The organism is Acidovorax lacteus, from assembly GCF_039540375.1.
GTDB lineage: Bacteria > Pseudomonadota > Gammaproteobacteria > Burkholderiales > Burkholderiaceae_C > Acidovorax_G > Acidovorax_G lacteus.
Genome location: NZ_BAABEX010000029.1, coordinates 407,222 through 448,198 on the forward strand (window position 1 = coordinate 407,222; position 40,977 = coordinate 448,198).

Consider the following 40,977-nt stretch of genomic DNA (forward strand, 5'->3'; position numbering starts at 1 on the left):
CTCCATTCGTACAATTCTAGGCGGCGCGGCCTCGAAGCCTGCGGTGCATGGCACCGCAGCACAGGCCGCGGCGCTCCGCCCTCGACTGCAAGCCCCCGCGTGCCGGCTGTGCGCGGGGCGCGAGTCGATCAACCCCACTACGAGGAGGCGGAGATGGCAGTGTATGAACTCGACGGCGTGGCCCCGCGCGTGGCCGAATCGGCCTGGGTGGCCGACAGCGCCCAGGTGATGGGCAACGTGGTGCTGGGCGAGGACGCGAGCGTCTGGTTCGGCACCGTGGTGCGTGGCGACACCGAATGCATCACCATCGGCGCGGGCAGCAACATCCAGGACGCCAGCGTGCTGCACGCCGACATTGGCCAGCCGCTGGTGGTGGGCGAGCGCGTGACGGTGGGCCATCAGGTCATGCTGCACGGCTGCACGATTGGCGACGAGTCGCTCATCGGCATCGGGGCCGTGGTCTTGAACGGGGCGCGCATCGGCCGCAACTGCCTGGTGGGCGCGGGCGCACTCGTCACCGAGGGCAAGGAGTTCCCCGACGGCTCCATGATCCTGGGCAGCCCGGCCAAAGTGGTGCGGCAGCTCACGCCCGAGCAGATCGCCGGCCTGCGCATGAGTGCGCAGCATTACATCGACAACGCCCGGCGCTTTCGGCGCGGGCTGCGCAAGATCGGCTGAGCCGGTCTGCGCCCCTACAGGAATCTATTTGCGTGTCTGAACTCCACAAATTCCTTTTTGACGGCCTGCCCGTGCGCGGCATGCTGGTGCGCCTGACCGACGCCTGGACCGACATCCTCGCGCGCCGCGCCGCCAACACGCAGACGGGCGCCTACCCCGCGCCGGTGCGTGCGCTGCTGGGCGAGATGGCCGCGGCCGGCGTGCTCATGCAGTCGAACATCAAGTTCAACGGCGCGCTGGTGCTGCAGGTGTTTGGCGACGGGCCGGTCAAGCTGGCCGTGGTGGAGGTGCAGTCCGACCTGAGCCTGCGCGCCACGGCCACGGTGTTGGCCCCGGTGCCGGACCAAGCACGCCTGAGTGGCATGCTCAACGTGGGCGGCGGTGGCCGCTGTGCCATCACGCTCGACCCCAAAGACCGCCTGCCGGGCCAGCAGCCCTACCAGGGGGTGGTGCCGCTGCATGGCGATGCGGGCGAAAAGCTTGAAGACGTGGCCGAGGTGCTGCAGCACTACATGCTGCAGTCCGAGCAACTGGACACCGTGCTCGTGCTGGCCGCCAACGACCAGGTGGCCGCGGGCCTGCTGATCCAGCGCATGCCGCTGGCGGGCGAGGCCAATCTGGCCGGTGGCACGCCCACGCCCGACGAGGACCAGATCGGCCGCAACGAGGACTACAACCGCATTGCCCACCTGGCGGCCAGCCTGACGCGCGAGGAGCTGCTCACGCTCGACGCCGATACCATTCTGCGCCGCCTGTTCTGGGAGGAAAAACTGCTGCGCTTTGAGCCGCTGCAGGGGGCGCAGGGCCCACGCTTTGCCTGCACCTGCAGCCGTGAGCGTGTGCGCAGCATGCTGCGCGGGCTGGGTGCGGCCGAGGCCGAGGACATCCTGGCCGAGCAGGGGCACATCGAAGTCGGCTGCGACTTCTGCGGCCAGCAATACCGCTTCGATGCGGTGGACGCGGCGCAAATCTTCCGCGAAGCCGGATCGCAGCCGCCCAGCTCCAGCGCCATGCAGTAGCGCGGCCTGCGCGGCACGCGCTTGGCGGTGGTATCAGCCGCCGCCCTGGCGTTCGCGTTCGGCCTTCAGCGCGGCAAAGAGCTGGTGCTCGCACGCCGGGTCGCTGCACTTTTCACAGGCCCAGGGGCGCAGGCGCTGCACGCGGTCCTGCAAGGCGTCGCCGCCGCCGGGCAAACCCAGCGCGGCCCGGGCGCGCGCGATCTGCGCGTGCAAGGGGCCGTGCAGCACCTGGTAGCTGCGGGCCGTGCGCTGCAGGGCCTGGCGCAGGGCCCAGACCTCGGTATCTGCGCTGCCTTGCGGCTGTGCAGATTCCGCCGGGCTTGGGGGCGCAGGGTGGCACAGCAGCAGGTGGCTGAACCCGTCCAGAGACGCCGTCCAGTCTGGTGGCGCGGGGGCCGCCTGCGCACCGGCATGCGCCACAGGGCACCACAGCGCCACGTGCGCAATGCGCGCATCGCTTGCCAGGGCCGCCCGCAACTGCGGCGCCTGGGGGTCGCTGGGGGCGGCGAGCAGCAGCACCCGCAGCGTGGTGGGGGGCATGTCTGCCGAGAGGGAAGGCAGAAGCCGCCTCATAGGCCTGTGGTCTTGGCCGCAGGCCGTGGGGACTCAGCGGTGGCTGTACTGCACAAAGATTTCATTGGGCTTGACCATGCCCAGTTCGCTGCGGGCCTTTTCCTCGACCATGTCGAGGCCTTCCTTCAGGTCTTGCACTTCGGAGCTGAGCTGGGCGTTGGCCTGGCGCGCGCGCGCATTGGCGGCCTGCTGCGCTTCGATCTGGCGCTGCATCTCCTGCACTTTGGGCAGGCTGCCGCGCCCCATCCACAACTGGGCGTGGATGGCCACCAGCAGACCGAGCAGCACCAGCGGGATGATTCGGGAGCCCATGCGCGCAGGTTCTCAGAACGTCGGCAGCGCCGCACTAGGGAGGAGGGCAGGCCTGCACAGCTGCAGGCCCGCTTCAAGGCCCGACAGCGGCCCGCTGGCCGCTGTGCGGCCAGCCGGAGAGGGCAGCAGGGGCCGCACGGGGCTCAGCGCAGGTTGTAGAACGCAGCGCGGCCGGGGTAGTGGGCGATGTCGCCCAGGTCTTCCTCGATGCGCAGCAGCTGGTTGTACTTGGCGATGCGGTCCGAACGCGACAGCGAGCCGGTCTTGATCTGGCCAGCGTTGGTGCCCACGGCAATGTCGGCGATGGTGCTGTCTTCGGTTTCGCCCGAGCGGTGCGAGATCACGGCCGTGTAGCCCGCGCGCTTGGCCATCTCGATGGCGGCGAAGGTTTCGGTCAGCGTGCCGATCTGGTTGATCTTGATGAGGATCGAGTTGCCAATGCGCTTGTCGATGCCTTCCTTCAGGATCTTGGTGTTGGTGACGAACAGGTCGTCGCCCACGAGCTGCACGTTCTGGCCCAGGCGTTCGGTGAGGACCTTCCAGCCGTCCCAGTCGCCTTCGGCCATGCCGTCTTCGATGGAGATGATCGGGTACTTGTCGCACCAGGTGGCGAGCATGTCCGTCCACTGCTGGGCCGACAGGCGCAGTCCGCCTTCGCCTTCGAGCACATACTGGCCGTCCTTGTAGAACTCGCTGGCCGCGCAGTCCAGGCCCAGGGCGATCTGCTCGCCTGCGGTGTAGCCGGCGGCGTCAATCGCCTGCAGGATGAGCTGGATGGCGGCTTCGTGGTTCTCGACCGAGGGCGCAAAACCGCCTTCGTCGCCCACGGCGGTGCTCATGCCCTTGTCGTGGATGATCTTCTTGAGCGCGTGGAACACCTCGGCCCCCCAGCGCACGGCCTCGCGGAAGCTCGGTGCGCCCACGGGAATGATCATGAACTCCTGCAGATCCAGGCTGTTGTTGGCGTGTGCGCCGCCGTTGATCACGTTCATCATGGGCACAGGCAGCTGCATGCCGCCCATGCCGCCCAGGTAGCGGTACAGCGGCAGGCCCGACTCTTCAGCGGCGGCGCGGGCCACCGCCATGGAGACGGCCAGCATGGCGTTGGCGCCCAGGCGGCTCTTGTTGTCGGTGCCGTCGAGGTCGATCAGGGTCTTGTCCAGAAACGCCTGCTCCGAGGCATCGAGGCCCAGCACGGCTTCCGAGATTTCAGTGTTGATGTGTTCCACGGCCTTGAGCACGCCCTTGCCCAGGTAGCGGCCCTTGTCGCCGTCGCGCAGCTCAATGGCTTCGCGGCTGCCGGTGGAGGCTCCGCTGGGCACGGCGGCGCGGCCCATCACGCCCGATTCCAGCAGGACGTCGCATTCGACGGTGGGGTTGCCGCGGCTGTCCAGCACTTCGCGGCCGACGATATCAACGATGGCGCTCATGGTTTCCTTTGTTGGAAGTTTGGAATGAAATCGGCCGCTCGTGCTTGTTTTCTGAGCATAAGCCGCTATAAATTCGATAGCAAATTGACGGCGGCTGCGTCACACACCTTCGACGCAGACCATTCGCATGATGGCCGCACCCTCGCGGGCGGCCTTGGCCTTCTGGTACTCGGGGGTGTCGTAGAAGGCTCGGGCCGCCTCGAAGCTCGGGAACTTCAGCAGCACGGTGCGGCCGGGGTTCCAGTCGCCTTCCAGCACCTCCACCTTGCCGCCGCGGATGCACACCTCGGCGCCATGTGCTTGCATGGCCAGCGTGCTCCACTTCTTGTATTCCTCGTACTGCTCGGGGTTGGTGACGGTGACCGATGCGATGACGTAGCCGCTGCTCATGGTGTCTTCAGGCTCCAAAGTTGTTTTCGAGGAATCCGCTCTTCTTGGTGGCATCGTCGAGCACCACCAGGGTCTCCAGCAGCGCCTTCATGTGCTGCAGCGGCACCGCGTTGGGGCCGTCAGACCAGGCTTCGGCCGGCCGGGGATGGGTTTCCATGAAGAGGCCCGCCACGCCCACGGCCACACCGGCGCGGGCCAGTACCGGCACCATGTCGCGCGCGCCGCCGCTGGCCGTGCCAAGCCCGCCGGGCTTTTGCACCGAATGGGTCACGTCGAACACCACGGGCGCGCCCGATTTGCGCATCTCGGCCAGGCTGGTCATGTCGGCCACAAGGTTGTTGTAGCCAAAGCTCACGCCGCGCTCACAGGCGAGAAAACGGTCTTCCGAGAGGCCCGCCTCGCGCGCGGCGTCGCGGGCCTTGTCGATCACGTTCTTCATGTCCCAGGGCGCGAGGAACTGCCCCTTCTTGATGTTGACCGGCTTGCCCGACTGCGCCACGGCCCGGATGAAATCCGTCTGGCGGCACAAAAAGGCCGGGGTTTGCAGCACGTCGACCACGCTGGCCACCTCGGCCACCTGGGATTCGTCGTGCACATCGGTCAGGATGGGCAGTTGCAGCTGGTGGCGTACTTCATCCAGGATCTTCAGGCCGGCATCCAGGCCGACGCCGCGCTTGCTGCTGCCCGACGATCGGTTGGCCTTGTCGAACGAGCCCTTGTAGATCAGCGGGATGCCCAGCGGCGCGCAGGCCTCTTTCAGGCGGCCCGCCACTTCGAGCGACATCTCCAGCCCTTCAATGGAGCAGGTGCCCGCGATCAGAAAGAAACGCTGGTCGAGGCCGACGTTGAATCCGCACAGCTGCATGGGGTGGGCTCCGGTCAGGCCTTGGCGGCCTGCTGGTGGTCGATGGCCGCCTTGATGAAGGCGTTGAACAGCGGGTGGCCGTTCCAGGGCGTGGATTTGAACTCGGGGTGGAACTGCACCCCAATGAACCACGGATGCACGCTCTGCGGCAGCTCGACGATTTCGGTCAGCTGCTCGCGCTGTGTGAGCGCCGAGATCACCAGCCCCGCCTGGCGCAGCTGGTCGAGGTAGTGCACGTTGGCTTCGTAGCGGTGGCGGTGGCGTTCGGTCACCACGTCGCCGTAAATGCTGTGGGCCAGCGTGTTCTTGGCTACGTCCGAGCTTTGCGCACCCAGGCGCATGGTGCCGCCCAGGTCCGAATTGGCGTCGCGGCGCTGAATGCTGCCGTCAGCGTCCTTCCACTCGGTGATCAGCGCGATCACGGGGTGGGGCGTGGCCGGGTCGAACTCGGTGCTGTTGGCCCCTTGCAGGCCCGCCACATGGCGTGCGTATTCGATCGTGGCCACCTGCATGCCCAGGCAGATGCCCAGGTAGGGCACCTTGTGTTCGCGCGCAAACTGGGCGGTGGAGATCTTGCCTTCCACCCCGCGCTGGCCAAAGCCGCCGGGCACCAGGATGGCGTCGTAGCGGGCCAGCGTGGCGGCCGCATCGGCACCGGTGATGGTTTCGGAGTCGATGTGGTCGATCTTCACGCGCACATGGTTGCGCATGCCCGCGTGGCGCAGGGCTTCGTTTACCGACTTGTAACTGTCCGACAGGTCCACGTATTTGCCAACCATGGCAATCGTGACTTCGCCGCGCGGATGCTCGGTCTCGTATACCAGGTCGTCCCAGCGCTTGAGGTTGGCGGGCGGCGTGTTCAGGCGCAGCTTGTCACAGATCAGGCCGTCGAGGCCCTGCTCGTGCAGCACGCGCGGCACCTTGTAGATGGTGTCCACGTCGGGCATGGAGATCACGCCCCAGCTCTGCACGTTGGTGAACAGCGAAATCTTCTCGCGCTCCTCGTCAGGGATGCGGCGGTCGGCCCGGCACAGCAGCGCGTCGGGCTGGATGCCGATTTCGCGCAGCTTTTGCACCGTGTGCTGCGTGGGCTTGGTCTTGAGCTCGCCCGCTGCGCCAATCCAGGGCAGGTAGGTCAGGTGCACGAAGGCCGAATTGTTGGGCCCCAGGCGCAGGCTGAGCTGGCGCACGGCTTCGAGGAAGGGCAGCGACTCGATGTCGCCCACCGTGCCGCCAATTTCGACGATCGCCACATCCACCGCATCGTCGGTGCCCATGCCCGCGCCGCGTTTGATGTATTCCTGGATCTCGTTGGTCACGTGCGGGATCACCTGCACCGTCTTGCCCAGGTAGTCGCCGCGGCGTTCTTTTTCGAGCACGCTCTGGTAGATGCGGCCCGTGGTGAAGTTGTTGGCCTTCTTCATCCGCGTTTCAATGAAACGCTCGTAATGGCCCAGGTCCAGGTCGGTTTCGGCTCCGTCGTCGGTCACGAAGACTTCGCCGTGCTGGAAGGGCGACATCGTGCCGGGGTCGACGTTGATGTAAGGGTCGAGCTTGATGAGGGTGACTTTGAGTCCCCGCGATTCGAGGATCGCGGCAAGGGAGGCTGAGGCGATTCCCTTGCCCAGGGAAGACACCACACCGCCGGTGACGAAGACAAATTTGGTCATGTCGTTGTAGGTGGTGGGAAATCGGGATTATAAGTGCCGCCCCTCACCGGCCCGGCGCGAGCGTTGGGCAGCCCGGCCGCGCGGCAGGGCTCTGCTACATTGCGGCGCATGAGCGAGCTCGCAGGCAAACATCTGGTGCTGGGACTGACGGGGGGCGTGGCCTGCTACAAGGCCGCCGACCTCTGTCGCCAGCTCATCAAGGCCGGTGCCACCGTGCAGGTGGTGATGACCGAAGCGGCCCAGCAGTTCATCACGCCGGTCACCATGCAAGCGCTGTCGGGGCGCACGGTGTACGGCTCGCAATGGGACGCGCGCGAGCCCAACAACATGCCCCATATCAACCTCAGCCGCGAGGCCGATGCCATCGTGCTGGCGCCGTGCAGCGCCGACTTCATCGCGCGGCTGGTGCAGGGCCGCGCCGACGAACTGCTGAGCCTGCTGTGCCTGGCCCGCCCGCGCGAGCGGGTGCCGCTGCTCATCGCCCCGGCCATGAACCGCGAGATGTGGTCGCACCCTGCCACGCAGCGCAACCTGGCCCAGGTGCAGGCCGATGGCGCCCTGGTGCTGGGCGTTGGCAACGGCGACCAGGCCTGCGGCGAAACCGGCGACGGGCGCATGCTGGAGCCAGCAGAGCTGCTGGAGGAGATCGTTGCGGCCCTCGCGCCCAAGCCGCTGCAGGGGTGCCGCGTCGTGGTCACGGCGGGGCCTACGTTCGAGGCCATCGACCCGGTGCGCGGCATCACCAATCTGTCGAGCGGCAAGATGGGCTTTGCCATCGCCCGTGCGGCGCGCGAGGCCGGGGCCGACGTGACCCTGGTGGCGGGGCCGGTGCACCTGCCCACGCCGCGCGGCGTGCGCCGCGTGGACGTGCGCGCCGCGCAGGAGATGCTGGCCGCCACCGAGCAGGCCGTGGCCGGTGCCGATGTCTTCGTGGCCACGGCGGCCGTGGCCGACTGGCGGCCTGCGCAAGCCGCCCACGAAAAGATCAAGAAAGACGGCTCGGGACAGACGCCGCAACTCGGCTTTGTTGAGAACCCCGACATTCTGGCCGCCGTGGCCCGTTCAGACCGTGCCCGCAGCGGTGCGCTGTACTGCGTGGGCTTCGCGGCTGAGAGCCACGACCTGCTACAGCACGCGACGACCAAACGCGCGCGTAAGGGCGTGCCGCTGCTCGTGGGCAACATCGGCCCCGCCACCTTCGGGCAGGACGACAACGCGCTGCTGCTGGTGGACGCGCAGGGCCACCGCGAACTGCCGCGGGCCTCGAAGCGGCGACTGGCCCAGGAACTGGTGGCCGAGATCGCGCGCCGCCGTGTGGCGCGCTGAGTGCTGGCCATGCTGCCCAAGCGGTCGCCCTGGGACACGCCGCCCCACGGCGACTTTGCGGCTTACGTCGAGCGCTTGACGGCCGAGTCGGCTGCGCGCGCTGCCGCTGCGGCCCACCGGACTTCGGCGGCGGCGCCCGCACCCGCACCTGCCGCTCCCGTGCCTGCGTCTGCGTCTGCGTCTCCGTCTGCTGCGCCGCAGCGCACGGCAGCCTCGCGCGGCCGCCCGGCATCCAAAGCGCCGCGGGTTGCCCAGGTCGCAGTAGCGCAGGCGCTGCAGCAACACCCGGCGGCGCTTGCGGCGCTGCTCACCGTGGTTCGCGGGGCGCGCCGTGGTGCGCTCGGCATGGCAGTGCTATTGGGCGTGCTGTGGTGGTGGAGTGGCGGCGTGCCGTTGGCCAGTGTGGCGTTTCTGGCGATCTGGTGGTCGCTGGGCCGCGCGCTGCGCTGGCTGGGTGATGTCGCGCCCCAGGCTGCGCCACCCGCCTCTGCCCCAGCGACTCCGAAGGCCCGGACAGCCCGCTCCCGCGCGCCCTAGCCCTTTTTCAGGGGCCATGTGCCCCGCCCATTGATGAAGTCTCCGTGATGAAGATCGACCTGAAAATCTTGGACCCTCGCATGCGCGAGCAACTGCCGGCCTATGCCACCCCGGGCAGTGCCGGGCTGGATCTGCGTGCCAGCCTGGACGCACCACTGACGCTCGCGCCCAACGCCTGGCAACTCGTGCCCACAGGCATTGCCATCTACCTGCGCGACCCGGGCTACGCGGCCATGATCCTGCCGCGCTCTGGTCTGGGCCACAAGCACGGCATCGTGCTGGGCAACCTGGTCGGTTTGATCGACAGCGACTACCAGGGGCAGCTCATGGTGAGCGCCTGGAACCGCAGTCCCACGCCCTATACGCTCCAACCACTGGAGCGCCTGGCGCAACTGGTCATCGTGCCGGTGGTGCAAGCGCAGTTCCAACTCGTCGACGAGTTTCCGCCCAGCGTGCGCGGAGAGGGCGGCTACGGGTCGACCGGCACCGCCTGAGCCGTGGCTGCACGCCGAGGCCGCAGGTCGGCGGGTGCGCAGCGGCATTGTCTGCGTTGGCCTACAGACACTGCGGGCACCTCGCGGGTGCGATAGGGGCGTCGCTCCGGCGAGGGCTCCCGCGGTCGGTGGGCCATGGTTGCGGCACAGACGCGAGGAGTTTCGATGATGCAGCGATGGTTCTCTGGTGCCCTCGTGGTGGCCTTGGTCACCGGGCTGTCGGCCTGCGGTGGCGCTGGGCCGCGGGCCTATCCCCACGATCCCTATGCGGGGGCTGTGCACAGCCACCCTGGGCCGTCAATGGCGGTGGAATACGGGCGGGGGTGGCCCGCATCGACGCTTTGTATGGCCGCGCACCGGGCCAGACCTCGGGCGGAGGCGCCATCCTTGGGGCGATCGTGGGCGGTCTGATCGGTAGCCAGATCGGCGGTGGCGCGGGCCGCACTGCGGCCACTGCTGTGGGCGTACTGGGCGGCGCCGCGGCAGGCAATGCCATCGAAGGCCGGCACAGCGGTGGGAGTTCCGTGCAGGGCTACCGCATGACCGTCGAGCTGGACCGGGGCGGTGTGCGGCTGCACGACGTGCCATCGCCAGGCAATCTGCGCCCGGGAGACCGCGTGCGGCTACAGGGCGGGCAAATCACTCGCAATTGATCCTTACGCGTCCGGGTAGGGCAGTGCGGTCAGGTGTGGGCTGCGCTGCGTTCAGTGTAGAGAACCACTGCCCGGGGCCATCGGCTCGATGCGGAAAAAGCCCGTACCGGCAGAGCCGCGACCAATTTCTTCCTCGGTCGCCTCGCGCACCGCGCAGACTTTGAGCTGCAGCCGCAGTGCGATGCCCGCGAGCGGGTGGTTGCCATCCAGCACCACATGGTCGGGGTAAAGCTGCGCCACGGTGTAGAGCGCGTCGCGCGGCATGTCGTCGCGCACGCCGGCCGGCAAGGCAGTGCCTTCGAAGGTCATACCTTCTTCAATCTCGGCGGGGAACAGATGGCGCGGCTCCAGGAACAGCAGTTGGTCTTTGAAGTCGCCAAACGCATCCTCGGGCTCCAGGTGCAGTTGCAGGCTCGCACCCACGCCATGGCCCTGCAAGGCTTGTTCAATCTTGGGGAGCAGATCGTCTCCGCCCACCAAAAACTCCACCGGCTCGTCGAGCACATCCAGTTCATCGCCTAGGGTGTCCTTGAGGACCCAGGTCAGTGCGACCACGCATTGTTGTGTGATTTCCATAGGAGAATTGTCGCAGCTTGACCCTCTCGGCCCCTGGGGCTGCCCGTTTTCATGGACATTGATCTTCCGTTGGCCCTTCTGGGCGGCCTCACGCCTGCGCAGTTCATGCGCCGCCACTGGCATAAGAAACCCTTGCTGGTGCGCCAGGCCATCCCGAGCTTCCGGCCTCCGGTGCTGCGCTCGCAATTGTTCGAGCTGGCCAGCCGCGACGAGGTGGAGTCACGCCTCGTGCGGCAGGTCGACGGCGCATGGTCGCTGCGCCATGGGCCGTTTGCGCGGCGCGCATTGCCGGCCCTGTCGCGGCGCGAGTGGACCCTTCTGGTACAGGGCGTGGACTTGCACGACGATGCTGTGCACGCGCTGATGCAGCAGTTCCGCTTCGTGCCCGAGGCGCGCCTGGACGACCTGATGATCAGCTACGCCACCGATGGAGGCGGCGTGGGGCCCCATTTCGACAGCTACGACGTCTTTTTGCTGCAGGCGCATGGCCGCCGCCGCTGGCGTATCGGCCGTCAAAAGGATCTGAGCTTGCGCGACGGCATTCCGCTCAAGATCCTGGCGCAGTTCGAGCCCGAGGAAGAATTCGTGCTGGAGCCTGGCGACATGCTGTATCTGCCGCCGCGCTACGCCCACGACGGCATTGCCGAGGGCGAATGCATGACCTACTCGGTCGGCTTTCGGTCCCCGGCGCGGGCGGAGCTGGGGCGCGAACTGCTCGCGCGCCTGGCCGACGAGCCGGAAGATGCCGATGGTCCGCCCGTGGTGTACCGCGATCCACAGCAGGCTGCCGTGGCGCAGCCAGGTGCCATTCCAGCGGGCCTGCTCACGTTCGCACGCGAGGCGCTGCAGCGCGCGCTGGAGGAGCCCCAGGCGCTGGAGCGCGCGCTGGGCGAGTACCTGACCGAACCCAAACCCCAGGTCTGGTTCGAGCCCGGAGATGGCGGCATGATCGAAGCCATCGCGCTCGACCGTCGCACCCGCATGATGTACGACGACAAGCACATCTTCATCAATGGCGAAAGCTACCGGGCAGCCGGGCGCGACGCTGCCCTGATGCGCCAGCTGGCCGACACCCGCCGCCTGGAGCCGCGCGACCTCGCCCGCGCCAGCGACGATGCGCTGTCCCTGCTGTCGGCCTGGTGCGATGCCGGATGGGCGCACAGCCGGGCCTGGCGCAACGGAGAGCTGGCATGACCACCGACCGGTCCCGGACAGCACCTGCCGCATTGGGGTTGCCCACAGGCCGGTTTGAGGGGCGTGTGGCCTTCCAGCAGCTGGTGCGCGATGCCCTGACCACGGCGGCTTCGGAAGGCTGGCGCGAAATCGTGCTGTGCGACGACGACTTCCACGATTGGCCGCTCGGCGAGCGGGTGGTGGCCGATGCGCTGAACGACTGGGCCGGCAGCGGCCGCCGCTTCACCATCATTGCCACGCAATACGACGAGATCGTGCGCCGCCATGCGCGCTTTGTGCAGTGGCGCCGCACCTGGGACCACATCATCACCTGCCGGCGCTGCCCCTCGGCCGACCGCAGCGATCTGCCCAGCGTGCTGTGGTCGCCCGGCTGGCTGATGCATCGCATCGATCCGGATCGATGCGTCGGGGTCAGCGGAACGGAGCCGGATCGGCGCGTGCTGATGCGCGAAACGCTGACCGAGTGGATTCAAAACCGCAGCAGTCCGGGTTTTCCTGCAACGACGCTGGGGTTGTGAAGGCCGCGGTCGTGCGGGTAAGTCCTCACAGGGCTTGCCCGTAATCCCTGCGCGGTGTAAAGCCAATGTCAGTGTTAGTCAGTATTGACGAAATCTCCCTATAATCGCGGGCTGCACCAAAATGGGTGCGCCCCCGTCGTCGGTGCGGTTTCGTACCGGCCTTTTGTGAGGCGAGGCGTACGGGGTTCTCCGGATTTCTGTCTTCCCCCTTTAGGAACCTTGAAATGAACAAGTCGCTCGTTCTGGCCGCCCTGGTCGCTGCTGCTGCTCTCGCCGCCTGTGGCAAGAAGGAAGAACCCGCTCCGGCACCTGCTCCGGTGGCTGCTCCCGCACCCGCACCTGAGCCCGCACCCGCTCCGGCTGCTGCTCCCGCCGACGCTGCTGCCCCCGCTGCTGCTGCTCCTGCCGCCGACGCTTCGGCCGCTGCTGCTCCCGCCGACGCCGCCAAGGCCGCTGCCGACGCCGCTGCTGGTGCTGCTTCCGCCGCCAAGTAATCCGGCTTGACCTGGCCTGCGGACCCGCGCCGCGGCCTGTGGTCCACAAACCCCATGCCATTCGCATGGGGTTTTTTTATGGCTGCTGTTTCGTGGTGTTCTGTTTCAGTCCAGGACGACCATCAAGGACGCTGTGCGAGAGCCGCACTCCACAAAAGACAACGCCCCGCGCATGGGCAGGGCGTTGTGTTGTGCAGCCCCTTTCGGAGCCTCACACCAAGGCGGCTTACTTCAGTTCGTCGGCGATCACGCGCACGATACGCTCTGCATTGGCAGAGCTTTCGGGCGCACCGGCCTCGTTGAGAACCGACACGGTGGTCGCACTGCCCTGGCTACGCACCACGATGCGGTACTTGAGTGGCGGCTTTGCCGGTGCAGCGCTGCTGAACAGTTTGCCCAGGAAGCCCGGCTCCTTCTTCTGCGCGTCGGGGGCCACGTAGCGCACGAAGTACACGCCTTCACTGCGGTTGCGGTCTTCCACGGTGAAGCCGGTGCGGTCCAGTGCCAGGCCCACGCGGCGCCACGCGCGGTCGAAGGCTTCTTCGAGCTGCACGGCTGGGGTGTTGCCCACATTGACCACGCGGGCGGCAGGCGCACGGGTGGCCGGCGCGGCAGCGACCGCTTTGGCCTGTTCCTCGCTCACACCGAGCTTGACCATCAGCCGACGCAGGAATTCGGTTTCGAGCTCGGGATCGTTGGCGCGCGGTTGCCAGACGGTGGTGTCCTTGGTGCTGCTGTTGTAGACCTCGATCAGGCCGCGGTGGCTGATGTAGATGTCGGTGCCGCCGCTGGCATTGCGCTCCAGGCGTGTGCGAAAACGGTCGCGCTCACCTGTCGAATACACCGAGTCGATCAGCTTGCCCAGTGTGGAGCGGATGATGTCCTGGGGCAGCTTGGCGCGGTTTTCGGCCCAGTCGGTTTCCATGATGCCGAGGTTGGCCTGGTCCAGGTCGAGCGTGAAACCGTTTTGCAGCCAGAAGTCGCGCACCGGCTCCCAGAGTTGGTCGGCTGGGCGCGACACCACGAGCCAGCGCTGGTTGCCGTCGCGTTCGATACGCACATCTGACAGCGTGGCGGGCGCTGTGTTGGCTGTGCCCACCGGGCGCGCCGCCTGGCCCGCCTGCATGGCGGCGGCCGACACGCTGGTGCCCGGCACGGCGTAGCGGGTGTCGCGAGACAGTTGTGTCAGATCCGGCGGTACTTCGAGCGTGGAGCCCTTGGCGGCGCTCTTGTAGTCGATCTTGTCGCCTTCCAGGACGGAGCAGCCCGCCATGGCCAGGGCAAGGGCCAGAAGGCCCAGTCGTGCAGGGTGATTCACGCGGTTGTCCTCAGGTTGTTTCGCGGGCGTCGCAGTGGGAGCCACGGCGACGGGTCAGAGCAGGCCGGCGGCGCGAAGAGCGCCTTCCACCACGGGCTGGTTGGCGGCCGTGAGCGGCGTCATGGGCAGGCGCAGCGTACCGCCGCACAGGCCCATGCGCGCCAGCGCCCACTTCACGGGGATGGGGTTGGCCTCGACAAACAGGTGCTTGTGGACGGGCATCAGGCGCAGCTGGATCTCCATGGCGCGCTTGACATCGCCAGCGATGGCGGCCACGCACAGCTCGTGCATCAGGCGCGGCGCGACGTTGGCGGTGACGCTCACGTTGCCGTGGCCGCCGCAGAGCATCAGGGCCACGGCGGTCGGATCGTCGCCCGAGTAGATGCCAAAGCCCTTGGGCGCTTCGCGGATCAGCCACTGCGCGCGCTCGATGTTGCCCGTGGCTTCCTTGATGCCGACGATGCCTGGAATCTGCGCCAGGCGCAGCACGGTGTCGTGCTGCATATCGGCCACCGAGCGGCCCGGCACGTTGTACAGAATGGTCGGCAGGTCGCCCACGGCCTCGGCAATCGCCTTGAAGTGCTGGTACTGGCCTTCCTGCGTGGGCTTGTTGTAGTAGGGCACCACCTGCAGTTGGCTGTCGGCCCCCACCTTCTTGGCGAAGCGGGCGAGTTCGATGGCCTCGGCCGTCGAGTTGGCGCCGCACCCCGCCATGATGGGCACGCGCTTGGCAGCCTGTTCCACGGCCACGCGGATGATCTCGCAGTGTTCTTCCACGTTCACCGTGGGCGATTCGCCCGTGGTGCCCACCACGCCGATGCAGTCGGTGCCCTCGGCAATGTGCCAGTCGATGAGTTTGCGCAGCGCGGGGTAGTCGACGCTGCCGTCCTCATGCATGGGCGTGACGAGGGCGACGATGCTGCCGGTCAGGGGGACGGAGTGAGAAGTCATGTCCGCAGAAGAAAACGGTAAACGGGCATTCTAACGATGCCCGGGCGCCAGAAGATGACGCGGCGGGGCGTCGGCGTGCGGTGTTTCCCGCACCGCGGCAACGCGCTGCACGAAGCGTGCGGGTGCATCAAGAAAGCCGTCTTCATACGCCACGATGCGCAGGCCTGCGCAGCGCTGCAGCAACTCCCCCGGCTGCAGCAGAAACTCGGGCCGCGCGGGGCGCCCCACGCTGGCCTGGCCATGGGCAAAGGTTTCGTACAGCAGCACGCCGCCCGGGGCCAGACTCTCCAGCAGCGTGGGCCACAACGGGCGCCACAGGTAGTTCGTGACCACCACCGCATCGAAGCGCCGGCCGGGCAGGGGCCAGGGGCCGTTTTCAATGTCGGCGGCGATGCATTCGCCCGCCGCGCCGCAGGCGGCCAGGGCTTCAGGGTCGCGGTCCACCCCGGTCACGCGGTGGCCTTGCGCTGCCAGCCACTTCAGGTGTCGGCCTGCGCCGCAGGCCACATCGAGCACGGTGCCGCCTGGGGGCAGCAGATGGGCCCAGCGCTGCACCCAAGCCGATGGTGCTTCGGTTCCATGCATGGTTTGCTATTAGATTGATAGCTGCTCGTGCTTGAATAATAAGCACAAGCAGCCGATATGGCACATATGCCGGGCGGGTGCCCCAAGGCTCAGAAGCAGGCCCAGACCTGATCCGCCAATTGCACCATGAAGCCAGGGGCGGTGTAGAGCCCGAACACCGCCAGGCAGGCAAGCACCGCCAGCAGGCCGCCGAGCCAGCGCCACCACAGGGCCGCGCGACCTGTGGCCGGGGTGACCAGCGCAGGCGCTGCAGGCGGCGGGGTCGTGGGGTTGTGCATGGTGCTCAATCGGGTTCAGGCGCGTGCGGGCTGCGCGGGGGCGCGCACGATAGCGCTTTCGCGGATGGGCAGGTTCACCAGCCCGGCCAGCACCCCCAGACCGATGGCGATGTACCAGACCAGGTCGTAGCTGCCGGTCACGTCGTACAAATAGCCGCCCAGCCACACGCCCATGAAGCTGCCGATCTGGTGGCTGAAGAACACGAACCCGCCGAGCATCGACAGATGCTGCACGCCAAAGATCTGCGCAATGGTGGCATTGGTGGGCGGCACGGTGGACAGCCACAGCGTGCCCATCACGGCCGAGAACACGTACACCGACAGCGGCGACAGCGGCACCGACAGGAACACCGCAATGGCCACTGCCCGCGCGAAGTAGATGAAGGACAGGATGAAGCGCTTGGGCATGCGCTGGCCCAGCGAGCCTGCGATGTAGGTACCGAACACGTTGAACAGCCCGATCAGCGCGAGCGCATAGCTGGCCACCTGCGGCGACAGGCCCTGGTCCTTGAGATAACTGGGCATGTGTACGCCGATGAACACCACCTGGAAGCCGCAGACGAAGTAGCCCGCCATCAGCAGCAGAAAGCTCGGGTAGCGCATGGCTTCGCCCACCGCCTGGGCGATGGTCTGTTCGCGGGGGGCGGCGGGCGCGCCGTTGCCAAAGCCCGGCTCGCGCAGACCGAAGGCCAGCGGCACGATGAGCAGCACCATGGCCGACAGGGCCAACAGCGCTTCCTTCCAGCCCAGGCTGGCGATCAGCCAGCCCTCCACCGGTACCATCAGAAACTGCCCGAACGAGCCGGCCGCGGCCGCCACACCCATGGCCCAGGAGCGTTTTTCGGGCGCGATCTGCCGACCCAGCACGCCGTAGATCACGGCATACGTGGTGCCAGCCTGCGCTGCGCCGATCAGCACCCCGGTGGTCAGCGCAAACATCAACGGCGTGGGCGACAGGGCCATGCCCGCCAGGCCCGCTGCATACAGCGCTGCACCGGCGATCAGCACGCGGAACGCGCCAAAGCGGTCGGCCGCCATGCCCGCGAAGATGCCGATGAAGCCCCAAGACAGGTTCTGGATGGCCACCGCCAGTGCAAAGGTCTGGCGCGTCCAGCCCATCTCCTGGGTGATGGGCTGCAGCCACAGGCCGAAGCCATGCCGGATGCCCATGGACAGCGTGACGATGGCAGCGCCGCAGGCCAGCACCTGCAGCATGGACAATTTCGGCGTATTGGTATGCATTCAAATAATGTAGCCAAGTTCGCCGCGCGCTGCCTGACAGCCTCGTGCCGGGCTCCCGGGTGGTGCACGCAGGGCTGTGGTTTTATCCAGCTCTCGCCGTGCCGCCGCACTACAATCCGCCGCCATGGCCACGAAACCGACCTCCACCGCCGCGAGCGACTATTCCGAAGGCTCGATCCGCGTGCTCAAGGGCCTGGAGCCCGTCAAGCAGCGCCCGGGCATGTACACCCGCACCGACAACCCGCTGCACATCGTGCAGGAGGTGCTGGACAACGCCGCCGATGAAGCCCTGGCGGGCTTCGGCAAGAAGATCCGCGTGACGCTGCATGCCGACGGTTCGGTCGGCATTGAGGACGACGGGCGCGGCATCCCCTTCGGCCTGCACCCCGAAGAAAAAGCACCGGTGATCGAGCTGGTGTTCACCCGCCTGCACGCGGGCGGCAAGTTCGACAAGGGCAAGGGCGGGGCGTACAGCTTCTCGGGTGGCCTGCACGGCGTGGGCGTGAGCGTGACCAACGCCCTGGCCACCCGGCTCGAAGTGACCAGCCACCGCGAGGGCCAGGCCGCCCGCCTGGTGTTTGCAGGTGGCGACGTGGTCGAGCCGCTGGTGGCGCGCCCGCTGGAGCCCGGCGAGCGCAAGCAGGGCACCACGGTGCGCGTGTGGCCCGATGCGAAGTATTTCGAGTCGAGCACCTTGCCGCTGGGCGAACTGACGCACCTGCTGCGCAGCAAGGCCGTGCTCATGCCCGGCGTGGCGGTGACGCTGTTGAACGAAAAGACCCGCGAAACCCAGACCTGGCAGTACAAAGGCGGCCTGCGCGACTACCTGCAGCAGACACTGTCGGCCGACCCGGTGATTCCGCTGTTCGAGGGCGAAGGCTTTGCCGACAGTGGCAACGACAGCTTTGCCGAAGGCGAGGGCGCCGCCTGGTGCGTGGCCTTTACCGAAGACGGCTCGCCAGTGCGCGAGAGCTACGTCAACCTCATCCCGACCACCGCAGGCGGCACGCATGAAAGCGGCCTGCGCGACGGCCTGTTCCAGGCCGTCAAGGGCTTCATCGAGCTGCACTCGCTCCTGCCCAAGGGCGTGAAGCTGATGCCCGAAGACGTGTTTGCGCGCGCCAGCTACGTGCTCAATGCCAAGGTGCTGGACCCGCAATTCCAGGGGCAGATCAAGGAGCGGCTCAATTCGCGCGATGCCGTGCGCCTGGTATCGGGCTTTGTGCGGCCCGCACTGGAGCTGTGGCTCAACCAGCATGTGGACTACGGCAAGAAGCTGGCCGAACTCGCCATCAAGGCCGCGCAGACCCGCCAGAAGGCAGGCCAGAAGGTCGAAAAGCGCAAGGGCTCGGGCGTGGCCGTGCTGCCCGGCAAGCTCACCGACTGCGAAAGCCGCGACATTGCGCACAACGAGGTGTTCCTGGTCGAGGGCGATTCGGCCGGCGGCAGCGCCAAGATGGGCCGCGACAAGGAATGCCAGGCTGTGCTGCCGCTGCGCGGCAAGGTGCTCAACACCTGGGAGGTGGACCGCGACCGGCTGTTTGCCAACACCGAAGTGCACGACATTTCCGTGGCCATCGGCGTTGACCCCCACGGCCCGAATGACGAGCCCGACCTGTCGGGCCTGCGCTACGGCAAGGTGTGCATCCTGTCGGACGCCGACGTCGACGGTGCGCACATCCAGGTGCTGCTGCTCACGCTGTTTTTCCGCCACTTTCCCAAGCTCATCGAGCGCGGCCATGTGTACGTGGCCCGGCCCCCGCTGTTCCGCGTGGACGTCCCCGCCCGCGGCAAGAAACCAGCCGCCAAGCTCTACGCGCTGGATGACGGCGAGCTGCAGGCCATCCTCGACAAGTGCGCCAAAGACGGCGTGCCGCGCGAGAAGTGCCAGATCAGCCGCTTCAAGGGCCTGGGCGAGATGAACGCCGAGCAGCTCTGGGAAACCACGCTCAACCCTGATACGCGCCGCCTGCTGCCGGTGCAGCTGGGCACGCTGGACTTTGCCTCCACCGAAGGTCTGATCACCAAGCTCATGGGCAAGGGCGAGGCCGCAGCCCGCCGCGAGCTGATGGAACTGCACGGCGATGCCGTGGAAGTGGACGTCTGAGCCCGCCCGCCTGCCCCACGATCTGCCTGTTGCGCCGCCTGGCGCGCCCCGATTGAACTGCTGAAGCCGAATGTCCGACTCCACCCTTCCTCTGCTGCAGACCGCCGGTGACGACGATGCCATCACCCTGGGCGGCTATGCGCAGCGCGCCTACCTTGAATACGCGCTCTCGGTCGTCAAAGGCCGCGCGCTGCCCGACGTGTGCGACGGCCTCAAGCCCGTGCAGCGCCGCATCCTGTACGCGATGGACCGCATGGGCCTGGGCTACAGCGGCGCCAGCCGCAACGTGGCGGCCAAGCCCGTCAAGAGCGCCCGCGTGGTGGGCGATGTGCTCGGCCGCTTTCATCCGCACGGCGACCAGTCGGCCTACGACGCGCTGGTGCGCATGGCGCAGGACTTTGCGCAGCGCTATCCGCTGATCGATGGCCAGGGCAATTTCGGCAGCCGCGACGGCGACGGCGCGGCCGCCATGCGCTACACCGAGGCCCGCCTGTCGCGCATCACCAGCCTGCTGCTCGACGAGATCGACGAAGGCACGGTCGATTTCATGCCCAACTACGACGGCAGCACGCAGGAGCCGCGCCAACTGCCCGCACGCCTGCCGTTCGCGCTGCTCAACGGCGCCAGCGGCATCGCCGTGGGCCTGGCCACCGAGATCCCGAGCCACAACCTACGCGAAGTGGCTGATGCCTGCGTCGCCCTGGTCAAGAACCCCAAGCTCACCGACGAGGAGCTGTTCGCGCTGATTCCCGGCCCCGACTACCCGGGTGGCGGGCAGATCATCAGCAGCACGGCCGACATCCAGGACGCCTACCGTACGGGCCGGGGCAGCCTCAAGGTGCGCGCGCGCTGGAAGATCGAAGACCTGGCGCGCGGCCAGTGGCAGATGGTGGTGACCGAGCTGCCGCCGGGCGTGTCGGCGCAGAAGGTGCTCGAAGAGATCGAGGAGCTGACCAACCCCAAGGTCAAGACCGGCAAGAAGGCGCTCACGCAGGACCAGACCCAGCTCAAGGCCACGCTGCTGGCTGTGCTCGACGGCGTGCGCGACGAGTCGAGCAAGGACGCACCCGTGCGCCTGGTGTTCGAGCCCAAGACGGGCAAGGTGCCGCAGCAGGACCTGACCCAAGTGCTGCTGGCCCACACCAGCCTTGAAACCTCGGCCCCGATCAACCTCACCATGGTCGGGCTCGACGGTCGGCCCACGCAGAAGTCGCTGCGCGACATGCTCGAAGAGTGGGTGAGCTTCCGCCAGAGCACGATCACGCGGCGCTCGGAGCACCGCCTGGCCAAGGTGCTGGACCGCATCCATATCCTCGAAGGCCGGCAGCTGGTGCTGCTGAACATCGACGAGGTGATTGCCATCATCCGCGGCAGCGATGAACCCAAGGCCGCGCTGATGGAGCGCTTCCGCTTGAGCGAGCGCCAGGCGGAAGACATCCTCGAAATCCGCCTGCGCCAGCTTGCGCGGCTCGAAGCCATCCGCATCGAGCAAGAACTGGCCGAGCTGCGCACCGAGCAGGGCAAGCTCGAAGACGTGCTGGGCAACCCCGCCTCGCTCAAGCGGCTGATGGTGCGCGAGATCGAGGCCGATGCGAAGCAGTTTGCCGACGCGCGCCGTACGCTGATCCAGGCCGAAAAGAAGGCCGTGGCCGAAGTGCGCGTGCTCGACGAACCCGTCACGGTGGTGGTGTCGGCCAAGGGCTGGGTGCGCGCGCGCCAGGGCCACGGGCACGACGCGGGCAGCTTCGCCTTCAAGGCGGGCGATGGCCTGTATGGCACCTTCGAGTGCCGCACCGTCGACCAGCTGCTGATTTTTGGCAGCAACGGGCGGGTGTATTCGGTGCCGGTGTCGGCGCTGCCCGGTGGCCGTGGCGATGGCCAGCCGGTCACGACGCTGATCGATCTCGAATCGGGCACCCAGCCCGCGCACTACTTTGCCGGGCCCTCAGGGGCCATGCTGCTGCTGGCGGGGTCGGGGGGCTATGGCTTCATCGCTGCGGTGGAGCACATGGTGTCGCGCCAGAAGGGCGGCAAGGCCTTCCTGTCGCTGGGCGAAGGTGAAACGCTGTGCAAGCCGTCGCCCGTGGCGGGGGGCTCGGGCAGCCAGCCTTGGCCCGATGCCACCCATGTGTGCTGTGCATCGGCGGGCGGGCGCATTCTCACGTTCGAGATTGCCGAGCTCAAGACCATGGCCAACGGCGGCCGTGGTCTGCTGCTGATCGACCTGGAACCCAAAGACCAACTGGCCGGTGCAGCCGCTTACACCCGCAGCGTGCGCCTGGAGGGTGTCGGACGGGGCGGTAAGCCGCGCGATGAAACGCTGGAGATCCGCAGCCTGAACAACGCCCGGGGTGCACGCGCCCGCAAGGGCAAGGCGGCCGACCTGGGCTTCAAGCCAGCGGTGGTGCTCCGCGTCGAGTAGGTCGTGCCCGCATCCACAGCGCTGCGTCCCCGGCCGCCCGGGGTGCCTGTGTAGGGCTGTGGTTGGTCGCCAGGCAAGGCTCTGCGCAACGCCGTGCGGTTTGCGCTTGCACAGCCGCGGTCAGGCCATTGCGTTGCTTTTGTGGCCGGTTGCCCTGCGATGGGCTGCAAAACGCGTTGCGGCTCCTCGCCTGATCCGCACCTGTTTATCCAGTCGAGGGCTTTGCAACGCTTCCCGAGCGCGACATCACACAGTCCCCCTGGGTTTGTTCCGTTGAATTGGGCGCAGAAAAAGAGCAAGATCGGTTACAGATTGATTCAACTTTGGCAAGGAGACTGCGAATGATCCAGCGGCTGCGCATTGCTCAAAAACTCTGGCTTTCCGTGGTGATCATCGTGACCATGATGGTCTCGGTGATCGGTTTTGCAGCCTACCGTTCGGCCACAGCGCAAAAGGTGGCCGACAGCGTCAACGCGCAAATGAACGAGCGCGTCCAGGGCGCGATCCGGTGGGTGGGTCTCACCGAGATGAACGCAGCCCGCACGCTGGCTCTGATTCTGAGCTCCGATGCGCTGGTGGAAGCCGAATTCAAGGACGCCATCGCGGCCACATCGGCGCAGATCAGCGAACTGCAGAAGTCGCTTGAGGCCATTGCCACCTCGGACGCCGACAAGGCGCAGATGGCCAAGATCGCGGCGTCGCGCAAGACCATGATCGACTTGCGCAATGAGGCGCGCAAGCTCAAGTCGGACGGCAATGCCGAAGCGGCCATCAAACTCGTGCGCGATCGGTACAACCCGGCGGTGACGGCCTATGTGCAGACGCTGCGCGACTTCGTGCAGCTCCAGCAGCAAACGGCCGCGCGCGAGCTCCAGGCCATTGCCGAGTCGCGCATGATGACCATCAAGATCGCGGCCACGGCATCGGGGCTGGTGCTGGTGTTCATTGCCGTGGGGGCTTTCTTCCTGATCCGCAGCATCCTGCAGCCGCTGCAGCAGGCCAACGAAATGGCGGCCCGCATTGCCGCAGGCGACCTGACCGCCCAGGGCACCGTGACGCGGGCCGACGAATTTGGCGACCTGCTGCGGTCTTTGTATGCCATGTGTGAATCGCTCGGCCGCCTGGTGCACCAGGTGCGGCAGTCCACCGACAGCATCGCCATTGCCAGCGCCGAGATTGCCACCGGCAACCAGGACCTGTCGTCGCGCACCGAGCAGACGTCGAGCAACCTGCAAGAAACGGCAGCTGCAATGGAGCAGTTCACCAGCACCATCCAGCAAAGCGCCAGCAGCGCCCAGCAGGCCAGCAGCCTGGCCAACAGCGCCACCAGCGTGGCGCGCAAGGGCGGCGAAGTGGTCACGCAGGTCGTGTCCACCATGCAGGACATCAACCAGAGCAGCCAGAAGATTGCGGACATCATCAGCGTGATCGATGGCATTGCGTTCCAGACCAACATCCTGGCCCTGAACGCCGCTGTGGAAGCCGCCCGTGCTGGCGAGCAGGGCCGCGGATTTGCGGTGGTGGCGGGCGAGGTGCGCACCCTGGCCCAACGCAGCGCCGAGGCGGCTAAGGAGATCAAGAGCCTGATCCACGCGTCGGTCGAGAAGGTGGAAACCGGCACACGCCTGGTGGCCGACGCAGGCACCACCATGGAAGACATCGTGCGTTCCGTGCAGCGTGTGACCGACATGATCGGCGAGATCACCGCGGCCGCGTCCGAGCAGAGTGCCGGGGTGTCGCAGGTCAACCAGGCGGTGGGCAATCTCGACCAGATGACCCAGCAAAACGCCGCGTTGGTCGAAGAAAGTGCGGCGGCGGCCCAAAGCCTGCGCGAGCAGGCCGACCAGTTGGCCCAGGTGGTGGCCGTGTTCCGCACCGCGGGCGGTATGTCCACTGCGGCACCGCGCGCCGTGGCCCCCCGGGCTGCGGCTGCACCAGCGCCGCTGCCGGCCGCCCCGCGTCCTGCTGCTGTGCCGCGCGCGCCAGCGCCCGCGCGCATTGCATCGGCGCCAACTGCCAAACCTGCGCCGGGCAAACCGGCAGGCAAGGCGTCCGAATCCGACGGGGATTGGGAGTCGTTCTGAGCCTCAAGGCGTCCTTGCACCCGGTGTAGAAGAGGGTGCGCTGGACGTAGAGGGTGGGCTGGGGATGCGCGGCACGCCTGCAGGCGTGCCGCGTGGGCCAAGCCCTGGGCCTGGGGCTGGCCCATGGCGCCAGCCCGTGTTCCGAGGATCAGCCGATTTCGGCAATCAGTTCAATTTCGACGCAGGCGCCCATCGGGATCTGCGCCACGCCGAAGGCGCTGCGCGCATGCACGCCCTTGTCGCCGAACACCTGGCCCAACAGTTCGCTGCAGCCGTTGGTCACCAGATGCTGTTCGGTGAAGGTGGGCGTGGAATTCACCAGACTCATCACCTTGACGATGCGACGCACGCGGTTCAGGTCGCCGCCGCAGGCGGCTTGCAGCGTGGCCATCAGGTCGATCGCCACGGCGCGGGCGGCGGCCTTGCCTTCTTCGGTGCCGATGGCGCTGCCCAGCTGTCCCGCCCAGGGCTTGCCGTCCTTGCGGGCGATGTGGCCGCTCAAAAACACGAGGTTGCCGGTCTGCACGTAAGGCACGTAGGCAGCCGCCGGGGTGGCCACGGGCGGCAGGGTGATCTGGAGGGCAGAAAGCTGGTCGTAAACGCTCATGGTCGTCTCTGGAGTTGTGGTCAAGGGATGCGGCCGGACCGTGGCTGCCGTGGCGGTGGGCCGCCGGGGCCTGCCGGCCGCCCGGGAGTGTTACACAAAAGGCACAGCGCCCCGCCTGCACCGGCCTGCGCATGCGCTGCGGGCGGCACTTTGGGGCACGATCGCACGCATGATGGATCTGCCGCCCTCCGTGGCCACACCGGCACAGACCACCGGGCTCCCGCGGCCGTCCCTGGCCAGCAGCGTCGTGCCGGGCTGTGCTGGGGTTCTGGCGGGCACCGCTGCGCAGCTTCAGCAGGCGCAACTGTGGCCCGCGGTGTTCTACGGTGCGTTGGCGCTGGGGGGCGCGGCGGTGGTGGGCCTGGGGCTGTGGCTGCAGCGCGTGCGCGGCACCCCGCGTGGTCTTGGCTGGGCATGGCTGGCGATTGCATTGGCGGCATGGGCGTTCGCAGCCACCGGCTGGCGCGCGCTTGCGTACCAGGCGGATGCACTGGATGTGGCGCTGGCCGGGCACGATCTGCGCGTGGTGGCCGTAGTGGACGCCATGCCCCAGCGCACGGAGCTGGGCGTGCGTCTGCGGTTGTCGGTGGAGTCTGCGGCGACGCTGGACGGGCAGGCCGTGCGCTTGCCCCGGCGGGTGGATGTGGGCTGGTGGGGCGGGGTCTGGCAGGCAGGGCCGGGCCTTGCGGCCGACCTGCAACGGCTGCCGCCCGACGTGCGCGCAGGCGAGCGTTGGGCCTTCACCCTGCGCTTGCGCCCACCGCAGGGCGCGCGCAACCCGCACGGCTTTGACTACGAACTCTGGATGTGGGAGCAGGGCGTGCAGGCCGTGGGCTCGGTGCGCGCCGGGCTGCGCGATGCGCCGCCCGAGCGCCTGGGGAGCACGGCGCAGGCGCCTGTGCAGGCCTTGCGCCAGCGGGTGCGTGACGCCATCGTGCAGCGCCTGGCCGGGGGCGATGACCCTGCACAAGATCGCCGCGCCGGGGTGGTGGCGGCGTTGGTCACGGGCGACCAGCGCATGATCGACCGCGCCGACTGGGACGTGTTCCGCGCCACCGGCGTGGCGCACCTCATGAGCATCAGTGGTCTGCACATCACCCTGTTTGCCTGGCTGGCGGCAGCGGGAGTGGGGGCCCTGTGGCGGCGCAGTGCGCGCTGCTGCCATGCCGTGCCTGCGCCCCGGGCGGCGTTGCTGGCCGGGGTGATGCTGGCGGCGGCCTATGCGCTGTTCAGCGGCTGGGGCGTGCCGGCCCAGCGTACCGTGCTCATGCTGGCCACGGTGGCAGCGCTGCGGCTGGCGGGGCTGGTGTGGCCCTGGCCGGTGGTGTGGGCGGCGGTGGCGGGCGTGGTGGTGCTGATCGATCCGTGGGCGCTGTGGCAGCCGGGCTTCTGGTTGAGCTTCGTGGCCGTGGGGATTCTGTTTGCTACAAATCCGATAGCAAACTATTCAGCGGGGAAGAGCACAAGCACCCGATTGAAGGCCTTGCTGCATGAGCAATGGACGGTGACGCTGGCGCTGACGCCGCTGGGCCTGCTGTGGTTTGGGCAGGTGTCGCTGGTGGGGCTGGTGGCCAACCTGGCGGCGATTCCGTGGGTGACCGGCGTGGTGTTGCCGCTGTCGCTGCTGGGCCTGCTGTGGCCCCCGGTGTGGGACGCCGCCGCCTGGGCGCTGTGGCCGCTGATGGCAGGCCTGCAAGCGCTGGCCGATTGGCCCTGGGCGGTGCTGGCGCTGCCGGCAGCGCCGCTGTGGGCGGGCGTGGCTGCGCTGGCGGGGGGCTGCCTTCTGGCCTGGCGCGGCCCCTGGGCCCTGCGCGTGTGGGCGCTGCCGCTGCTGCTGCCCGCGCTGTGGTGGCAGCCAGCGCGGCCCGTGCCGGGCCAGTTCGAACTGCTGGCGGCCGACGTGGGGCAGGGCAATGCGGTGCTGGTGCGCACGGCGCGCCACAGCCTGTTGTACGACGCCGGGCCGCGCTACGGCACTGCGGCCGACGCAGGCGAGCGCGTGCTGGTGCCGTTGCTGCAGGCCACGGGTGAGCGGCTCGACCGCCTGGTCATCAGCCACCGCGACACCGACCACACCGGCGGGGCCGAGGCGGTGCTGCGCCAGCATCCGCAGGCCGACGTGCTCGCATCGCTGGAACCCGGCCATGCGCTCGCGGTATTGCGGCCCGTGCAGCCGTGCTCGGCAGGCCAGCGCTGGGAATGGGATGGCGTGCGCTTTGAGGTGCTGCACCCGCAGACGGCCTGGCCGGAACCCCTGCCGGGCCGGCCGGAACCACGCCCCAACACGCTGAGCTGCGTGCTGCGCGTGGAGGCCGCAGACATCGGGGGCGTGCCTGGCGCGGCCGCGCTGCTTACGGGCGACATCGAGGCTGCCCAGGAGCAGGCGCTGGTGCAGGCGGGCGCACCGCTGGCCGCCGACTGGCTGCTGGTGCCGCACCACGGCAGCCGTACGTCGTCCACCGCCGCGTTTTTGCAGGCTGTGGCACCGCGCACCGCTTTGGTGCAGGCGGGCGTGGCCAACCGCTACGGCCATCCGGCGCCCGACGTGCTGGCACGCTACCGCGCCCAGGGCGTGGCCGTGGTGCAGACACCGCAGTGCGGCGCAGCGCAGTGGTCGTCTGCGCGGCCTGACGCCGTGGTGTGCGAGCGTGAACGCGAGCGCCGCTACTGGCAGCACGCAGGGGGCCATACCGGCAGTGCCTCGACGGTCGGGGTACGAACCCCTTGAGTGCGCGCGGCCCTGTGGGCGCCGCCTGTCGCGCTGAGTGGGCGCATTCCTTGCTATCCTGACCGCAGGAGGCCCGTTCATGCAGAAATTTGACGAGATGTACGCGACGCTGCCCTTCGACGGCAGCGACGTGCGCGAGCATTACCAACGCTACGGCCACTGGCTGTCGCGCCAGCCCGAAGCGGCCATGCAGGCCCGCCGGGCCGAGGCAGAAATGATCTTCCGCCGCGTGGGCATCACCTTTGCGGTGTATGGCGCCAAGGACGAAACCGGCGCAGGCAGCGAACGCCTGATTCCCTTCGACCTGATCCCGCGCATCATTCCGGGCCACGAGTGGAGCCGCATGCAGCAGGGCCTGGTGCAGCGCGTTACGGCCCTCAACCGGTTCATCCACGACGTGTACCACCAGCAGGACATCCTGCGCGCGGGCGTGGTACCGGCCGACCTGATTTTGCAGAACGCCCAGTACCGCCCGCAGATGGCGGGCGTGGACGTGCCGCGCGATGTGTATGCGCACATTGCGGGCATCGACATCGTGCGCGCGCCCGACGCCAGCGGTGAAGGCGTGTACTACGTGCTCGAAGACAACCTGCGCGTGCCCAGCGGCGTGAGCTACATGCTCGAGAACCGCAAGATGATGATGCGGCTGTTCCCCGAACTGTTCAGCCTGCACAAGGTGGCGCCGGTGGCGCATTACCCCGACATGCTGCTCGACACCCTGCGGGCCAGCGCCCCGGCTGGCGCGTCCGAGCCCACGGTGGTGGTGCTCACGCCCGGCATGTACAACAGCGCGTACTTCGAGCATGCATTCCTGGCCCAGCAGATGGGCGTGGAACTGGTCGAAGGGCAAGACCTCGTGGTGCGCGACAACTTTGTGTACATGCGCACCACCCAAGGCCTGCAGCGCGTGGACGTGATCTACCGCCGCGTGGACGACGACTTCCTCGACCCGCGCGTGTTCCGTCCCCAGTCCACCCTGGGCTGCGCGGGGTTGATGGCCGCGTACCGCGCGGGCAACGTGGCCATCTGCAATGCCGTGGGCACCGGCGTGGCCGACGACAAGTCGGTGTACCCGTATGTGCCCGAGATGATCCGCTTCTACCTGGGCGAAGAGCCCATCCTGGCCAACGTGCCCACCTGGCTGTGCCGCAAGCCGGACGACCTGCAGTACGTACTGGCCCACCTCGACGAGCTGGTGGTCAAGGAAGTGCATGGCGCCGGTGGCTACGGCATGCTGATCGGCCCAGCCGCCTCGCGCGCCGAGATCGAGGCCTTCCGCGGTGCGCTGCTGGCCAATCCGTCGGGCTACATCGCGCAGCCCACGTTGAGCCTGTCGAGCTGCCCCACGTACGTCGAGTCGGGCATCGCCCCGCGGCACATCGACCTGCGGCCGTTCGTGCTCAGCGGCCAGAAGGTGCAGATGGTGGCCGGCGGCCTTACGCGCGTGGCGTTGCAGGAAGGTTCGCTGGTCGTCAACTCGTCCCAGGGTGGCGGCACCAAGGACACCTGGGTGCTGGGAGAGGGGTGAGCCATGCGCATGCCTGCCGATTCCCGCCACCCCGCATGCGCTGCCACCGGTAGCGCCGTCCCCATGATTTGCCCCGTGCGTGCGCAGCACGTGCGGGGTTCTCTGCCCCTGGAGGGCCTATGCTGAGCCGCACTGCCGACCATTTGTTCTGGATGTCCCGCTATACCGAGCGGGCAGAGAACACCGCCCGCATGCTGAATGTGAGCTACGAAACCTCGCTGCTGCCGCAGTCGGCCGACAAGGCGCAGGAAGGCTGGCTGGGGCTGCTGTCCATCAGCGAGCTGATTCCGGCCTACACCGCGCGGCACGGCGAGGTCACGCCCGCCGGGGTGCTGGACTTCATGGTGCGCGATGGCAACAACCCGTCGTCCATCGTGTCGTGCCTGCGTGCGGCGCGTGAGAACGCCCGTGCCGTGCGCGGCGCACTCACCACCGAAGTCTGGGAAACCCAGAACCAGACCTGGCTTGAAGTGGGCCGCCTGCTCGAAGGCGATGCGTTCGAGCGCGACCCGGGCCAGTTCTTTGAATGGGTCAAGCACCGCTCGCACCTGTCGCGCGGCGTCACGTTGGGCACCATGCTGCAGGACGAGGCGTTTCACTTCCTGCGCCTGGGCACCTTCCTGGAGCGGGCCGACAACACGGCGCGCTTGCTGGATGTGAAGTTCCACGCGGTCGAAAACGACTTCTTTGGCCGCCCCGGCGAGCGCAATCAGGAGGCCGACTTCTACCACTGGAGCGCGATCCTGCGCAGCGTCTCGGCCTTCGAGGTCTACCGCAAGGTGTACCGCGACGTGATCACGCCGGGCCGCGTGGCCGACCTGCTGATCCTGCGCCGCGACATGCCGCGTTCGCTGCACGCCAGCATGCGCGAGGTGGTGGACAACCTGGCCGTGGTGGCCAACGCGCAGTCGTCTGAAACGCAGCGCCGTGCGGGTCGCCTGCTGTCCGACCTGCAGTACGGCCGTATCGACGAGATCCTGGCCACGGGGCTGCATGCGTTCCTCACGCAGTTCCTCGACCGCGTGAACGACCTGGGCATGGGCATCAGCCGCGACTTCCTGGCGGTGGCGGCCGACTGACGCAGCGGCCGCAGCCCGCGCTGGCCTGCCAGGCCACCGTGGGCGCCGCTGGCGATGGGGCAGGGCGGTGTGCTCGGCGGCAGCCGTTTGCTCTGTTTTTGATAGCTGCTTATGCAGAGCAGACAAGCACAAGCCGCTTTTTTGGGCTTGAATGCTGTGGGGCTGCTTGCCGCGAAAGCGCAGCCTGTGGCACCGCCGTTGCGCACACAAAAAAGCCCGCAAGCGCCTTGCGGCGGCTGCGGGCTTGGGTGACACGTAGCGCTGGCCGGGCTTACTCGATCTCGCCCATCTGCGACTGCAGGTAGTTCTGCAGTCCCACCTTGCCGATCAGGTCGATCTGGGTTTCGAGGAAGTCGATGTGCTCCTCGGTGTCGTCCAGGATCTTTTGCAGCAGGTCGCGCGAGACGTAGTCGCGCACGGCCTCGCAGTGCGCAATGCCGTCCTTGATGGTGGCCTGGGCGCCGAGTTCGGAGCGCAGGTCGCAGGCCAGGATCTCGGGCACGTCTTCACCCACCTGGAGCTTGCCCAGGTCCTGCAGGTTGGGCAGGCCGTCGAGCGTGAAGATGCGGTCCATCAGCCAGTCGGCGTGCTTCATCTCGCCGATCGACTCGGCGTACTCCTTTTTGGCCAGCTTGTCGAAACCCCAGTGCTTGAGCATGCGGTAGTGCAGAAAGTACTGGTTGATTGCCGTGAGTTCGTTCTTGAGCTGCGCCTGCAGGTGCGCAATGACTTGGGGATCGCCTTTCATGGGGCCTCTCTTTTCGTGGAATGACAGTGGGCCGCATTGTTGACGCTGTACCGGGTTGCCGCAAGCCAATGCCCCCAATCGGCCGCGCGGGCTGCGCGTGAGCGTGAGAGGCGTTTGCATTCGCATCGCGGTACCAAGCAGGGCGGGGGTCTGCCATCCGCGGGGATGACCGCGACACGCGTCCGTCACCTCGGATTCCTACACTGATTCCCCGTGCCGCTTTGCGGTTTGGCCCTGCGCGCTACAGTCCGGGCGCAGGTGTTCTTGGATAGTCATAAGCAATCAAAACAATTTATTCAATTGATTGGATTGATTGTTTCGGGCGGCCTACACTTCACCTCGTTGTTCAATCAACCCACCACAAGGAAATCGCAATGTCCCTGATCAATTCGCAAGTCCAGCCCTTCAAGACCACTGCCTTCGTGAACCGCAACGGCAAGGGTGAGTTCATCGACCTGACCGAAGCCGACCTGAAGGGCAAGTGGTCCGTGCTGATCTTCATGCCGGCTGCCTTTACCTTCAACTGCCCCACCGAGATCGAGGACGCTGCGGACAACTACGCCGAGTTCCAGAAGGCCGGCGCCGAGGTGTACATCGTGACGACCGACACGCACTTCTCGCACAAGGTGTGGCACGAAACCTCGCCCGCCGTGGGCAAGGCCAAGTTCCCGCTGGTGGGCGACCCCACGCACCAGCTGACCAACGCCTTCGGCGTCCACATCCCTGAAGAAGGCCTGGCCCTGCGCGGCACCTTCGTGGTCAACCCCGACGGCGTCATCAAGACGATGGAAGTGCATTCCAACGAAATCGCCCGCGACGTGAAGGAAACCGTGCGCAAGCTCAAGGCCGCCCAGTTCACCGCCGCCAACCCCGGCCAGGTGTGCCCCGCCAAGTGGCAAGAAGGCGCCAAGACCCTGGCTCCTTCGCTGGACCTGGTCGGCAAGATCTAAGCCTCTCGCCACTTCGGCCCCGAAAGCCGGACAGCGTCATGGCGCGTGTGCGCCATGCCGTCCGGCTTTTTTTCGCCCAAAAATTGACTGAATCGGGCTGAACCCGCCCCGGGGGCTTGATAGGTTGGCAGCCAGCCCTCACGCTCTCCTGCCCAGAACTCCAAATCGAAAGGACACCACCATGCTCGACGATCAACTCAAAACCCAGCTTTCCGCGTACCTGGAGCGTGTGCAGCAGCCGTTTGAGCTGGTGGCGTCCCTGGACGACAGCGAGACCTCGCGCGACATGCGCGAGCTGCTGTCCACCATCCAGTCGCTGCGGGCCGACAAGATCAGCCTGCGCACCGACGGCACCGATGCGCGCAAGCCCTCGTTCACGCTGCAGCGCGCTGGCAGCAGCACGCAACTGCGCTTTGCCGGCCTGCCCCTGGGCCACGAGTTCACCTCGTTGGTGCTGGCCCTGCTGTGGACGGGCGGCCACCCGCCCAAGGTCGAGCAGTCCGTGATCGAACAGATCCAGGCGCTCGATGGCGACTACCGCTTCGAGATGTACATGAGCCTGACCTGCCACAACTGCCCGGACGTGGTGCAGGCGCTGTCGCTCATGGCCATCCTCAACCCCAAGGTGCAGACCACCGTGATCGAAGGCGGTGCTTTCCAGGACGAAGTGACCCAGCGCGAGATCATGGCCGTGCCCATGGTGTTCCTGAACGGCGAGCTGTTCGGTTCGGGCCGCATGACGCTCGAAGAGATCGTGGCCAAGCTCGACACCGGCGCAGCCGCCCGCGAAGCCGCCAAGCTCAGCGCCAAGGCGCCGTACGACGTGCTGATCGTGGGCGGTGGCCCGGCCGGCGCCGCCGCAGGCGTGTACGCCGCGCGCAAGGGCATCCGCACCGGCATTGCGGCCGAGCGTTTTGGCGGCCAGGTCAACGACACCCTGGGCATCGAGAACTACATCTCGGTGCTCGAAACCGACGGCCCCAAGTTTGCCGCCGCGCTGGAAGCCCACACCCGTGCCTACGACGTGGACATCATGAACCTGCAGCGCGCCGACAAGCTGATCCCGGCCGCCGAGCCCGGCGGCCTGATCGAGGTGCAGCTTGCCAACGGCGGCTCGCTCAAGGCCCGCACCGTGATCCTGTCGACCGGCGCACGCTGGCGCAACGTGAACGTGCCCGGCGAAGCCGAGTACAAGAACAAGGGCGTGGCCTACTGCCCGCACTGCGACGGCCCGCTGTTCAAGGGCAAGCGCACGGCTGTGATCGGTGGCGGCAACTCGGGCGTGGAAGCCGCGATCGATCTGGCCGGTGTGGTGGCACACGTCACGCTGATCGAGTTTGCCGACCAGCTCAAGGCCGACGCCGTGCTGGTGACCAAGCTCAAGAGCCTGCCCAACGTGACCATCCACACCAACGCGCAGACCACCGAAATCACCGGAGAGGGTGGCAAGGTCAACGGCCTGAAGTACAAAGACCGCGTCTCGGGCCAGGAACATCTGGTGCCGCTGGAAGGCGTGTTCGTGCAGATCGGCCTGGTGCCCAACACCGAATGGCTCAAGGGCACGGTCGAGCTGTCGCGCTTTGGTGAGATCGTGGTGGACGCGCATGGCCGCACCAACGTGCCCGGCGTGTTCGCCGCGGGCGACTGCACCACGGTGCCGTTCAAGCAGATCGTGATTGCTGCGGGCGATGGCGCCAAGGCCGCGCTCAGCGCCTTCGACCACCTGATCCGCACGCCTGCACCCGCGGCGGCAGCACCGGCCCCGCAGGCCGAACCCGAAGCCGTGGCCGCCTGAGCGCCGGGTGTGGGCGGTGCCCGGTGGCACTGCCGTCGCCGATCCAAGCCGAAATGGCTGCTCGTGCTTATTTATCAAGCACGAGCAGCTACTGAATGAATAGCAAAAGCCCCGCCGCGGACGATCTGCGGCGGGGCTTTTTGCATGGGGGCCCGAATCCTCGGCCTGTAGAGGGTCATCGGCGCTCTCTTGCGGTTGAGAATCATTCTCATATAATCGCACCGTCAGCCAGCCACCACCGGCACGGCCGTCATCCCGCAGCGGGGTGATGGTGCCCATCGCCCGGTGCCGGAGCCAGCTCTGTGTTGTTCACCGATTCCAGAGAAGGATTTCCGCCGTGGCCTTGGCTGTGCTGTCTGCCCGCGCGCCCGCCTGCGTTCTGCAGGCCGTTGCGCTCCCCATGTTGCATCCCCGACTGCGCCCCGTGTCCTGGGCTGCAGGGGCCTTGTGCCTGGCCGCTGGCATGGCCCAGGCGCAGGCGACGCAAGACCGGGCTGAAAGGCCCTCCGTCCCGGCTGTGCTCGACGCATCGGCCTGGCAGATCGCCGCCGCGCCGGCCCTCAAGCCTGTGGTGGTCAGTGGCTCGCGCAGCGAACAGGACCCCGACGAGCTGCCCCTGAGCATCGACGTGCTGGGCACCGAGGCGCTCGAGGAAGGCCAGGTGCGCGACATCCGCGACGCTGCGCGCGAACTGCCCAACGTGTCGGTGCAGCGCTCGCCCGCGCGCTTCACACTGGCCAGCGGCTCCACCGGCCGCGACCAGAATGCGGGCTTCAACATTCGCGGGCTCGACGGCAACCGGGTGCTGCTGCTGGTCGATGGCGTGCGCCAGCCGCGCAGCTACGTGTTCAGCGCCAATGCCTTTGGCCGCGACTATGTGGACGTGGGCCTGCTGCAGCGCATTGAGGTGGTACGCGGCGCCAGTTCGGCCCTGTACGGCTCGGATGGCATGGCCGGCCTGGTGCATTTCATCACGGCCGACCCGGCCAATTTCCTGGGCGATGGCCGCACCTTGGGCGGCCGCGTGTCGCTGGGCTACGACGGCGACGACCGGGGCCGCCGTATGGGCGCCACGGTGGCGGGCCGTGCGGGCGAGTCGGTGCAGTGGCTTGTGGCTGCAAGCGCAGGCCGCAGCCGTGAGCTGGACAACATGGGCACGCTCGATGTGCCCAACGCCGACCGTACCCGCCCCAATCCGCAGCAAGACCGCGGGGCTTCGGCGCTGGCCAAGCTGGTGCTCACGCCCTCCGCCGGGCAGCAGCACCGCTTCACGTTCGAGCATGTGGACAAAACGTCCGACTACGAGCTGCTGAGTGCGCGCTCCAAGCCGCCGCTCGTGGCCACCTCGGTGCTGTCTTCGCAGTCGCGCACCGACATGCAGCGCTCGCGCCTGGGCTGGGACGGCCGCTGGCGGCTGGATGCGGCCCTGGTTGACGAGCTCAAGGCCGTACTCGCCTGGCAGGATGCGGGCTCGCGCGAGTACATCACCGAAGACCGCGCCACCGCGGCCGACCGCGTGCGCGACGTGACCTACGACGAACGCGCCTGGCAGGCCCAACTGCAGGCTACCAAGCTGCTGCGCATGCAGGGCGACTGGGTGCAAAAGCTCACCTACGGCATCGACCATGTGCGCTCGGATGTGCGCAACCTGCAGACCGGCGTGACGCCCCCGGCGGGCGAGACCTTTCCGCTCAAGCGCTTTCCGGACACCACCGAAACCAGCACCGCACTGTTCGTGCAGAACGAGATCGTGGCCGGGCCCTGGAGCATCACGCCCGGTCTGCGCCTCGACCATTTCCGCATCCAGGCCGACCCGCGCGGCTTTGCCACGCCCGTGGTGTCGCTGTCGGGCCAGGCCACATCGCCCAAGCTGGGCGTGCTGTACCGCGCGTCGGATGCGGTCAGCCTGTTCGCCCACTACGCGGCGGGCTTTCGTGCGCCCAACGCGGGGCAGGTCAATGCGTTCTTTGACAACCCCACAGGCAACTACCGCACCATTCCCAACCCGAACCTGCGGCCCGAGAAGAGCCAGAGCATCGAACTGGGCGCGCGCGGCCGCTGGCAGGCGCTGTCGCTCGAAGCGGCAGTGTTCCATGGGCGCTACAAGGATTTCATCGAAGACCTGCAGCGCGTGAGCGGCACCGGCGCGCCGGGCAATCCGCTGGTGTTCCAGTCGGTCAACCTCGGGCGCGTCACGCTCAGCGGCTTTGAGCTCAAGGGGCGCATGGACTGGGGCGCCTGGGCGGGTGGGCGCATCAGCACCCCGTTTGCCTACGGCCGTACGCAGGGCCGCGACACGGCCACAGGACGCCCCGTCAACACCGTGGACCCGGCCCGCCTGGTGGCTGGTGTGCGCTACGAGACGGACGGCTGGCATGTGCGCCTGGACGCCACGCACAGCGCGGCCAAGAAGGCCGAGGATGTGTCGGTGGCCGCAGGCAGCACGCAGTTCCTCACGCCTGCCTACACCGTGCTCGACCTGGTGGGCCAGTGGCGCATCCGCAAAGACCTGCGCCTGAACGCCGGCCTCTACAACCTCACCGACAAGAAGCACTGGCGCTGGGCCGATGTGCGCGGCCTGGCCGCGGGCGCGGGCTTTGTCGATGCCTACAGCCAGCCCGGTCGTTCGCTGCGCGTGTCGCTGGTGGCCGACTTTTGAATCCTCTCTTTTTCAATGCCACTCCAAGGAGCCCTGCATGACCCCTTCCCACCTTGCCTCCGCGCCCGTGTCGGCCGACGAGGAATACGCGCTGCCCGGCGTCGAGGCCCTGCTGGCCGGCACGTTGGCCCTGATGACGGGCCACGCCCAAGCCTGCTGCGACGGGCACCGCGATGCGATGGCCCGCAAGATCGCCGCGCAGCTTGGCTGGATCGGTGAACTGCAGGGCTTTACGCCGCACTTTCGCACGGTGCTGGGCACGCTGCGGGCGCGCTGGTTGCAGCAGGCAGGTCTGCCAGACGACGCCGGTGCGCACGCGCAGGCCGCTGCGCTGAGTGCCGCCGAGCAGCATCGCGCGCTGTGGCTGCGCGCTCCGGAGGTGCTGCAATGAGCGCGCCCCACCCCACGGCTGCCCTGGCAGCCCAGAACGCAGCCCAGATCCGCGAGCGCTTCGCCCAGGCCCGCGCCAGCGGACTGCGCGCGCGGGACGCCGCCGAACACCTGGGGCTGTCCGAAGGTGCGGCCCTGGCCGCCCATGCGGGTGTGTCGGGCGGGTCGCTGCAGGTGCAGCCGATGCGCGGCCCGTGGGTGGAGCTGCTGCAGGCGCTGGAGCCCTGCGGACCGCTGATGGCCCTCACGCGCAACCACAGCACGGTGCACGAGAAGACCGGCGTGTATGCCAAGGTATCTGCCACCGGCCCCGTGGGCCTGGCGCTGGGCGAAGACATCGACCTGCGCCTGTTCTTCCAGCGCTGGCATGCTGGCTTTGCCGTCACCGAGGCGGCATCCGACCCCACACGCGCGCCACAGCACAGCCTGCAGTTCTTCGACGCGCACGGCGACGCGGTGCACAAGGTGTTTGTGCGCGAGACCACCGACCGCGACGCTTGGGCGGCTATGGTGCAGCGTTTTGCCGCGCCCGGTGCGCAGACCCTCTTCACGCCTGCGCCCGCCGCCACGCCGCCACGGCCCGACGCCGACATCGACGCCGCCGGCCTGCAGGAGGCCTGGGCCGCGATGCAGGACACGCACGAGTTCTTTGGCCTCACGCGCCGCTTTGACGTCGAGCGCCAGCAGAGCTTCCGGCTCGTGGAGGGGCGCTTTGCCTGGCGGTTGTCGCCGCAGGCCGTGACGCAGTTGCTGCAAGACGCCGCCGCCAGCGCGCTGCCCATCATGGTGTTCGTGGGCAACGCGGGCTGCATCCAGATCCACACCGGTCCGGTGCGCACCATCCGCCCGCTGCAGTCGGCCCAGGCCGCCTGGATCAATGTGCTGGACGCAGGCTTCAACCTGCATCTGCGCACCGACCGCATCGCGCAGGTCTGGTGGGTGGAAAAGCCCACCGCCGATGGCGTGGTGACCTCGGTGGAGGCGTTCGACGCCGACGGCGAACTCATGGCCATGTTCTTTGGCGCGCGCAAGCCGGGCCAGCCCGAGCGCGAGGCGTGGCGCGCGCTTGTGAGGGGGCTGCCCGCCGCCGCCGATGCCATGACGGCCGAGGTCAGCGCATGAGCACGCCCGCGGTCTACATGCCCACGCGCCGCCGCACGCTGCAGGCGCTGGCCCTGGCCGGCGGTGCGTGGGCCGGCATCGCGCATGCCCAACCGGGGGCGCGCCGGGTGGTGGCGCTGGGCGGCTCGATCACCGAGGTGGTGTATGCCCTGGGCGCGCAGGCGCAGCTTGTGGCCACCGACACGACCAGCCTGTTCCCCGAAGCTGCGCAGCGCACCCCCAAGGTAGGCTACCTGCGCCAGCTTGCGGCCGAGGGGCTGCTTGCGCTGCGGCCCGACGCCGTGGTGGGCACCAGCGATGCCGGCCCGCCCGTGGTGCTGGAGCACCTGCGCAGCGCTGGGGTACGGGTGGAGCTGGTGCACGCCGACCACACCTGGGACGAAGTGCGCCGCAAGATCGAGACCGTGGGTGCGGTGCTGGGCCGCCCCGAGGCCGCGCGCGCCCTGTGGCAGCAGGCCGACGCCGAATGGGCTGCCGTGCGCCGCCAGGTGGCGCAGGCGCGCCACCGGCCGCGGGTGCTGTTCATCCTGTCGCACACCGGCACGCCCCAGGTGGCGGGCACGGGTACAGCGGCGCATGCGCTCATCGGCTTTGCAGGCGGCGTGCCCGCGCTGTCGGGCTTTGAGGGCTACCGGCCCATGACGGCCGAGGCCCTGGCCCGCGCCGCACCCGACGTGGTACTGTGCACCACGCAGGGCATTGATGCGCTCGGCGGTGCTGCGCGGCTATGGCAGCGGCCTGAACTCGCGCTCACCCCCGCCTACGCACAACGCGCGCTGGTGGCGCTGGATGCCAACCACCTGCTCGGATTCGGTCCACGCCTGCCTGGGGCGGTGCGCGAGGTGCACCAGCGCCTGCAGACGCTGGCGGCCACCGCCCAGACTGCGTCTGGCGGGCTGGGGACGCACGCATGAGCGCCGTGCCCGCAGCACTCGGCGCCGCATCGGCCGTGCGGCGTCTGGCCCCTGCGCAGGCCCTGGCGCTGGGCGCCGCGCTGGTGCTGCTGGCGCTGGGCTGGAGCAGCACCCAGGGCGCCTACGCATTGGGCTGGGCCGACCTGTGGACCGCGCTGCGCGAGGCCTTGGGCGGTGCCTCCTCGCCCAGCCCTGAAACCCTGGTGCTCACGCGCATCCGCCTGCCGCGCCTGTTGCTGGGCGTGCTGGCAGGCGCGGGCCTGGGGCTGGCGGGGGCGCTGATGCAGGGGTTGTTTCGCAACCCACTGGCCGACCCGGGCCTGATCGGTGTGAGCAGCGGCGCGGCCCTGGCCGCGGGCATCACCATCGTGCTGGGCGGACTGTGGTTTCCGACGCTGCCGCGCGCCCTGGGCAGCTGGACGCTGGTGCTCATGGCCTTTGCCGGCGGCATGGCCGTCACGGCATTGATCGTGGCGCTGGCCCGCAGCCAGGGCGGCACGCGCGTGGCCCTGCTGCTGCTGGCCGGCGTGGCCGTCAACGCACTGGCCATGGCGGGCATGGGTTACCTGGCGTTTGTGTCCACCGACGAGCAACTGCGCAACGTGCAGATGTGGATGCTGGGCAGCCTGGGCGGCGCGCGCTGGAGTGCTGTGGCCGTGGTGGCGCTGGCCGTGACCCTGGCCCTGGCGGTGGGGCTGCGGCTGGCGCGTGCGCTCAATGCGCTGGCGCTGGGCGAGGCGCAGGCCACCTTGCTGGGCGTGCCGGTGGAGCGCGCCAAGCGCCAGGCCGTGGCCTGCTCCGCGCTGGCCGTGGGTGCGGTCACGGCCACCACCGGCATCATCGGCTTCATCGGGCTGATCGCGCCCCATTGGGTGCGTTTGGTGGCCGGGCCCGACCACCGCGTCGTGCTGCCGGGTTCGGCCCTGCTGGGTGCGGCGCTGGTGCTGGCAGCCGACGCCGTGGCCCGCACCGCGGTGCAGCCGGCCGAGCTGCCGTTGGGCGTGCTCACCGCTTGCCTGGGGGCACCGCTGTTTCTGGCCATGCTGCTGCGCTGGCGGGGGCGGTTATGAGCGCGCTGTGGACCCAACGTTCCACGGCGGCAGCGCAGTCTGTGCCACAGGCCGCGCGCCGCGCAACGCCGGATGCCCGAGCGGCCGATGGTGGCCGCGGCTGGCTGGTGTGCGAGTCGGCGGCCATCGCGCCGCCGGGCGCAGCCGTGCTGGCCACGGTGTCGGCCGCGTGGCGGGCCGGGCGGCTCACGGCCGTGCTTGGCCCCAACGGCGCGGGCAAGTCCACGCTGCTGGGCGTGCTCACCGGCCAGCATGCGCCCCGCAGCGGCCGCGTGTGGATCGACGGCGAGGCCGTGCTGCCCGCCACCCCCACAGCCGCCCGCGCACTGGCCTGCCGCCGCGCGGTGATGCTGCAGGAGAGCCCGGTGGCCTTTGACTTCACGGTGCAGGAGGTGGTCGAACTCGGCCGCTACCCGCACCGCCTGCATCCGAGCGCGCACGAGGCCACCATCGTGCAGCAGGCCCTGGCCGCCACCGGCGTGCAGCACCTCGCGCAGCGCGGCATCCAGAGCCTGTCGGGCGGCGAAAAGGCCCGCGCGCACCTGGCCCGCGCGCTGGCCCAGGTGTGGGAGCCCGCCCCCTGCGGCCGTCCGCGCTGGCTGCTGCTCGATGAACCCACGGCCGCCCTCGACCTGGCCCACCAGCACGCCGTGCTGGCCCTGCTGCGTGAGCGCGCCGAGCAGCAGGGCCTGGGCGTGGTGGTGGTGCTGCACGACCTGAACCTGGCGCTGCGCTATGCCCACGACGCCGCGCTGCTGGCCGGGGGAGCTTGCACCAGCGGGCCGGTGGACGAGGTGTTGACGCCGCAGGCGATTGCTCGGGCCTGGGGGGTGCGGGCGCGGGTGGTGGTGGGGGAGGGTGGGGTGCGGCAGTATCTGTTTGCGGCGGGGGCGGGGGGCGATGGCGATGCTGCTGTGGCTTTGCCGGGGCAGGCGATGGATGCAGGTGCGATGTCGTGCACGCCCTGCCGTTGATCGGTTGTTGCCGAGGGGGGAGGTGTTTTGGGCTGCTCGTGCTTGTTTCTTAAGCACGAGCAGCTATCAAATTCATAGCGATTGACCCGTTTGGGGTTGTTGGTGGTAGCTGGCCGCTGGCTTGTGCTGTGGTCCGGAGCCGGGATGTGCGCCCGGCGGCGCACCTTCTTTTCTTGTCTCGCCAAGAAAAGAAGGCAAAAGAAGGCGACCCTACAGGCTGCGTCCCCACGCGCACTGGCGTGCGCGCGGGGCAACCTGCGGTGCTCGCGCCTGGGGTGCGCCGCATAACTCACTGCGCGCCTGCGGCGCTGCGTTCGGACAAATGCGGCGAGCTAGAGCACGAAGCCTGCGTGTCCTGCGGCACGCAGGACACCCCAGGCGCTGCGCGCCTCGGCGCATCCTGAAGGGGGTGGGGCGGGCCATCGCTGCGCTCGGCCCGGCGCGGGCACCACCGCTGTGGGCATATCCAGCGCCTGCCGGCCGTGGTGCCTCGGGGGTCGGCGTCACTGCGCAGCAGCAGCCGACCCCTCTTGCCCCTCGGCTGCGACGAGGCGCGCAGGGCGCCCGAAGCGAAGCGCAGGGACGCAGCCGTGGGGTCGCCTTTTCTTTGGTGACTTTCTTTTGGAGGGTGTAGAAGAAATCTATTGAAGCCGCCCCAACAGCATCCGAGCCTGCGCCAGCCAGACCCAAGCAGCGG

38 protein-coding genes (1 of these 38 running past the window's edge) are annotated in these 40,977 nt (G+C 68.2%); 23 read left to right on the top strand and 15 right to left on the bottom strand.

The genetic code is table 11. The features are described 5' to 3' along the window. Window positions 1-6, bottom strand: partial view of a ferritin-like domain-containing protein gene (locus ABD866_RS14685; protein WP_345066722.1) — the 5' end (the start) only. The gene continues 795 nt to the left of window position 1, outside the view; 6 of the gene's 801 nt are visible here — the first part of the coding sequence; it begins with the start codon at window positions 4-6; its stop codon lies beyond the left edge, outside the window. Between the two features lie 147 nt (window positions 7-153). Between ABD866_RS14685 and ABD866_RS14690 the strand changes: the two genes are divergently transcribed. Beyond that, entirely contained in the window at window positions 154-678 is a 525-nt protein-coding gene (locus ABD866_RS14690; protein WP_345066725.1) for a gamma carbonic anhydrase family protein, read from the top strand. A 32-nt stretch (window positions 679-710) separates the two neighbouring features. Continuing rightward, window positions 711-1,697 (top strand): Hsp33 family molecular chaperone HslO, encoded by a 987-nt coding sequence (gene hslO, locus ABD866_RS14695; protein WP_345066727.1) that lies wholly within the window; start codon window positions 711-713, stop codon window positions 1,695-1,697. A gap of 33 nt (window positions 1,698-1,730) precedes the next feature. Here hslO and ABD866_RS14700 read toward each other — a convergent pair whose 3' ends face one another. The 6 genes from ABD866_RS14700 to pyrG all read right to left on the bottom strand — a co-directional run bounded on the left by ABD866_RS14700 (window position 1,731) and on the right by pyrG (window position 6,937). After that, on the bottom strand, window positions 1,731-2,237 hold the full coding sequence (locus ABD866_RS14700) for a hypothetical protein (protein WP_345066730.1): 507 nt from the start codon (window positions 2,235-2,237) through the stop codon (window positions 1,731-1,733). Between the two features lie 66 nt (window positions 2,238-2,303). After that, entirely contained in the window at window positions 2,304-2,582 is a 279-nt protein-coding gene (locus ABD866_RS14705) for a septum formation initiator family protein (RefSeq protein WP_345066732.1), read from the bottom strand. Between the two features lie 143 nt (window positions 2,583-2,725). Next, the gene (gene eno / locus ABD866_RS14710; protein WP_345066735.1) at window positions 2,726-4,012 is read right to left on the bottom strand and encodes a phosphopyruvate hydratase; all 1,287 of its coding nucleotides are present in this window, start codon (window positions 4,010-4,012) and stop codon (window positions 2,726-2,728) included. A gap of 99 nt (window positions 4,013-4,111) precedes the next feature. After that, entirely contained in the window at window positions 4,112-4,402 is a 291-nt protein-coding gene (locus ABD866_RS14715) for a DUF1330 domain-containing protein (RefSeq protein WP_056640013.1), read from the bottom strand. Between the two features lie 7 nt (window positions 4,403-4,409). Then, a complete protein-coding gene (gene kdsA, locus ABD866_RS14720; RefSeq protein WP_345066738.1) occupies window positions 4,410-5,267 on the bottom strand; it encodes a 3-deoxy-8-phosphooctulonate synthase in 858 nt (285 codons plus the stop codon). A gap of 14 nt (window positions 5,268-5,281) precedes the next feature. Continuing rightward, window positions 5,282-6,937: a CTP synthase gene (gene pyrG / locus ABD866_RS14725; RefSeq protein ID WP_345066741.1), complete on the bottom strand. Its 1,656-nt coding sequence runs from the start codon at window positions 6,935-6,937 to the stop codon at window positions 5,282-5,284. A 108-nt stretch (window positions 6,938-7,045) separates the two neighbouring features. On the opposite strand from pyrG, the gene coaBC reads away from it, so the two are divergent. The 4 genes from coaBC (at window position 7,046) to ABD866_RS14745 (ending at window position 9,947) form a co-directional block, all read left to right on the top strand. Continuing rightward, complete coding sequence (coaBC, locus tag ABD866_RS14730) at window positions 7,046-8,263, top strand: bifunctional phosphopantothenoylcysteine decarboxylase/phosphopantothenate--cysteine ligase CoaBC (protein WP_345066744.1); 1,218 nt, start codon at window positions 7,046-7,048, stop codon at window positions 8,261-8,263. Between the two features lie 9 nt (window positions 8,264-8,272). Further along, on the top strand, window positions 8,273-8,800 hold the full coding sequence (locus tag ABD866_RS14735; RefSeq protein ID WP_345066747.1) for a hypothetical protein: 528 nt from the start codon (window positions 8,273-8,275) through the stop codon (window positions 8,798-8,800). A 47-nt stretch (window positions 8,801-8,847) separates the two neighbouring features. Then, a complete protein-coding gene (gene dut / locus ABD866_RS14740; RefSeq protein WP_345066751.1) occupies window positions 8,848-9,294 on the top strand; it encodes a dUTP diphosphatase in 447 nt (148 codons plus the stop codon). 323 nt (window positions 9,295-9,617) lie between these two features. Then, window positions 9,618-9,947 carry an outer membrane lipoprotein gene (locus tag ABD866_RS14745; RefSeq protein WP_345066753.1) on the top strand — a complete coding sequence of 110 codons (330 nt, stop codon included), beginning with the start codon at window positions 9,618-9,620 and terminating at the stop codon, window positions 9,945-9,947. A gap of 51 nt (window positions 9,948-9,998) precedes the next feature. Here ABD866_RS14745 and ABD866_RS14750 read toward each other — a convergent pair whose 3' ends face one another. Continuing rightward, window positions 9,999-10,523: an FKBP-type peptidyl-prolyl cis-trans isomerase gene (locus ABD866_RS14750; RefSeq protein ID WP_345066755.1), complete on the bottom strand. Its 525-nt coding sequence runs from the start codon at window positions 10,521-10,523 to the stop codon at window positions 9,999-10,001. A gap of 51 nt (window positions 10,524-10,574) precedes the next feature. On the opposite strand from ABD866_RS14750, the gene ABD866_RS14755 reads away from it, so the two are divergent. The 3 genes from ABD866_RS14755 to ABD866_RS14765 all read left to right on the top strand — a co-directional run bounded on the left by ABD866_RS14755 (window position 10,575) and on the right by ABD866_RS14765 (window position 12,729). After that, a complete protein-coding gene (locus ABD866_RS14755; protein ID WP_345066757.1) occupies window positions 10,575-11,717 on the top strand; it encodes a JmjC domain-containing protein in 1,143 nt (380 codons plus the stop codon). Beyond that, window positions 11,714-12,235 (top strand): hypothetical protein, encoded by a 522-nt coding sequence (locus ABD866_RS14760; RefSeq protein WP_345066760.1) that lies wholly within the window; start codon window positions 11,714-11,716, stop codon window positions 12,233-12,235. Before ABD866_RS14755 ends, ABD866_RS14760 begins: the two co-directional genes overlap by 4 nt. Before the next feature lie 224 nt (window positions 12,236-12,459). After that, window positions 12,460-12,729 (top strand): hypothetical protein, encoded by a 270-nt coding sequence (locus ABD866_RS14765; protein WP_345066763.1) that lies wholly within the window; start codon window positions 12,460-12,462, stop codon window positions 12,727-12,729. 226 nt (window positions 12,730-12,955) lie between these two features. Here the strand turns inward: ABD866_RS14765 and bamC are convergent, their stop codons facing one another. The 5 genes from bamC to ABD866_RS14790 all read right to left on the bottom strand — a co-directional run bounded on the left by bamC (window position 12,956) and on the right by ABD866_RS14790 (window position 17,103). Further along, on the bottom strand, window positions 12,956-14,047 hold the full coding sequence (gene bamC / locus ABD866_RS14770; RefSeq protein ID WP_345066766.1) for an NlpB/DapX family lipoprotein: 1,092 nt from the start codon (window positions 14,045-14,047) through the stop codon (window positions 12,956-12,958). 54 nt (window positions 14,048-14,101) lie between these two features. Next, window positions 14,102-14,998 (bottom strand): 4-hydroxy-tetrahydrodipicolinate synthase, encoded by an 897-nt coding sequence (gene dapA, locus ABD866_RS14775; protein WP_345066769.1) that lies wholly within the window; start codon window positions 14,996-14,998, stop codon window positions 14,102-14,104. A gap of 30 nt (window positions 14,999-15,028) precedes the next feature. After that, window positions 15,029-15,583 (bottom strand): class I SAM-dependent methyltransferase, encoded by a 555-nt coding sequence (locus ABD866_RS14780; protein ID WP_345066772.1) that lies wholly within the window; start codon window positions 15,581-15,583, stop codon window positions 15,029-15,031. An 89-nt stretch (window positions 15,584-15,672) separates the two neighbouring features. Continuing rightward, complete coding sequence (locus ABD866_RS14785; protein WP_345066775.1) at window positions 15,673-15,861, bottom strand: hypothetical protein; 189 nt, start codon at window positions 15,859-15,861, stop codon at window positions 15,673-15,675. A gap of 15 nt (window positions 15,862-15,876) precedes the next feature. Then, window positions 15,877-17,103: an MFS transporter gene (locus tag ABD866_RS14790; RefSeq protein ID WP_345066778.1), complete on the bottom strand. Its 1,227-nt coding sequence runs from the start codon at window positions 17,101-17,103 to the stop codon at window positions 15,877-15,879. Window positions 17,104-17,227: 124 nt separating this feature from the next. Here ABD866_RS14790 and ABD866_RS14795 point away from each other — a divergent pair, with 124 nt between their 5' ends. From ABD866_RS14795 to ABD866_RS14805, 3 genes are all read left to right on the top strand, one after another. After that, window positions 17,228-19,210, top strand: a complete 1,983-nt coding sequence (locus ABD866_RS14795) for a DNA topoisomerase IV subunit B (RefSeq protein ID WP_345066781.1) — start codon at window positions 17,228-17,230, stop codon at window positions 19,208-19,210. Between the two features lie 70 nt (window positions 19,211-19,280). Then, window positions 19,281-21,632 (top strand): DNA topoisomerase IV subunit A, encoded by a 2,352-nt coding sequence (gene parC, locus ABD866_RS14800; protein WP_345066784.1) that lies wholly within the window; start codon window positions 19,281-19,283, stop codon window positions 21,630-21,632. Between the two features lie 341 nt (window positions 21,633-21,973). Continuing rightward, the gene (locus ABD866_RS14805; RefSeq protein ID WP_345066787.1) at window positions 21,974-23,716 is read left to right on the top strand and encodes a methyl-accepting chemotaxis protein; all 1,743 of its coding nucleotides are present in this window, start codon (window positions 21,974-21,976) and stop codon (window positions 23,714-23,716) included. Window positions 23,717-23,864: 148 nt separating this feature from the next. Here the strand turns inward: ABD866_RS14805 and ABD866_RS14810 are convergent, their stop codons facing one another. Continuing rightward, on the bottom strand, window positions 23,865-24,323 hold the full coding sequence (locus ABD866_RS14810) for a RidA family protein (protein WP_345066790.1): 459 nt from the start codon (window positions 24,321-24,323) through the stop codon (window positions 23,865-23,867). 172 nt (window positions 24,324-24,495) lie between these two features. On the opposite strand from ABD866_RS14810, the gene ABD866_RS14815 reads away from it, so the two are divergent. The 3 genes from ABD866_RS14815 (at window position 24,496) to ABD866_RS14825 (ending at window position 29,658) form a co-directional block, all read left to right on the top strand. Then, entirely contained in the window at window positions 24,496-27,051 is a 2,556-nt protein-coding gene (locus ABD866_RS14815; protein ID WP_425549598.1) for a DNA internalization-related competence protein ComEC/Rec2, read from the top strand. Between the two features lie 79 nt (window positions 27,052-27,130). Continuing rightward, a complete protein-coding gene (locus tag ABD866_RS14820) occupies window positions 27,131-28,579 on the top strand; it encodes a circularly permuted type 2 ATP-grasp protein (RefSeq protein ID WP_345066796.1) in 1,449 nt (482 codons plus the stop codon). A gap of 119 nt (window positions 28,580-28,698) precedes the next feature. Then, the gene (locus tag ABD866_RS14825) at window positions 28,699-29,658 is read left to right on the top strand and encodes an alpha-E domain-containing protein (RefSeq protein ID WP_345066799.1); all 960 of its coding nucleotides are present in this window, start codon (window positions 28,699-28,701) and stop codon (window positions 29,656-29,658) included. A 271-nt stretch (window positions 29,659-29,929) separates the two neighbouring features. Here the strand turns inward: ABD866_RS14825 and bfr are convergent, their stop codons facing one another. After that, window positions 29,930-30,406, bottom strand: coding sequence for a bacterioferritin (gene bfr, locus ABD866_RS14830; protein ID WP_345066801.1), 477 nt, complete (start codon window positions 30,404-30,406; stop codon window positions 29,930-29,932). A 374-nt stretch (window positions 30,407-30,780) separates the two neighbouring features. Between bfr and ahpC the strand changes: the two genes are divergently transcribed. The 8 genes from ahpC to ABD866_RS14870 all read left to right on the top strand — a co-directional run bounded on the left by ahpC (window position 30,781) and on the right by ABD866_RS14870 (window position 40,280). Continuing rightward, the gene (gene ahpC, locus ABD866_RS14835) at window positions 30,781-31,356 is read left to right on the top strand and encodes an alkyl hydroperoxide reductase subunit C (RefSeq protein WP_345066805.1); all 576 of its coding nucleotides are present in this window, start codon (window positions 30,781-30,783) and stop codon (window positions 31,354-31,356) included. Window positions 31,357-31,537: 181 nt separating this feature from the next. After that, window positions 31,538-33,151: an alkyl hydroperoxide reductase subunit F gene (gene ahpF / locus ABD866_RS14840; RefSeq protein WP_345066808.1), complete on the top strand. Its 1,614-nt coding sequence runs from the start codon at window positions 31,538-31,540 to the stop codon at window positions 33,149-33,151. Window positions 33,152-33,551: 400 nt separating this feature from the next. After that, window positions 33,552-35,810, top strand: a complete 2,259-nt coding sequence (locus ABD866_RS14845; protein WP_345066814.1) for a TonB-dependent hemoglobin/transferrin/lactoferrin family receptor — start codon at window positions 33,552-33,554, stop codon at window positions 35,808-35,810. A gap of 37 nt (window positions 35,811-35,847) precedes the next feature. Beyond that, a complete protein-coding gene (locus ABD866_RS14850; protein ID WP_345066817.1) occupies window positions 35,848-36,201 on the top strand; it encodes a hypothetical protein in 354 nt (117 codons plus the stop codon). Beyond that, window positions 36,198-37,322, top strand: coding sequence for a hemin-degrading factor (locus tag ABD866_RS14855; protein WP_345066820.1), 1,125 nt, complete (start codon window positions 36,198-36,200; stop codon window positions 37,320-37,322). The genes ABD866_RS14850 and ABD866_RS14855 overlap by 4 nt, the downstream gene beginning before the upstream one ends. Beyond that, window positions 37,319-38,236: a heme/hemin ABC transporter substrate-binding protein gene (locus ABD866_RS14860; RefSeq protein WP_345066823.1), complete on the top strand. Its 918-nt coding sequence runs from the start codon at window positions 37,319-37,321 to the stop codon at window positions 38,234-38,236. Before ABD866_RS14855 ends, ABD866_RS14860 begins: the two co-directional genes overlap by 4 nt. Beyond that, window positions 38,233-39,306: a FecCD family ABC transporter permease gene (locus ABD866_RS14865; RefSeq protein WP_345066826.1), complete on the top strand. Its 1,074-nt coding sequence runs from the start codon at window positions 38,233-38,235 to the stop codon at window positions 39,304-39,306. Before ABD866_RS14860 ends, ABD866_RS14865 begins: the two co-directional genes overlap by 4 nt. Further along, window positions 39,303-40,280, top strand: coding sequence for a heme ABC transporter ATP-binding protein (locus ABD866_RS14870; protein ID WP_345066829.1), 978 nt, complete (start codon window positions 39,303-39,305; stop codon window positions 40,278-40,280). The genes ABD866_RS14865 and ABD866_RS14870 overlap by 4 nt, the downstream gene beginning before the upstream one ends. The last annotated feature ends 697 nt before the right edge of the window (window positions 40,281-40,977 follow it).

What these genes read in the sequence shown, in the direction of transcription:
- ABD866_RS14690 (WP_345066725.1), top strand. Translation starts at nt 154, where the DNA reads ATGGCAGTGTATGAACTCGACGGCGTGGCCCCGCGCGTGGCCGAATCG.
- ABD866_RS14700 (WP_345066730.1), bottom strand. Translation starts at nt 2,237, where the DNA reads ATGCCCCCCACCACGCTGCGGGTGCTGCTGCTCGCCGCCCCCAGCGAC.
- ABD866_RS14705 (WP_345066732.1), bottom strand. Translation starts at nt 2,582, where the DNA reads ATGGGCTCCCGAATCATCCCGCTGGTGCTGCTCGGTCTGCTGGTGGCC.
- eno (WP_345066735.1), bottom strand. Translation starts at nt 4,012, where the DNA reads ATGAGCGCCATCGTTGATATCGTCGGCCGCGAAGTGCTGGACAGCCGC.
- ABD866_RS14715 (WP_056640013.1), bottom strand. Translation starts at nt 4,402, where the DNA reads ATGAGCAGCGGCTACGTCATCGCATCGGTCACCGTCACCAACCCCGAG.
- kdsA (WP_345066738.1), bottom strand. Translation starts at nt 5,267, where the DNA reads ATGCAGCTGTGCGGATTCAACGTCGGCCTCGACCAGCGTTTCTTTCTG.
- pyrG (WP_345066741.1), bottom strand. Translation starts at nt 6,937, where the DNA reads ATGACCAAATTTGTCTTCGTCACCGGCGGTGTGGTGTCTTCCCTGGGC.
- coaBC (WP_345066744.1), top strand. Translation starts at nt 7,046, where the DNA reads ATGAGCGAGCTCGCAGGCAAACATCTGGTGCTGGGACTGACGGGGGGC.
- ABD866_RS14735 (WP_345066747.1), top strand. Translation starts at nt 8,273, where the DNA reads ATGCTGCCCAAGCGGTCGCCCTGGGACACGCCGCCCCACGGCGACTTT.
- dut (WP_345066751.1), top strand. Translation starts at nt 8,848, where the DNA reads ATGAAGATCGACCTGAAAATCTTGGACCCTCGCATGCGCGAGCAACTG.
- ABD866_RS14750 (WP_345066755.1), bottom strand. Translation starts at nt 10,523, where the DNA reads ATGGAAATCACACAACAATGCGTGGTCGCACTGACCTGGGTCCTCAAG.
- ABD866_RS14755 (WP_345066757.1), top strand. Translation starts at nt 10,575, where the DNA reads ATGGACATTGATCTTCCGTTGGCCCTTCTGGGCGGCCTCACGCCTGCG.
- ABD866_RS14760 (WP_345066760.1), top strand. Translation starts at nt 11,714, where the DNA reads ATGACCACCGACCGGTCCCGGACAGCACCTGCCGCATTGGGGTTGCCC.
- ABD866_RS14765 (WP_345066763.1), top strand. Translation starts at nt 12,460, where the DNA reads ATGAACAAGTCGCTCGTTCTGGCCGCCCTGGTCGCTGCTGCTGCTCTC.
- dapA (WP_345066769.1), bottom strand. Translation starts at nt 14,998, where the DNA reads ATGACTTCTCACTCCGTCCCCCTGACCGGCAGCATCGTCGCCCTCGTC.
- ABD866_RS14780 (WP_345066772.1), bottom strand. Translation starts at nt 15,583, where the DNA reads ATGCATGGAACCGAAGCACCATCGGCTTGGGTGCAGCGCTGGGCCCAT.
- ABD866_RS14785 (WP_345066775.1), bottom strand. Translation starts at nt 15,861, where the DNA reads ATGCACAACCCCACGACCCCGCCGCCTGCAGCGCCTGCGCTGGTCACC.
- ABD866_RS14790 (WP_345066778.1), bottom strand. Translation starts at nt 17,103, where the DNA reads ATGCATACCAATACGCCGAAATTGTCCATGCTGCAGGTGCTGGCCTGC.
- ABD866_RS14795 (WP_345066781.1), top strand. Translation starts at nt 17,228, where the DNA reads ATGGCCACGAAACCGACCTCCACCGCCGCGAGCGACTATTCCGAAGGC.
- parC (WP_345066784.1), top strand. Translation starts at nt 19,281, where the DNA reads ATGTCCGACTCCACCCTTCCTCTGCTGCAGACCGCCGGTGACGACGAT.
- ABD866_RS14805 (WP_345066787.1), top strand. Translation starts at nt 21,974, where the DNA reads ATGATCCAGCGGCTGCGCATTGCTCAAAAACTCTGGCTTTCCGTGGTG.
- ABD866_RS14810 (WP_345066790.1), bottom strand. Translation starts at nt 24,323, where the DNA reads ATGAGCGTTTACGACCAGCTTTCTGCCCTCCAGATCACCCTGCCGCCC.
- ABD866_RS14815 (WP_425549598.1), top strand. Translation starts at nt 24,496, where the DNA reads ATGGATCTGCCGCCCTCCGTGGCCACACCGGCACAGACCACCGGGCTC.
- ABD866_RS14820 (WP_345066796.1), top strand. Translation starts at nt 27,131, where the DNA reads ATGCAGAAATTTGACGAGATGTACGCGACGCTGCCCTTCGACGGCAGC.
- ABD866_RS14825 (WP_345066799.1), top strand. Translation starts at nt 28,699, where the DNA reads ATGCTGAGCCGCACTGCCGACCATTTGTTCTGGATGTCCCGCTATACC.
- bfr (WP_345066801.1), bottom strand. Translation starts at nt 30,406, where the DNA reads ATGAAAGGCGATCCCCAAGTCATTGCGCACCTGCAGGCGCAGCTCAAG.
- ahpC (WP_345066805.1), top strand. Translation starts at nt 30,781, where the DNA reads ATGTCCCTGATCAATTCGCAAGTCCAGCCCTTCAAGACCACTGCCTTC.
- ahpF (WP_345066808.1), top strand. Translation starts at nt 31,538, where the DNA reads ATGCTCGACGATCAACTCAAAACCCAGCTTTCCGCGTACCTGGAGCGT.
- ABD866_RS14845 (WP_345066814.1), top strand. Translation starts at nt 33,552, where the DNA reads ATGTTGCATCCCCGACTGCGCCCCGTGTCCTGGGCTGCAGGGGCCTTG.
- ABD866_RS14850 (WP_345066817.1), top strand. Translation starts at nt 35,848, where the DNA reads ATGACCCCTTCCCACCTTGCCTCCGCGCCCGTGTCGGCCGACGAGGAA.
- ABD866_RS14855 (WP_345066820.1), top strand. Translation starts at nt 36,198, where the DNA reads ATGAGCGCGCCCCACCCCACGGCTGCCCTGGCAGCCCAGAACGCAGCC.
- ABD866_RS14860 (WP_345066823.1), top strand. Translation starts at nt 37,319, where the DNA reads ATGAGCACGCCCGCGGTCTACATGCCCACGCGCCGCCGCACGCTGCAG.
- ABD866_RS14865 (WP_345066826.1), top strand. Translation starts at nt 38,233, where the DNA reads ATGAGCGCCGTGCCCGCAGCACTCGGCGCCGCATCGGCCGTGCGGCGT.
- ABD866_RS14870 (WP_345066829.1), top strand. Translation starts at nt 39,303, where the DNA reads ATGAGCGCGCTGTGGACCCAACGTTCCACGGCGGCAGCGCAGTCTGTG.